This is a genomic window from Pseudomonas sp. S3_A03, assembly GCF_054668275.1.
Genome location: NZ_CP162753.1, coordinates 3,445,001 through 3,501,900, shown reverse-complemented (window position 1 = coordinate 3,501,900; position 56,900 = coordinate 3,445,001). Strand labels below are relative to the sequence as shown.

Below are 56,900 nucleotides of genomic sequence, written 5' to 3'. Positions count from 1 at the left end.
CTGATGGACCTCGCACCTTTGCACCTGGCCATTGCGCCACTTTTACGCTGATGTCTTCGGCATTGCGTGGTGCAAGGGCGCTCCAGTAGCGCCAGGTCGTTGCCAGCCACCCAGACACACAAAAGCCGCGCAATGCGCGGCTTTGGAGTTGGTGGGCCCACACGGACTTGAACCGTGGACCAAAGGATTATGAGTCCTCTGCTCTGACCAACTGAGCTATAGGCCCTTAACAGGTCGCGGATTATAACGATGGTTTCTCCAGTGTGCTATCCGAAAAATCCTCAAGGCTTATACGAAGGAAGGAAGCGGCGAAAAGCTCCGGTGGCAGGGGCAGGCTGACGATGTAGCCTTGCATCTGCTCACAGCCTTCGGCGGCCAGGAAGGCTTGTTGCGCGCAGTTCTCCACACCTTCGGCGATGATGGTGAATTGCATGCTGTGGCCCAGGGCGATGATGGCGCGCACGATGGCGGCGTCGTGGGGGTCGTCGGGCAGGCCGCGGACGAAGGACTGGTCGATTTTCAGGAAGTCCAGGGGCAGGCGCTTGAGGTAGCTGAGGGACGAGTAGCCGGTGCCGAAGTCATCGATCGCCAGTTGCACGCCCAGGTGTTTGAGTTGATGCAGGACCTCCAGCGCCTCCTCGGCCTGGCTCATGATGAAGTTTTCGGTGATTTCCAGTTGCAGGCAGCCGGGTTCCAGGTGGTAGTCGCGCAGTAGCTGTTCGATGCGGCCCAGCAGGCCGGGGTGGCGCAGTTGCGCGCCGGCGAGGTTGACCGACAGCGGGCCGAAATCATCGAAGCGGCCCTGCCAGGCGTGCAGTTGTCGGCAGGCATGTTCGAGTACCCAGTCCCCAATTTGCAGGATCATGCCGTTCTCTTCGGCCAGGGCGATGAAGTGTTCGGGAGGAACCTCGCCAAAGGTCGGGTGATGCCAGCGGATCAAGGCTTCGGCACCGATCAGTTCGTGGGTTTTCAGGCTCAGTTTTGGTTGGTAGTAGAGGCTCAGTTCCTCGCGCTCTATGGCTCGACGCAGTTCGTGCTCGAGTGCCACGCGCTCTTTTGCCTGGGCCGTGAGGTCGCGGGTATAGCATTCAACGCGGTTACGGCCCTTGGCCTTGGAGCGATACATGGCGGCGTCGGCGTTTTTGACCAGGGTGGCGACGTCGGTGCCGTCCTGTGGATACAGACTGGTGCCGATGCTGGCACTGATGAAGAACTCGTGCTCGCCGGCCTGGAACGGTGGGATAAAACAGGCCAGCAGTTTATTCGCCAATTGCTCGGCATCGCTGGGGTGTTGCAGGCCGGGCAGCAGAATGATGAATTCATCGCCGCCCAGGCGAGCGACGGTGTCGATGTCGCGCAGTTGCTCCTTGAGGCGTACGGCGATGTCTTTGAGCAGCAAGTCGCCGATCGGATGGCCGAGGCTGTCGTTGATGTGTTTGAAGCGATCCAGGTCGAGAAACAGCACCGCGCCCTGTTTGCCGGTTTCTTGATGGCCGTTGAGGGCGGCCTGCAAGCGGTTTTCAAACAGCGTGCGGTTCGGCAGGCCGGTCAGCGGATCGTGATGTGCCTGGTAGTCCAGGCGCGCCTGAGCCAGCTTGAGGCTGGAGATATCGGCAAACACCGCAACGAAGTGGGTGGTCGATTGATCGTGGTTGCGCACGGCGCTGATGGTCAGCCAACTGGGGTATAGCTCGCCGTTCTTGCGACGGTTGGAAATTTCCCCCTGCCAATGGCCCTGGGCCGTCAATTGGTGCCACATCGCCGCGTAGAACGCGCTGTCATGCAGGCCCGAGGCAAGCAGCCGCGGCGTTTGGCCGAGGGCTTCGGCTTCGCTGTAACCGGTGATCTCGCTGAAGGCGCGGTTGACGGCGCTGATGTTCTGCTCGGTGTCGGTGATCAACACGCCCTCGGCGGTGCTTTCGAAAACGGTGGCGGCCTGCTGCAGTTTCTCCTGCATCAGTTGGCGTTCGGTGATGTCGCGGGCAATGGTCAGCATGCAGTCGTCATCGCCGATGGGCAGCGGCCGGCTGGACACTTCACACAGGCGGATCTGTCCATCGGCGCGACGGATATGACAGATGAAGTCGCGCACAAAACCGTCGCGATGCATCAGCTCCAGCATGTGTTTGCGCTCGTTGAGATCGACCCAGATACCCAGTTCCAAAGTGGACTGGTCCAGAGAGTTGGCTGCGGTGAAGCCGGTAATGCGGCTGAAGCCCTCGTTGACCTCGATCAGCAGCCCGTCGTGCTGGCGGCTCAGCAGCAGGCCATCGGGCGAGGCGTGGAAGGCTTTGGCAAACTTCTCTTCGGAGGTTTGCAACTGTTGCTGGGTTTCCTTGAGTTGGGTGATATCGCGAACCACTACCACGATGGCTTCGACCGTATCGAGTTGGAACGGCTCTGCGGAGATCAGCCCGGTAAAGGCCTGACCGTTGCTGCGCAGGAAAGGCATTTCCAGGTTGCGAATACTGGCGGTCTGGACCCGCTTCAGCAATTCAGGGCCGATGCCCGGAATGCCCCATATTTCCAGTTCCGTGCCGTTGCGACCGATTACCTGCGCTGCGCTGAGGCCAATTTGGTCTTCGAAGGCTTTATTGACCTCCAGCAAGCAGCCATCGGACAGCCGGGCAATGACCAGGATATCCGGGCATTGCTGGAATACTGAGGCGAACTTCTGTTCAGAAAGCCGCAGCGCTTCCTCGGTGCGCTTGGCCTCGCTGATATCGATCATCAGACCGCGCAGTACAGGTTCATGGCCGTGTTCGATCAGGCTGACGATGTCGCGCACCCACAAGCAGCGGCCATCGGCGGTGATTACCCGGTAATCGATGCTGTGGTCACGGTTGGCGCGGGTTTCACGGTAGCAATAGGCTTCGGCGCGGGTCAGGTCGGCGGGGTGAATGATGTTGCGCCAGAAGCCTGGAATCAGCCAATGGGCGCGTGGGTAGCCGAGCAGGTCCTCGGCATGGGGCGACACATAGCTGTAGGTGAAATCGGTGATGCTGGCTTCCCAGGCAATGGCCGACAAGCTCTCTACCAGGCCGCGATAGTGGTACTCGCTGCTGCGCAATTCCTGCTCGAGGGCGACGCGCCGGGAAATTTCCGAGCTGAGCCGGCGATTGATCCGAATCACGATGGCCAATACGGTGCTCAACAGCAGCACGGCGGGCAAGCCGTACATGAGCAAGTCGTTCCAGAAGGTGCGGTTATCGGTGACGCTGCCTACCCAGTGTTGCTGGATAGCGTCGGTTTCGGTCGGGCTGAGGTCGGCCAGGACTTTGTCCAGAATGCCCACCAGCATTTTGTCGTCCCTTGGCACGCCCATCGCCAATTGGTAGCGGTAGGGCGTTTCGCCACTGACGTACAAGCCGTCAAGCTTGAGTTCTCGCAGGCTCCAGACACTGGACGCCAGGTCGCTGACCACCGCGTCCACTTCGCCGGTCGCCAGGGCCTGCAGTGTGGAGCTGACATTCGGCAGCGCCACCAGGTTGAGGTCGGGGTGATGGGTGCGCAGCAACTCGTGGGGGGCGTAGTTTTCCACCACGGCAATTTTCAGCCCATACAGGTCCTTGAGATTGCGCGGCCGTGCGCCGCCTTCATGGGCAAGAATCACCATCGGGAAGTCGATATAAGGGCGAGTGAAGGCCAGGTAGTTCTGGCGTTCCGGCGTCGACATGATGCTGGGGATAAGGTCGAGACGATTGCTTCGAGCCATTTCCAGGACCGCCCCCCAATTTGGCGGCTCGACCAGCTTGATGCGCACGCCCAGGCGGTCCTGGATCAGGCGTACATAGTCCGCCGATAAGCCGTGGTAGCGGCCATCTTCATCGCGGTATTCGAACGGTGGCCATGAGGCATCTACCCCAAGGCTCAACTCCTGATGGTCCGCCAGCCAGCTACGCTCATCATCGGTAAGCGTCAACGCGCCAGCCGTTGCGGTCCAGGTCAGCAGCGACAGCAGTATCACGGTCGGCAATCTGGGCATAACGGTCTCGTTATGGCACGGGGGAATGTCACGAGTGTAGACGGGCATTTCAGGGGAGGGGTGTTGCGAGGGCGGTTAATCTATAGAAAGCAATTTATACATAGCAAAACCCCCGGCCTGGGCCGGGGGTCTGGGGTCACTCGTCGAGGAAGGAGCGCAGATGCTCGCTTCGCGTCGGGTGGCGCAACTTGCGCAACGCCTTGGCTTCGATCTGACGGATCCGCTCACGGGTCACGTCAAACTGCTTACCGACTTCCTCAAGGGTGTGGTCGGTATTCATGTCGATGCCGAAACGCATGCGCAGTACCTTGGCTTCACGGGCAGTGAGGCCGGACAGTACGTCGCGAGTCGCTTCCTTAAGGCTCTCAACAGTGGCGACATCGATTGGCGACTGCATCGTCGAGTCTTCGATGAAGTCACCCAGATGGGAGTCTTCGTCATCACCGATCGGGGTTTCCATGGAGATCGGCTCTTTAGCGATCTTCAATACCTTGCGGATTTTATCCTCAGGCATTTCCATGCGTTCGCCCAACTCTTCCGGGGTCGGTTCGCGACCCATTTCCTGCAACATCTGCCGGGAAATACGGTTGAGCTTGTTGATGGTCTCGATCATGTGCACCGGAATACGGATGGTGCGGGCCTGGTCGGCGATCGAGCGAGTGATCGCCTGACGGATCCACCAGGTGGCATAAGTCGAGAACTTGTAGCCGCGACGGTATTCGAATTTATCCACAGCCTTCATCAAGCCGATATTGCCTTCCTGGATCAGATCGAGGAATTGCAGGCCACGGTTGGTGTACTTCTTGGCAATGGAGATCACCAGACGCAAGTTCGCTTCAACCATCTCTTTCTTCGCGCGGCGGGCCTTGGCCTCACCGATCGACATGCGACGGTTGATGTCCTTGATCTCGGCAATCGTCAGACCGGTCTCGGTCTCAAGTGCAGTCAGCTTCTGCTGGCAACGGATGATGTCCGGCTGCAGGCGACCAATGGCTTCGGCGTACTTCGCCTTGCCTTTGGCCAGCGCGTCGCTCCAGCTTTCGTCAACTTCGTTGCCCGGGAACTGGCGCAGGAAGTCGGTACGCGGCATGCGCGCATCACGAACACAGAGCTGCATGATCGCGCGCTCTTGTGCACGCAGACGCTCAAGGGCGCTACGAACACGTTCAACCAGGCCTTCGAATTGCTTCGGTACCAGCTTGATCGGCATGAACAGCTCAGCCAGGGCCAACAGTTCGGCGATTGCCTGCTTGTTGGAGCGGCCGTGCTTTTTCAGCGCCTTGCGGGTGATTTCCATTTGGTCGGAAACCGCACCGAAACGCTGGGCAGCGACGATCGGGTCTGGACCGCTTTCGACTTCTTCTTCGTCGTCGCTGCTGGCTTCAGCATCGTCGTCATCGGAATCGTCGTCGGCTTTCGCGGCTTTCGCATCGACAGGCGGCGGCACTTCGGCAGCCGGTGGCGCAATGCCGTCGTCCGGGTCGATATAACCGCTCAGGACGTCGGACAGGCGGCCACCTTCGGTGGTGACGCGAGTGTACTCGGAGAGAATGTGGTCAACCGTGCCAGGGAAGTGCGCGATTGCGCCCATCACTTCACGGATGCCCTCTTCGATACGCTTGGCGATTTCGATCTCGCCTTCGCGTGTCAGCAACTCGACGGTACCCATTTCACGCATATACATGCGCACAGGGTCAGTCGTGCGACCGATGTCGGTCTCCACCGCGGCCAACGCGGCAGCGGCTTCTTCAGCGGCTGCCTCGTCGGTATCGGCGTCGGCCAACATAAGGGCGTCCGCATCCGGAGCACTCTCGTGTACGGGGATCCCCATGTCATTAATCATGCGGATGATGTCTTCCACCTGCTCAGGATCTGAAATATCCTCAGGCAGGTGATCGTTGACCTCTGCGTAAGTCAGATACTTCTGCTCACGACCAAGGGTGATCAACTCTTTGATACGAGACTGCTGTTGCGCTTTTCCGGACATAACACCCTATCCACTGAAGGTCTTGGCGGGCAAAAAACAAGCCGAGGATTATACCCGAGCTATGACCTCACACGCCAGCTGAGGTCGGGTTTGATGCGGAAACATTCTGTTTTAAGAGGTCGCGCATCTGTTTTGCTATCTGAATTTGCTCTTCAGCCGATAATCCCGGCTGCCTTGCTCTCTTGATGAGGTCGTCGAGGGTCTGCGTGTGCTGACCCGCGGATAACCTAGTAATGGTGTCTAAAAACTGTTGTTCAAGGTTGTCGCCGTCAATTAGCCACTCCTTTTCCGCGAGCGCTTTCAACAAGCGGCCTTGCTCCGTGCCGTGCCAGCGAGCCATCAGCTGAATAGAGTTTAGCTTAGGATTTTTCTGCACGGCTTCGATCAGTGCGATCAGCACCTGCGCGTAGGTATTGCTCTCGTTGGCAAAATGCTCGGCACTTTCGACCTTTTCCGCCAATTGCGGGTGGTGAATGAGTGTGCGCAGGGCGATCAGCGTGGGGGCCTCTACGGCAACCGGCGTGCGCGGGGCGTAGGCCTCGTCGCGATCACCGCGCTTGCCGTTCTTGCTCCAGGGTTTCTTGTCCCATTTCTTGCCGCCGGCACCTGGCTTTTTTGGCGTCCATTCCTGCTGGGGTGCGTAGGCATCCTGCGGCTGGAAATCGGAATAGTCCGGCATGGCGTCGTAATCCATGCCTGGATCGTAGGCCGGTGGAGCATCCTGCGGCGCGCTGTGCACCAGCTGGCTGACGGCTTCGCCACTCAGGCCAGTGATTTCCAGCAAGCGCTGGCGCATCAGGGTGCGCAGGTTCGCGCCGGGCACCTTGTCGATCAGCGGCGCGGCGAGGGTGGCCATGTGTGCCTTGCCCTCGAGGGAGCGCGGGTCGGCTTCTTCGGTTAGTTGCTGGAAGAAGTAATCCGCCAGCGGCTGTGCATGTTGATTGATGCGCGCGCGGAATGCATCGGTGCCTTCGGAGCGCACCAGGGTGTCCGGGTCTTCGCCTTCGGGCAGGAACAGAAAGCGTGCGCGGCGCCCATCCTGCAGGCTCGTCAGCGTAGCTTCGAGGGCGCGCCAGGCAGCGTTGCGGCCGGCCTGGTCGCCGTCGAAACAGAACAAAACGCTCGGCACCACGCGGAACAGGCGCTTCATGTGTTCTTCGCTGGTGGCTGTGCCGAGGGTGGCTACCGCGTTGCGCAAGCCCTGTTGGGCGAGGGCGATCACATCCATATAGCCCTCAACCACAATGATTTCATCGAGGTTGCGGTTGTTCTTGCGCGCTTCGAACAGGCCGTAGAGTTCCTGGCCCTTGTGGAACACTGGGGTTTCCGGAGAGTTGAGGTACTTGGGCTTGTCGTCACCCAGCACTCGGCCACCGAACGCGATGATGCGGCCGCGGCTGTCGCGGATCGGGAACATCACACGGTCGCGGAAGCGGTCGTAGCGCTTGCCGGTCTCGGCGTTCTCCACCAGGAGGCCGGCGTCGATCATGGCTTTTTGCTGAAGCGTGTCGCTGCTCAGGTGTTTGTACAGGTTGTCCCAGCCGGGCGGGGCGAAACCGAGGCCGAAGTCGCGGGCGATTTCACCGGTAAGGCCGCGGCCCTTGAGGTAGTCGACGGCCGCCTTGCGCTGCGGATGGCTTTTGAGTGCCTGGCGATAAAAATCAGCCGCGGCGGTCAGCAGCGGGTACAACGGCGAGTCTGTGGGTTGCCGGGGTTTGTGCGGGCGTCCACTTTCTTCGCGGGGGATTTCCATGCCTGCGGCTTTTGCCAGTTCCTCGACGGCCTGGGGGAAGTCCAGGTTGTCGTGGTCCATGATGAAGCCGAGGGCATTGCCGCCCGCTCCGCAGCCGAAGCAGTAATAGAACTGCTTGTCGGGGCTTACGCTGAATGACGGGGTTTTTTCTTTATGAAACGGGCAGCAGGCGGTGTAGTTCTTGCCGGCTTTTTTCATTTGCAGGCGCGAGCTGACAACATCGACGATGTCGGTGCGGTTCAGAAGGTCGTCAATAAAGCTCTGGGGAATTAGCCCGGCCATGGCGTTCTCGTCATCACTGCGTGTAAATGAGGGCCCGTAAAAAGCTCAAGCGCACCTATCGAATGGCTCGACCATCAATCATCTGCTTGGGCTGTCTGGAAGTGTATCTGCCGAACATTTGCTGACGTTAGTTTCTATCAGTGTCCGGCGAAGAAAAGTTGCCCTGGAGTCCGGTCTCGGCCTATGGGCGGCCTCGGAAGCTCATCAATGGGCACAGCCGACACAGTTGATCGTCTGCTTGAAGAATAGGTGTGCTCGTCAGTAGCCTTGTTAGGCTCGTCAGAAGAGACGTGCACCGCTGGCAGAAAGCCAGTCCTGACGTGTGAAGCAGTTGTCTCGGTCGCGTGTGCGGCGTCGACGATGAAGCATCAAGCGATATCCGCAAATGCCAACAGCCCGGCTGAGGGCCGGGCTTGGCAGAAGCTTGCTACGAGCGTCTGTGTATTAGTACAGACGAACGGCGCGGCGCTGTTCGCGCTGAACTTTCTTAGCGTGACGCTTAACAGCGGCTGCTGCTTTACGCTTACGCTCAGAAGTTGGCTTCTCATAAAATTCGCGGCTACGAACTTCAGCCAGAACACCGGCTTTTTCGCAGGAGCGCTTGAAACGACGCAGAGCTACGTCGAAGGGTTCGTTCTCTTTTACTTTGACGGCTGGCATCCAGAGCTACCTTCTTTCATTACCGGGATCAACGTTCTCGTCGCAAAAAATTCGCGGCTGAGGTCGTCGGTTTTTAAGGGTTGCGGATGTTAACCCCTCATTGGCAGGAATGCAAAGCCTCTGATCGAAAACCGCTAGTCGGGAGGGGGAGTGGCGACTATTATGCGCGCCTTCGAATTTAGCCTCTACAAGGCGCAAACCCATGCTAGTACTGGGACTTGAAACCTCCTGCGACGAAACCGGTGTCGCACTTTACGACAGTGAACGCGGGCTTTTGGCCGATGCACTGTTCAGTCAGATCGACTTGCATCGCGCCTATGGTGGCGTGGTGCCGGAGCTGGCCAGTCGTGATCACGTCAAGCGCATGCTGCCGTTGATCCGCCAGGTGCTGGACGAGGCCGGTTGCGTGCCGACCGAGATCGATGCCATCGCCTACACCGCCGGCCCTGGATTGGTCGGAGCCCTGTTGGTTGGGGCTTCTTGCGCCCAGGCGCTGGCGTTTGCCTGGGGCATTCCAGCCTTGGGAGTACACCACATGGAGGGCCATTTACTGGCGCCCATGCTGGAAAAAACACCGCCGCAGTTCCCGTTCGTCGCTTTGTTGGTTTCGGGCGGCCATACGCAGTTGGTTCAGGTCGACGGGATCGGTCAATACACGTTGTTGGGCGAGTCTCTGGACGACGCTGCCGGCGAAGCCTTCGACAAAACCGCGAAGATGATGGGCCTCAATTATCCCGGTGGCCCGGAAATCGCGCGCCTCGCCGAAAAAGGCGTTGCCGGCCGCTTCACCTTCCCGCGCCCGATGTGCGATCGCCCTGGCCTGATGTTCAGCTTCAGCGGCCTGAAAACCTCCGCACTCAATACCTGGCAGCACAGCGTCAGCGCCGGGGACGACAGTGAGCAAGCCCGTTGCGACATCGCGCTGGCGTTCCAGCAGGCCGTGGTGGAGACTTTGACCATCAAGTGCAAGCGTGCCCTGAAACAAGCGGGTATGAAGCGCCTGGTGATCGCCGGCGGCGTCAGCGCCAATAAGGCCTTGCGTGCCTCGCTGGAAAAAATGCTCGGTGATATGAAGGGCGATGTGTTTTATGCGCGCCCGGAGTTCTGCACCGACAATGGCGCGATGATCGCCTATGCCGGATGCCAGCGCCTGCAAGCCGGGCAGCACGAAAGCCTGGCGATCAGCGTGCAGGCACGCTGGCCGATGGAGCAGTTGTCACCGTTATAGGTTCAACCTGAGCCGGGCTCATCAGGAGTATTTAAAAATGCCGTTCGCGCCCGGCAAACAGGTCGCGTAGATTGCCGCGGTGGCGCCAGACGATCAGCAGTGTCAGCACGCTCATCGGCAGCAGCGCCGCCGGTTCTTGCCAGGCCAGCAATGGCAGGGTGAGCGGTGTGGCGATCAGCGCCGCCAACGAGCTGGTGCGGGTCAGGTAGAACGTCAGCAGCCATGCGACAACGGCCAGTAACGCTGCCGGTGGGTAGATTCCCAGCAGCATGCCGGCCGCCGTGGCGACGCCTTTGCCACCGCGAAAGCGGAAGTACAGTGGAAACAGATGGCCCAGGACGGCGCACACGCCTACCCAGGCCTGCTGTTGCAGGGTAAGGCCGGCGAGGCTTGCGATCAGCACGGGCAAAAGGCCCTTGCACACGTCGCCCAGCAGCGTCAGCACAGCGAGTTTCTTGCCGGCCAGGCGCAACATGTTGGTGGCGCCGGCATTGCCGGAGCCACCCATTCGCGGGTCGGGGTTTCCCGTCAAGCGGCTGAGCACAATGGCGAAGGACAGCGAGCCGAGCAGGTAGGCGAGAATCGCCAGTGACCAAAACATGCTAACTATTCCGGGCGAGGACGCCCTGATTCTAACGGGGCATTGCGCCCTTGTCGTGCTGCGGAGAAGAGCGTGGACAGAGTGTTTATCGAAGGCCTGGAAGTCGACACCGTGATCGGGGCCTACGACTGGGAGCGTGGGATCCGTCAATGCCTGCGCCTGGACCTGAGCTTCGCCTGGGACAATCGCCCGGCCGCCGCCGGTGACGACCTGACCCTGGCGCTGGATTACGCCAGCGTATCCGCACGTATCCAGGCCTTTGCCGAGCAAACCCAATACCAATTGGTGGAAACTTTTGCCGAGCGCCTGGCCGAAGTGCTCATGAGTGAGTTCCAGATTCCCTGGCTGCACCTCAAACTGACCAAGCCCGGCGCCGTACCGGCTGCCAAGGGCGTGGGCGTGGAGATCGAGCGCGGATGTCGCTGACTCAGGTTTACCTTGGCCTCGGTAGCAATATCGAGCGCGAGGCCCATTTGTGCGCCGGCCTTGATGCGCTGGCGAACGTGCTGACCGATATGCGCTGCTCCGCGGTGTTCGAAAGCCAGCCGGTGGGCATCAAAAGTGGGCCGTTCTTCAATTTGGTGGTGTCGGCGTATACCGACCTGCCGTTGATGGAGTTGGACCGTCGTCTCAAGCTCATCGAAGCCGACAATGGTCGCTATGCGCCGGATCGCAAGGGTTTGCCGTTGGATATCGACGTGCTGCTGTACGGCGAAATGGTGGGCGATTTCGACGGTTTGGTCCTGCCCCGCGCAGAGATCCTGAAAAACGCCTTTGTGTTGTGGCCGCTGTCGATGATGGCGCCGGACCGTGTGCATCCTGGGGCAGGCAAGACCATGGCCGAGCTGTGGCGCGGCGCGGACATCGACCAAGTGCTGGCGCCTGTCGCGTTTGAGTGGCAGGGCCGGCAACTGACGCCGAGTGAGTTTGTGTAGGTCTTTCTAGGAAGCAAGTTCCTTATAGGTCTGCAATGCCTTGAGCCGCTCGCGCTTCAGGGCTTCTCCGAGCGCCGGGCCTTTGAAACCTTTCTCCAGCAACGGCGCCACCGCCACCTCCCGCGCTGCCTGCGCCGCGGCGCGCAAGTAGCCCGCCTGTGGATAACTGCGCTGTTCAAAGCCCTTGCGCCCGCGGGCGTCCATTTCACAGGCCACCACAAACTCTTCAAAGCGCTGCGGCCTTCGGTACACGTCAAAACTCTGCAGCAAATCCAGCAATGTCGAGGCTTTGAGTTCCAGGGCGCGGTGGCAGTGGGTGTGATATTGGCCCACCAGCAAGGCCAGTTCCTGACAATCCTTGGGTACCTTGAAGCGTTCGTTGACCGCCTTGATCAGCTTCAGCCCGCGATGCTCATGAGCAATGTGCTGCGGCAACTTATCCACAGGCGTCAGGCCCTTGCCCAAATCGTGCAGCAGGCAGGCCCAGCGTACGGTCAGCGGTTGTTTATGAAGGGCTGCCTGTTCGAGCACGCTCAAGGTGTGTATGCCGGTGTCGATCTCCGGGTGATGTGCCTCGGGTTGCGGTACGCCGAACAGCGCATCCACTTCCGGCATCAAGGTTTTCAGGGCGTTGCAGTCGCGCAGGACCTGGATAAACACCTGGGGTTGATCTTCCATCAATGCCCGGGAAATTTCCTTCCAGCTGCGCTCTGGCGTCAGTGCCTCCAGTTCCCCGGATTCGCTGAGCTGGCGCATCAGTTCGAGGGTTTCGGGGGCCACCGTAAAGCCCAAATGTGCATAGCGCGCAGCAAAGCGCGCAACGCGCAGCACTCGCAGGGGATCTTCGGCGAACGCGGGGGAAACGTGGCGCAGAATACGTGCTTGCAGGTCGCGTTGGCCGTGATAAGGGTCGGTCAGGTTGCCCTCATCGTCTTCGGCCATCGCGTTGATGGTCAGGTCGCGACGAATCAGGTCGTCTTCGAGTGTGACATCGGGGCTGGCGTGAAACACAAAGCCGCCGTAGCCCCGACCACTTTTGCGTTCGGTGCGGGCCAGGGCGTACTCGTCGCCGTTTTTCGGGTCCAGGAACACCGGGAAATCCGCGCCTACCGGCTTGAAGCCTTTGGCAAGCATCGCTTCAGCGGTCGCGCCAACGACCACGCGGTCCACATCGGTAACCGTGATGCCCAGCAAGCGATCACGCACGGCGCCGCCGACTTTGTAGATTTTCATGAAAAAGCCTCCATTAGCGGCACAGGATAACGCCTGTGCCTGACCAATGGAGGCTTTGCTGTTTCAGAGGTGAACGACGGCCAGGTCCAGGCGGCCATAGTCGTTGTCGTTATGATCGCTGCGCGGCGGGACATGGTGGGTCTTCATGACCTGGTCGCCCTGCAGGGTTTCCAGGTGGATATCAAAGCCCCACAGGCGGTGCAGGTGCTTGAGCACCTCTTCGGTGGATTCGCCCAAGGGTTTGCGGTCGTGCTGCTGATGACGCAGGGTCAGCGAGCGGTCGCCGCGCACATCAATGCTGTAGATCTGCACGTTGGGCTCACGGTTACCCAAGTTGTACTGCGCCGCCAGGGTTTCGCGAATGGTGCGGTAGCCGGGTTCATCGTGGATGGCCGGTACCACCAGGTCGTCCTTGAGGTCGTCGTCCAGGATGCTGAACAGCTTGAGATCGCGGATCACCTGGGGTGACAGGTATTGCAGGATAAAACTCTCGTCCTTGAAGCTGCTCATGGCAAATTTGAGGGTGGACAGCCAGTCGCTGCCGGCGATTTCCGGGAACCAGCGGCGGTCCTCTTCAGTGGGGTGTTCGCACATGCGCCGTATGTCGCGGTACATCGCAAAGCCCAGGGCGTAAGGGTTGATGCCGCTGTAGTACGGGCTGTCGAAGCCCGGCTGGTACACCACGCTGGTATGGGACGTGAGGAACTCCATCATGAAGCCGTCGGTGACCAGGCCCTCGTCATACAAGTCATTCATCAAGGTGTAATGCCAGAACGTTGCCCAGCCTTCGTTCATCACCTGGGTCTGGCGCTGTGGATAAAAATACTGGGCGATTTTGCGCACGATGCGCACGATCTCCCGTTGCCACGGTTCGAGCAACGGCGCGTGTTTTTCCAGAAAATACAGGATGTTTTCCTGTGGTTCGGCGGGGAAGCGCGCATTGTCCTTATCGCTGTTCTTGCCGGCGCGCTTGGGAATAGTGCGCCAGAGATCATTGATCTGCTTTTGCAGATGCTCTTCGCGCTCCTTCTGACGCAGGCGTTCTTCCTCGGCCGAAATCGGGTATGGGCGCTTGTAGCGGTCAACGCCGTAGTTCATCAAGGCATGGCAGGAGTCGAGCAGGTCTTCCACCGCGTCGATGCCGTGGCGCTCCTCGCACTGCATGATGTACTGCTTGGCAAATACCAGGTAATCGATGATCGAACTGGCATCTGTCCACGTGCGGAACAGGTAGTTGCCCTTGAAAAAACTGTTATGCCCATAGCAGGCGTGGGCCACTACCAGTGCCTGCATGCAGATGGTGTTTTCTTCCATCAGGTAGGCGATGCACGGGTCGGAGTTGATCACGATCTCGTACGCCAGGCCCATCTGGCCGCGACTGTAGGACTTTTCGGTGCTGAGGAAGTGTTTGCCGTAGGACCAATGGTGATAGCCCAGCGGCATGCCCACCGAGGCGTATGCGTCCATCATCTGCTCGGCAGTGATCACTTCGATCTGGTTGGGGTAAGTATCCAGGGCATAACCCGCCGCAATGCGGCTGATTTCCCGGTCATAGGCCTGGATCAGCTCAAAGGTCCATTCGGACCCGGTGGAAATGGGTTGGCGCTTAGTCTCTTTTTTGGCGGTCATGTCACTAACCTGCGCTGGAAGAGTTCACGGAAGACCGGGTAGATATCGCCGGCCGAGACCAGTTGCTGTTGGGCAAACGTATCGGCAAAAGCTTCGCCGATGCGCTCGTATTCGAACCACAGGGCTTGGTGCTCACGGGGGGTAATTTCAACGTAGGTGTAATACTGCACGAACGGCATGATCTGGTTGATCAGGATGTCGCGGCAGATCGGTGAGTCGTCATTCCAGTTGTCGCCGTCGGAGGCTTGGGCGGCGTAAATGTTCCACTCGTTGGCGGGGTAGCGTTCGGCCATGATCTCCTGCATCAGCTTCAATGCGCTGGACACAATGGTGCCGCCGGTTTCCCGCGAGTAAAAAAACTCCTCTTCGTCCACTTCCCGGGCGCTGGTGTGATGTCGGATGAACACCACGTCGATCTTGTCGTAGTTCCGCTTGAGGAACAGGTACAGCAGGATGAAAAAGCGCTTGGCGATGTCCTTGGTGGCCTGGGTCATGGAGCCGGACACGTCCATCAGACAGAACATCACCGCCTTGGAGCTGGGGTTGGGCTGTTTGACCAGCAGGTTGTATTTAAGGTCAAAGGTGTCGAGGAACGGCACACGATGAATGCGTGCGCTGAGTTTCTCTATTTCCGCTTCTATTTCCTGGATATCGCCGAAGTTGTCCGGCTCTTCACGCTTGAGGCGCGCCAGCTCTTCCTTGGCTTGCTTCAATTTGGCGCGGCTGCTGCCCGACAGGGCGATACGCCGCGCATGGGCCGAGCGCAGGGTGCGGATGATGTTGATGCGCGAGGGGTTGCCCTCGTTGCTGATGCCGGCGCGCACGGTCTTGAAGGTGTCGGTGCCGGTCAGGTTGCGTTTGACCAGGTTGGGTAATTCCAGGTCTTCGAACATGAATTCGAGGAATTCTTCCTGGGTGATCTGGAATACAAACTCATCCATGCCTTCGCCGGAGTTACCGGCCTTGCCCGGGCCTTTGCCGCCACCACCACCCTGGGGGCGCTGGATATGTTCGCCGGTAGTGAACTCCTTGTTGCCTGGGTGTACGACGGTCTGTTTCCCGCCCCGGCCATGGTGCAGCACCGGTTCGTCGATATCGCGACCGGGAATGCTGATCTGTTCGCCATGTTCCATGTCGGTGATGGAACGGCGGCTGACGGCTTCTTCAACCGCCTTTTTGATGTGGTCACGGTAACGCCGCAGGAAACGCTGACGGTTTACCGTGCTCTTGTTCTTGCCATTGAGGCGTCGGTCGATCACATAGCTCATGCGGAGCCCTCCGGGCAGCTTCACGTTACAAGCTTCCAGCCGCGAGCTGGAAGCTTAAGGACAAGCGGTCAGTTGCCAGGCCATAGGCCTGGCATTGCGCGCTTGCCGCTGCCTTATTGCGATTTGCGCACCCGCAGATACCACTCGGAGAGCAGTCGTACCTGTTTGTCGGTGTAGCCGCGTTCGACCATTCGTGTGACGAAGTCGTTGTGTTTTTGCTGATCCTCCTTGCTGGCCTTGGCATTGAAGCTGATGACTGGCAGCAGGTCTTCGGTGTTGGAGAACATTTTCTTCTCGATGACCACCCGCAGTTTTTCGTAGCTGAGCCAGGTCGGGTTCTTACCGTTGTTATTGGCCCGGGCGCGCAGCACGAAGTTGACGATTTCGTTGCGGAAATCCTTCGGATTGCTGATGCCGGCCGGTTTCTCGATTTTTTCCAGCTCTTCGTTGAGGGCTACGCGATTGAGGATCTCGCCGGTTTCCGGGTCGCGGTATTCCTGGTCCTGGATCCAGAAGTCGGCGTACAGCACGTAGCGGTCGAAGATGTTCTGGCCATACTCGCTGTAGGACTCCAGGTAGGCGGTCTGGATTTCCTTGCCGATGAACTCGATGTAGCGCGGCGCCAGGTATTCCTTGAGGAAGCGCAGATAGCGCTCGCGGGTCTCGGCCTGGAATTGCTCCTGTTCGATCTGTTGTTCCAGCACGTAGAGCAGGTGCACCGGGTTGGCGGCAATTTCATGCGGGTCGAAGTTGAAGACCTTGGACAGGATCTTGAACGCAAAGCGCGTCGACAGCCCGTTCATGCCCTCGTCCACGCCCGCGGTGTCGCGGTATTCCTGGATCGACTTGGCCTTGGGGTCGGTGTCCTTGAGGTTTTCGCCGTCATACACGCGCATCTTGGAGTAGATGTTCGAGTTTTCGGGCTCCTTGAGGCGCGACAGCACCGTGAACTGGGCGAGCATCTTCAGGGTGTCGGGCGCGCAATGGGCCTTGGCCAGGGAGCTGTTGAACAGCAGCTTGTCGTAGATCTTGATCTCGTCGCTCACTCGCAGGCAGTACGGCACCTTGACGATGTAGATCCGGTCGATGAACGCTTCGTTGTTCTTGTTATTGCGGAAGGTGTGCCATTCCGATTCGTTGGAGTGGGCCAGCAGGATCCCGGTGAATGGAATCGCGCCCAGGCCTTCGGTGCTGTTGTAGTTGCCTTCCTGTGTCGCTGTGAGCAGTGGGTGCAGCACCTTGATCGGCGCCTTGAACATTTCCACGAACTCCATCAGGCCCTGGTTGGCCCGGCACAGCGCGCCCGAGTAGCTATAAGCGTCGGCGTCGTTCTGTGGGAATTCTTCGAGTTTGCGGATATCGACCTTACCTACCAGCGCCGAAATATCCTGGTTGTTCTCATCCCCCGGCTCGGTCTTGGCCACGCCGATCTGGTTAAGGATCGACGGGTAGAGTTTCACCACGCGGAATTGGCTGATATCACCGCCGAACTCGGCCAGGCGCTTGGTGGCCCAAGGCGACATGATGGTGTTGAGATAGCGCCGTGGGATGCCGAAGTCTTCTTCGAGGATCGCGCCATCTTCCGTGGCGTTGAACAGGCCCAGGGGCGACTCGAACACCGGCGAGCCCTTGATGGCATAGAAGGGCACTTTCTCGATCAATTGCTTGAGCTTTTCGGCCAGGGACGACTTACCGCCGCCGACAGGGCCGAGCAGGTAGAGGATTTGCTTCTTCTCTTCCAGGCCTTGGGCGGCGTGGCGGAAGTAGGAGACGATCTGGTCGATGCATTCTTCCATTCCGTGGAAGTCTTCAAAGGCCGGGTAGCGGCGGATCACCTTGTTGGAAAAGATTCGCGACAGGCGCGAATTGTTCGAGGTGTCTATCAGTTGCGGTTCGCCAATCGCCAGCAACAGGCGTTCGGCGGCGGATGCGTACGTGCTGCGGTCCTGTTTGCACAGTTCGAGATACTCTTGAAGCGTGAGTTCCTCCTGCTGTGTGGACGCGAAGCGTTGTTGGAAGTGGCTAAAGATACTCATGACGTCGTCACCTCGCTCGATACGTGGAGCCGACGCCGGATCAATCAGTCGATGCTGGCAGTCATTGACCTACGCCAATGACTGTTTTCCCCCCAGAACACCCTAAACGCTACCGATGACCCGCACGCCGGTGTACCGGCTCTCCCCTGATTCGGATGGCCTGCGCTTAAGGATAGTTCGGAATCGGGGAGGTCAAGGCGCGATACGCAATTAGTTTGGCTGCGCCGTTCGTCAGAAACGGCGCTAGCCCAAGCGTCACGCGGGGTAGCGGGGTGTGAAAAAAATTATTGCGAATCGCCGGAGGAAATTTCCGCAGGATAGGTCGCACGCCACAACTCAAAACCGCCGTCCAGGCTGTAGACGTCGGAGAAGCCCTGGCTGACGAGGTAAGCGGCTGCGCTTTGGCTGGAATTACCGTGGTAACAGGCCACGATCAGCGGTGCATCGAGGTCGGCGGCGCGGATGAAATCGGCGATGTTGATGTTGTCCAGATGGTGGGCGCCGGTGATGTGAGCGGCCGCATAGGTCGGCTGGTCACGGATGTCGACGACCACTGCGCCTTGCTCGCGCAGGGCCTGGGCGTGTTCTGGGGGGATACGTTTGAATTCGCTCATGGCGGGCTCCTAAGGCTTGGCTGCGGCCAGCTGTGTGGAAAGGCGGGGTTCGCACCGGCAGGTGTGAAACTCGCCGGTATCGATGTTCATCAGGGTCATGGCGCCGCCCCATACGCAGCCGGTGTCCAGGGCGAACACGCCGGGCTCGTCGCACTTACCTTCCAGCGCCGCCCAGTGGCCGAAGATGATCTTCGTGTCACGGGTCTTGCGCTCCTTGTGGGCGAACCATGGCTTGTAGCCGGGCAGGGCGGTGTCGGCACCTTCTTTGCTCTTGAGGTCCAGCTTGCCGTCGGCGGTGCAGAAACGCATGCGCGTGAAGTAATTGGTGATCACCCGCAGGCGCGCCACGCCGGTGAGGTCGTTGTCCCATTTCACCGGCTCGTTGCCATACATGCCGTCGAGGAAGGCGGTATACAGGCTGTCATCGGCCAAGGCATGTTCGACTTCGGCGGCGCACTTGAGGGCTTTCTTCAGCGTCCACTGTGGCGGGATGCCGGCATGGACCAAGGCCATATTGCGGCCGTCGTCGTAGTGCATGATTTTTTGCCGGCGCAGCCAGTCGAGCAGCTCGGCACGATCAGGTGCTTCAAGGATTTCGCGCAGGGTATCGCCTTTTTTCAGGCGTTCGATGTTATTGCCGGCCGCCAGCAGGTGCAGGTCGTGGTTGCCGAGTACGCACACCAGTGCATCGCGCAGGCTATATAAGTAGCGCAGGGTTGCCAGGGACTCGGGGCCACGATTGACCAGGTCGCCCACCAACCACAGCCGATCATTCGCCGGGTCGAAGGCCACGCGCTCAAGCAGGCACTTGAGCGGCTCCAGGCAGCCTTGCAGATCGCCGACCGCGTACGTCGCCATCAGTGCAGGGCTCCCGGCACGGCAAGGCGAAAAGGCTTGATGATGGCATCGAACAGCTTTCCATCGGTGGCTTTCATTTGATACGAACCCTGCATGGTGCCGACCTTGGAGGTCATGACCGTGCCGCTGCTGTAGGTGTGGCTGGCCCCGGCGTCGATCAACGGTTGCTGGCCGACAACGCCCGCGCCGCGCACTTCCTCGACCTGGCCATCACCGTCGGTGATCACCCAGTGGCGCGACAGCAGCTTGGCCGGCACCAGCCCGTTGTTCTTCACCGTGATGGTGTAGGCAAAGGCGAAACGGTTGTGTTCAGGTTGCGATTGGTCCGCCAGGAAGCGGGTGACGACGCTGACGTCGATCTGGTAGCGAGGATCGGACATGCAAGAGGCCTTAAAAGCAAAAGCGGAGGACAGCAGATGCGGATCAGTCTAGGCCAAGAGGCGGGCACTAGGCCAGACATGCTGTCTGGTATGACGCAGTTCAAATGTGGGAGGGGCGCACCGCCCCTCCCACATTTATATCGCGTAGCCCTTACGCCTTATTCCGCGGTTGGAGCAGGCTGGATGGCGAGCTGGTCGGCCAGGCGCACGAAGGCGGCCAGGTCCAGTTGCTCGGGACGCAGGCTGCCGTCCACGCCGGCGGCTTCGATTTCAGCGTTGCTCAGCAAGGCCTTGAGCGTATTGCGCAAGGTTTTGCGGCGCTGGTTGAACGCCTCGCGCACCACGCGCTCCAGCAATTTGTGATCCTTGGCCGGGTGCGGCAGCACGGCGTGCGGCACCAGGCGTACGATGGCCGAGTCGACCTTCGGCGGCGGGTTGAACGCGCCAGGGCCTACGTTGAACAGGTGTTCGACGCGGCAGTGGTACTGAACCATGATCGACAAGCGGCCCCAATCACCACCGCCCGGGCCGGCGGCCATGCGCTCCACCACTTCCTTTTGCAACATGAAGTGCATGTCGCGGATGATCCCGGCGTTGTTCAGCAGGTGAAAAATCAGCGGCGTGGAGATGTTGTACGGCAGGTTGCCCACCACGCGCAGGCTGTTGGGCGCGGCGTTGAGGGTGTTGAAGTCGAACTTCAGCGCATCGCCCTGATGCAGATTGAAGTTGGATTTGCCGGCGAACTGCTGGTTGAGGATCGGGATCAGGTCCTTGTCCAGTTCAACCACGTCCAACTGGCCACCGCTGGCGAGCAGACCTTGGGTCAGTGCGCCCTGGCCCGGGCCGATTTCCAGCAGACGGTCTTCTGGCTTGGCATGGATTGAGCGCAGGATGCGGTCGATCACGCCGGCGTCGTGCAGGAAGTTTTGCCCGAAGCGCTTGCGCGCCCGGTGTTGGTAATGCTCGGTCATATACGGGTCTCGGCCATCTGATAGGCGGTTTCCAGGGCCACGTGCAGGCTGCCGGTATCGATCTTGCCGCTGCCCGCCAGGTCCAGGGCAGTGCCATGGTCGACGGAGGTACGGATGATCGGCAGGCCCAGTGTCACGTTGACGGCGGCGCCGAAGCCTTTGTATTTCAGCACCGGCAGCCCCTGGTCATGGTACATCGCCAGCACTGCGTCGCAGTGCTCCAGATATTTGGGGGTAAACAGAGTGTCCGCCGGCAGTGGGCCGCGCAGGTCCATGCCTTCTTGGCGCAGACGCTCCAGGGTTGGTTCAATGATGTCGATTTCTTCATGGCCCAAATGGCCGCCTTCACCGGCATGCGGGTTGAGCCCGCAGACCAGGATGCGCGGTTGGGCGATGCCGAATTTGTGTTGCAGGTCGGCATGCAGGATGCGCGTGACACGCTCCAGGCGCTCGACGGTAATGGCATCCGCAATTTCGCGCAGTGGCAAATGCGTGGTCACCAGGGCGACTCGCAGGCCACGCGTGGCGAGCATCATGACGACTTGAGCGGTGTGGGTCAGTTCGGCAAGGAATTCGGTGTGGCCGGAAAAGGCGATACCGGATTCGTTGATCACGCCCTTGTGGACGGGTGCGGTGATCATGCCGGCGAAGTCGCCGTCGAGGCAGCCTTGCCCCGCGCGAGTCAGGGTTTGCAGTACAAACGCTGCGTTGGCCTTGTCCAGTTGCCCGGCAACTACCTTGGCTTGCAGTGGGGTGTCCCACACATACAGGCTGCCGGCTGGGGCAGGCACGTCGGGCCAGTTGCCTGGCGCTGCATCCAGCAGAGTGATAGCCACACCCAGTTGCGCGGCCCGCTCAAGGAGCAGGTCGCGGCTGGTAATGGCGATCAGGGGATGTGGCTGGGCTTGCGAGGCGAGCAGCAGGCACAGGTCTGGACCTATGCCGGCCGGCTCGCCGGGTGTTACCGCGAAACGCTGTGGTTTCACGGAGTTGCCTGGCTGGCGCCTGTTTGCTCGGCGCCTGGCAGCTTGTTCTCTACGTAGGCTTCGTCACGGATCTGACGCAACCAGGTCTGCAGCTCTTCATCGTATTTGCGGTTGCGCAGTACGTTCAGTGCCTGTTGCTCGCGGGCCTGGCTGGTGTTGTCGGTGGCGCGACGGCCAAGGACTTCCAGGACATGCCAACCGTATTGAGTCTTGAACGGCTTGGACAGTACGCCTTGCGGGGTATCGGCCATCACCTGCTGGAATTCCGGCACCAGCGCTTTCGGGTCGATCCAGTTCAGGTCGCCGCCGTTGAGGGCCGAACCCGGGTCTTCCGAGAAGCTCTTGGCCAGAGTGGCGAAGTCTTCACCGCTTTGGATGCGGTCATAGATCTTCTGAGCCAGTTCCTTGGTTTGCGCTTCGGTGCGGATTTCGCTTGGTTTGACCAGGATATGACGCACATGCACTTCGTCTTTCAACGAGGTCTCGCCACCGCGACGTTCCAGCAGCTTCAGGATGATGAAACCACCAGGGGTGCGGGCCGGCTGGGTGATGCCGCCGACTTCCATGGCGCTCAGCTCGCGGTCGAACGGAGGGGGCAGTTGAGCGGCTTTACGCCAGCCCATGTCACCGCCTTCAAGGGCGTTGTCGCTGCCGGACTGGGCGATTGCCATCTGGGCGAAATCAGCACCGGCCTTCAGGCGTTCATAGATAGCCTGGGTCTTGGCGGCGGCGGCATTGAGCTGCTCGGAGTTCGCACTGTCCGGGGTCGGAATCAGGATATTGGCCAGGTGCAGTTCTTCGGAAAGCTGCATCTTGCCCAGGTCCGATGCCAGGAAATTCTTGACCTCCTGCTCGGACACCTGAACCCGCTCGGCCACACGGCGTTGGCGCACACGGCTGATGATCATCTCGCGGCGGATCTGGTCACGGGCGTCTTCATACGAAAGACCGTCGTGGGCCAGGGCCGCGCGGAACTGATCGATGCTCATGTTGTTGCGCTGGGCAATGGTGCCGACTGCCTGGTTCAGCTCTTCGTCCGAAATACGGATGCCGGAACGATCACCGATCTGCAGTTGCAGGTTTTCGACGATCAGGCGTTCCAGCACCTGTTGGTCCAGGACGCTGGTAGGCGGCACGCCACCGCCACGCTTGGCGATGGTTTGCTGAACTTCCTTGACGCGTTGGTCCAGTTGGCTCTGCATGATCACGTCGTTATCGACGATGGCCACCACTTTATCCAGCTGTTGAACCGCAGCGTGTGCCGATGCGGCCCCCAGGAACAGCGCGCCCAGTACGAGCGGGCGCAGACAATCAGAAAGCTTGGTCTTCACGTTCACGATAACCTTCAATGCCTTTGTCGAGGAAGCTCTCTACCTTGGCGCCGGTCAGGCCGCCGAGTCCTTTGAGGACGATTTGCAGGAAGAGCCCGTGGTCACCCTTTTCGTTGAGCGGGGCGATCTGGCTGTATTCGTCGTTGGAAACCCAGTAACGGTTGATGACGCGCAGTTTCCAGCAGCAGTTGTCGTACTCGAAACCACCGAAGGCTTCCAGCGTACGGTTGCGAGCGTAGTCATACTGCCAGCGGGTGATCAGGTTCCACTGCGGAATGATCGGCCACATCATCGAGAAGTCGTGTTGTTGGATTTTGTAGTAATCCTTCACGTAGTTCGCGTCGCCTGGCTGGCCGTAGTCGCCACCGAACTGCCATTTGCCGGTCAGCTGGTTGTAGACGACCTGGTCGTTACGATAGCGATAACCAACGTTGATGATCTTGTTCGGGTTGTCTTCCGGCTGGTAGTGAAGCATTGCGCTGCCGGAGCGAGGGCTGTGCTCCTCGGTGTCCCAGTTGTAGTCGGCAGTGGCGCGCCAGTCGCGGTTGAAGCGGAACTCGTAGTCCAGTGCAACCGGCGATACGTCTGACTGTGCGTCGTCACGGTCGGCAGCCAGGATGCCCGGCAGTTGGACTTCACGATCCTTGAAGTACACCGCCTGGCCTACGGATACGCGTTGACGCTCGAAGCCGTTGTCTTCGATCCAGCGACTGGTCACGCCCAGGGACAGCTTGTTCTCGTCGCCGATACGGTCGGAACCACTGAAGCGGTTGTCACGGAACAGCGATGCGTAGCTGAACGAGTACTCGCTGGTGTCGAAGACGGGAATATCCGCCTGGTCCTTGTTCGGTACGTACAGGTAGAACGCACGCGGCTCAAGGGTCTGGCGATAGTCTTTGCCGAACCAGTTGGTATTGCGATCGAAGTACAGGCCGCTGTCGACACTGGCCACCGGAACCGCGCGGTCCTGGGAGCTTTTGAAGGTGCCACCCGCGTACGGATTGGCCGGGGTTGCTGCAGCTTGTTCAGCAACGATCTGGTTCTTGCCGATGCTGTCCAGGTCCAGGTCGTACTTGGTGTAGACGTACTTGAGCTTCGGGGTGACGAAACCGTAGGTCCAGTTCATCGGGTATTCGACGGCCGGGGCTACGTTCAGGCGTGTGCCGTTGGCGCGGGTCAGGCCGCGTACAAAGGTATCCAGGCGAGGGCTTATCAAGCCATCCTGGTCTCTGAAGGTGCCGTTCTCCAGGTCGCGTTCGAAGCGGACCGCTTCGGTCTCGTAGCTGAAGTTCAAACCGCCCGGATGGTACGGCAGGGTCCCGTTGAAGGTGATCTGCGGCAGGCGGTTATACGGGGTAACCTGGGAAATCGTCGCCAACTGGTAGGCCTGAAGGTTCAGGCGTGCCTGGAAGGTGTCACCGCGATAAGCCACGGAGCCCTGCTGGTTGACGTAGTCGCGGCTCACAACGCCTTCCTGGTTGGACTTCAGGTCCTGGAAGAAGTAAGGGTCGCTGATCTGGGTGTAGTCAACCTGGGTCAGTACGCGCGAATCCAGCCCGCCCTTGTGCTGCCAATTGAGCATGTAGCGGGTTTTTTCGTAGTCGGTCTGCAGCTTGCGCTCGTCGTTGTCGTCGTTCAGGTACGCGCCGCCGAACTGGCCTTCGCTGGACTTGGTGAGGTAGCGGAACTCGCCTTCCATCATCATGCCGCGCTTGGTCATGTATTGCGGGTACAACGTGGCGTCGTAGTTCGGCGCCAGGTTGAAGTAGTACGGCGTAAGCAGGGTGAAGCCGGTTTCGCCACCGGTGCTGAAGCTCGGCGGCAGGAAGCCGGATTGACGACGATCGTCGATCGGGAAATAGATGTAAGGGGTGTACAGGATCGGGATGTTCTTGATCCGCAACGTCGCGTTGGTGGCCGTACCGAAACCGGTGGCGGGGTTCAACGTGATGTTGTTGCCGCGCAGTTGCCAGGCATTGCTGTCTGGTTCGCACGTGGTGTACGTACCGTCCTTGAGACGGATGATCGCGTTTTCGGCGCGCTTGGCGTACAGCGCGTTACCGCGGATGCGCGACTTGTGCAGCACGTATTCGGCGTTGTCGATCTGAGCGGCACCGGTGTCCAGCTGAACCTCGGCGTGGTCGCCGACGATCAAGGCACCCTTGTCGCGCAAACGCACGTTGCCGTTCAGTTCGCCGCGGCTTTCCGCCTGGTACAGGCTGGCCTCTTCAGATTCCAGCTGCATGCTGCCCTGGCGCATGACGACGTCACCGGCCAGGGTTGCGACTTGCTGTTCCTGCTCGTAACGAGAGGCCTTGGCACCGATGAAGGTGGGCGCATCGCTCTTGTCCGTCTTGTCGTTCATGCCAGGACGAGTCGGCTCGATGTACGCACCGCCGCAATAAGGACCGGTTTCGGCCAGTTGGGCCGCGGTCAACTTTTCGCGAGGCACCCAGTCCAAGTGGCTGTAGTCGGCGCTGCGCGAACGCAGGCCGCGGCCCTTGGATTCGGTGACCAGTGCGGTCTTGGGCTCGGCCGCGGCACTGCCACCAGCCTCGGCCTGCGCCGTGCTGTTGGCCGAGCTGACGGCTGCGCCGTCATGCACCGGGCGCGGTGGCAACGGGCTGGCGGCGGTTTTCGGCGCGCAATCCCAGGCACCCGAAGCAGAGACTGAGCAGTCATACTGTTCCGCGGCGACCACGAATGAGGTGGCGAAGGGTTGCAAGGCCAGCAGACTGCCGGTTACCAGCAACGGAAATTTTCTACGAAACGCGGGGGATTTCAATGCCATCTTATTAGTCCGGGCTTCCTGCGTGCCATCTGCCCGCGGTTTGGGCCGCACGCCTCTCGATGGTCTGAAAAAGATGCGTGATAATAAAGCATGCCCCGCTTGACGGCTAGCGCCGTCGGAGACCCTTGTAATGCCCGAGCAAGATCTACGTTTACAACAGCTGGAAGTCTGGCTGGAAGAGCAGTTGCCGATCCTTTTCAACGCTCAGGACTGGGGCCCCGTACCCCCGGCCACATTGACCGCGGCCAGCAGCGACGCGAGTTTCAGGCGTTATTTTCGCTGGGAGGGGGGAGGCCGGACGCTGGTGGTGATGGACGCGCCGCCCCCCAGGAAAACTGCAAACCTTTCGTCGATATCGCGTATTTACTGGCGACATCGGGCATAAATGTTCCAAAAATTTATGCGGAAGATTTGCCGCGCGGCTTTCTTTTGCTCAATGACCTGGGCACAAAAACCTATCTGGACGTGATCGACGAGCAAAACGCCGACGCATTATTCGCCGACGCCATCGACGCGCTGCTGGCGTTCCAGCGCTTGCCGATGGAGGCGCCGCTGCCCAGTTATGACGTTGCTTTGCTGCGCCGTGAACTGGAGCTCTTCCCGGAGTGGTACGTGCGCCGCCATCTGGGTATCGAGTTGGATACACAACAGCAGGCTCTGTGGCAACGCGCCAGCGACCACCTGATCGAGAGCGCCCTGGCGCAGCCCAAGGTGCTGGTGCACCGCGACTACATGCCGCGCAACCTGATGATCAGCGAGCCTAACCCGGGCGTGCTGGACTTCCAGGACGCGGTCTACGGCCCGGTTACCTACGACATCACCTGCCTGTTCAAGGACGCTTTCCTCAGTTGGCCCAAGGCGCGTGTGCGTGAATGGCAGTGCGGTTATTGGGAGCGTGCGGCGGAACTGGGGATCCCGGTGCAGCCGGATTTCGAGGACTTCCTGCGTGCCAGCGACCTGATGGGTGTGCAGCGCCACCTCAAGGTCATCGGTATCTTCGCGCGCATTTGCCATCGCGACGGCAAGCCGCGCTACCTGGCTGACGTACCGCGCTTCTTTGCTTATATAGAAGCGGTGCTCGCCGATCGCCCGGAACTGAGCGAATTGGCCGAGCTGTTGACCAGCCTGCGTCAACCCGCAAAGGCCGTTGTATGAAGGCCATGATCCTGGCCGCCGGCAAAGGCGAGCGGATGCGTCCGCTCACGTTGCACACGCCCAAGCCGTTGGTGCAGGCCGGTGGCAAGCGCTTGATCGAATATCACCTGGAGGCGCTAACCAAGGCCGGTTTCACCGATATCGTGATCAACCACGCCTGGCTCGGCCAACAGATCGAAAGTTATTTGGGGGATGGCGCGCAGTTTGGCCTGCGCATCCGTTATTCCCCGGAGGGCGAGCCGCTGGAAACCGGCGGTGGGATTTTCCGGGCCTTGCCACTGCTGGGAGACGCGCCGTTCCTGGTGGTCAATGGCGATATCTGGACTGATTACGACTTTACCCGGCTCAGGCAACCGCTCCAGGGCCTGGCGCACCTGGTGATGGTCGACAACCCGGCGCATCACCCCTCAGGCGGGGATTTCTATCTCGATCAGGGTTTGCTTCATGATGCCGCGCCCGGTGCCGATAACCTGACCTTCAGTGGCATTTCAGTGCTTGACCCCAAGTTGTTCGAGGGTTGCAGCGCGGGTGCCTTCAAGCTGGCACCGCTGCTGCGGGCGGCGATGGCCAAGGGTCTGGTAACGGGGGAACACATGGCGGGACGCTGGATTGATGTCGGCACGCTGGAGCGCCTGGCGCAAGTCGAAACCCTGCTGACAGCGGGGCAGTAGCATGTTGTGGCCAGGGACGCTGATCGGCGCCGGGGCTGGCTTTGCCATTGCCAGTATTCCGGGGGCTTTGTTGGGTGCGTTGCTAGGGCAGGCGCTGGATCGCCGCCTGCAACTGCACAGTTGGGCACAGCTGCGCGAGCGCCTGGGCGGGCGTCCCGCGTTGCGTAACGACGAATTGCTGTTTGTGTTGCTGGGGCGCCTGGCCAAAAGCAACGGGCGCGTGGTGGATGGGCATATTCAGCAGGCGCGCCAGGAAATGCGCTCGCTGGACATGACCGACTCGGCCCAGCGCCGTGCAATCGCAGCCTTCAACCGTGGCAAATCCGGCTCCGACCGGGTGCGCCGCTATCTGCGCGTGCTTAAGGCCCAGCCCCACGCGGCCGAAGGCGTGCTGCGTGCGTGCTGGCGAATGGTCTGGGCGGACGGCAGGGCGGATGACGCTGAACGCGACCTGATCGACCAATGGGGTAAATGGTTGGGCTGGACACCGCAACAACTCCAGGCCCTGGCGGCGGACTACACGCCTGAACGCAAGCCGCTGGTCAATCGCAACGGCACGTATCAGGAGGCGTTGCGCTTGCTTGGCGTAACCGCCACCGCTGAACCGTCGGTAATCAAGCGCGCCTATCGCCGCCTGCTCAGTCGTCACCACCCGGACAAGGTTGCCGGCAGTGGCGCCACCCCTGCGCAAGTGCGTGAGGCCACCGAGCGCACCCGCGACCTGCACAATGCCTATGCGTTGATTCGCGAGCGGCGGGATTTTCGCTAGCCCCAGGGATAACCACAATCCCATGTGGGAGGGAGCAAGCCCACATGGATTTTGCGTTGTTCTTCAGTCCGCATCGGCCTGTGGGCTCAACCACCCACGTACTCGCCGGTACAACTGTTCTTGCTCGGCAGCGCTGTTGCCGGGCAGGGTCTTCAAGGTCACTTGCTTATAGCCATCATTCTTCAAGCGTTTGGCGGCCTGGGCCCGCGCCAGTGCGTTTTTGCGGGATTGAGCGGTGTCTTGGTAGAACACGTCAGCGGTCGGCAACTTCAGGCCGGGGGCCAGTTGTTGCACGTCCGGATGGCGGCCATTGGGCGTTTGCGCCGCGACCATCACGAACCTCTGCACCTGGGACGGTTGTTTCTCGCTCAGGTAACGCGCGGCCCACCAGGCGCCCGTGCCATGGCCGAGCAGCACCACGCTACGTGCGCTTTGGGTTTGGGCGAAGGCCACGGCGGCGTCGATGCGGTCGAAGATACGCGACGCGTCGGTCTTGTCCTGCTCATCGGCGCCCGCCACCACCGCCGGGTCGGTGCCTTCGGCCTCGGCGCTGGCGGCTTGTTCGATCGGTTTGTCGGCGGTGCTGGCTTCCTTGCTGCTGGTGTCGACCGTGGCGTTGGGCGCTTCCGCGGCGCGTGGCGGCAGGGTGTCGACGCTTACGTCCGGCAGCGACAAGCTGAGGCTGCCCCAATTGGCGTCCGGCAATTTGCGCCGCAATGGGCCGATTGCTTGAGGCCAATCAGCATTTTCACCGCGCCCCGGTACGATAATCACCACGCCTTCGGGTTCGGAGCTGTTGGCGGGTTTCCACAGGGCGAGGAAGGAGTCGCTGCCGGCCTGCAACTGCTGTTGTTCCTGTTGCGGCAGGGTGCGCTCCAGCGAACTGGCCTCTTGCTGGCTGCGCTCGGGCAAGGGTTGGCGCTCGACGGGTTTTTCGGCGGGCGGCGGTGTGTCGGCGGCGTGTACAGAAAAGGCGCTGGTAAATAGCAGCGACAGGCACAATGCTGGCAGTGCCGAACGGTGGAGAAAGAGCATCGTTAATTCCCGGCCAGAAGAGATTCCAGCAGCCTAATGGGTTGGTCAGTATTTGTCAGTGATGTGAGACGTGGATCATGGGTTTTCGCTGTCTGCTGGTTATCGGCTGTTTGTGCATTGCCTTTATGGCCAACGCCGCCCCCACGCCTGTCGTCCCGCAGGCACAGCTCAACGCGCAGCAGCGCGAATGGCTGGCCGCGCACCCGGAGCTGCGGGTAGGTGTGGTGCTGCAGGCGCCTTACGCGCAATACGACCGGCGGCTGCAACGCTTGTCCGGCGCCAATGTGGAACTGATGCAATGGCTGGCCAAGACGCTGAACATTGACCTGGTGTGGCGCAACTTTCCCAGTCAGGAGCAGTTGGAAGCCGCCGTGCGCGACGATGAAGTCGACATCGCCCCAGGCCTGCAACAGACCCCGGCCGGGTTGCGCCTGTGGTTGTTCACCGACCCCTATATGCGTGTGCCCCAACACATCGTCGGCATCCGGGAGGGCGGTGGCGCCGTTGAGCTGGAAAAACTCGATGGGCAGTCTCGCGTCGCCGTGCGCATGCCCAGCGCCGTGGCCGATTATCTGCGCGGTACTTACCCAGGCCTCAACCTGCAAGGTGTGCCCATGGAGCGCCAGGCCCTGCAATTGCTGGTCAGCGAGCAGGCGCGCTACGCCATCGTCGATGAAGCGCAACTGAGTCGCTTGTCCGGCGAAGCGGAGTTCGCCGGGTTGGCGGTGGTAGGGGATATCGGCTTGCCGCAGTTGCTGCGCGTGGCCACTCGACGCGACTGGCCGCAGTTGGCCGGCATTATGGAAAGCGCGCTGCGCGCCATCCCTGCCCGAGACCTGGACCAGCTGCACAATCGTTGGCTGCAGCCCAAATACCCGCGTTTATCCGAATCCAAAGGCTTTTGGCAAAACCTCTGCCTGTTGCTGGGGCTGTTGTTGCTCGCCAGCCTGGCGGTGGTGTTCTGGCAACGCCGCCAGCAACGCGCGCTGGAACACGACCTATTGGCCGCGCGCGAAGAAAGCGCCGCGCGCGCCGCCGGTGCGCAAGCGTTGCGCCTGACGCAATTTTCTATCGACCAAAGCACCGTCGGCATCCTGTGGGTCAACTGGGACAGCCATGTGCGCTACGCCAACCGCGCCGCCGAAAGCATGCTCGGCTACGACCCCGGCGCGCTGATCGAGCGGCCGCTGGTCGATCTCGACCCCACGCTGGACATGGACCGCTGGCTCAACCTATGGAAGCGCGCGCGCGCCAGCGAAGAGGGGCCGCAGAATTTTGCCACCGATTGCCTGCGCGCCGACGGCAGCATCCTGCCGGCCAACGTGTCCTTGAGCTTCTTGCGGTTTGCCGAGGCCGAGTACCTTGTGGTTTACCTCAACGACGTCACCGAACTGCGCCGTACCCTGGCCGCGTTGCTGCAAAGCGAAGCGCAACTGCGCGAATTGTCCGCGCACCTGGAAACCGTGCGCGAAGAAGAGAAGGCGCGCATTGCCCGCGAAGTGCACGACGAACTCGGGCAGATGCTCACGGTGCTCAAGCTGGAAACGTCCATGTGCGAGCTGGCCTATGCGCAACTGGACCCCGGCCTGCACGAGCGCTTGAACAGCATGAAACGCCTGATCGCTCAGTTGTTCCAGCTAGTGCGGGACGTAGCCACCGCCCTGCGCCCGCCGATTCTCGATGCCGGGATTGCGTCTGCCATCGAGTGGCAAGCCCGCCGCTTTGAAGCGCGTACGCACATTCCCTGCCTGGTGCAGGTGCCGGATAACCTGCCGGCCCTGAGCGACGCCAAGGCCATAGGCCTGTTTCGTATCCTGCAGGAGGCGCTGACCAATGTGATGCGCCATGCCCAGGCGCATACTGTGGAGCTGACGTTGGCGATGGACGGCAGCGATTTGCGCTTGACCATCAGCGACGACGGCGTTGGCTTCGTCCAGCCTGAAGGCCGCGCGGTCTCGTTTGGCCTGGTCGGCATGCGCGAGCGGGTGCTGATCATGGGTGGGCAATTAAGCCTGCACAGTGAGTTGGGGGAGGGCACCACCCTGAGCGTGATGGTGCCGCTGGATGCCAAACAATAAGAGGAAACCCCTGTGATCCGCGTACTGGTAGCCGAAGACCACACCATTGTTCGTGAAGGCATCAAGCAACTGATCGGCCTGGCCAAAGACCTGCTGGTGGTAGGCGAGGCGAGCAATGGCGAACAGTTGCTGGAGACCTTGCGCCACGTGTCCTGCGAGGTGGTCCTGCTGGACATTTCGATGCCTGGCGTCAACGGCCTGGAGGCGATTGCGCGGATTCGCGCGTTGAGCAACCCGCCGGCGATCCTGGTGCTGTCGATGCACGACGAAGCGCAGATGGCAGCCCGCGCCTTGAAGGTGGGCGCCGCCGGCTATGCAACCAAGGACAGTGACCCGGCGTTGCTGCTCACCGCTATTCGCAAGGTGGCCGCCGGCGGGCGCTATATCGACCCGGACCTGGCCGACCGCATGGTCTTTGAAGTCGGCCTCACCGACGCCAGGCCGCTGCATGCGTTGCTGTCGGAGCGCGAGTTCTCGGTGTTCGAGCGCCTGGCCCAAGGCGCCAACGTTAACGATATCGCCCAGCAACTGGCGCTGAGCAGCAAAACCATCAGTACCCACAAAGCGCGCTTGATGCAAAAGCTCAACATCACCTCCCTGGCTGAACTGGTGAAGTACGCCATGGAACACAAACTTCTGTGACGACATGCCTGTTTGCGACGCCCCTTAACCCGTACTGAAGCCATTCCCGGCGCGTGCGGCCGTGACACTGTTCCATCCCCGCCATTGATGTAGGGCGATCCCTACCCCCAGCCTTCCATCCGGCTGATGCAAATCTCTCCTGGCCCCCGATTTCCGGGGGCTCTGGCGTGGACTACGCTTGTGCCACAGCAGTCCAAAACACAAAGGTGCGGGTATGAGCGAGGTGGATTCAAATGATGTACTGGTCAGCTTTCGTGGCGTGCAGAAAAGCTACGACGGCGAGAACCTGATCGTCAAAGACCTCAACCTGGAGATTCGCAAGGGCGAGTTCCTCACCTTGCTCGGGCCATCCGGTTCGGGCAAGACCACCAGCCTGATGATGCTCGCCGGCTTTGAAACCCCCACCGCCGGCGAAATCCAGCTGGCGGGGCGCGCCATCAACAACGTGCCGCCGCACAAGCGCGACATCGGCATGGTGTTCCAGAACTACGCGTTGTTCCCGCACATGACCGTCGCCGAGAACCTGGCGTTCCCGCTCTCGGTGCGCGGGTTGAGCAAGACCGATATCAGCGAGCGGGTCAAACGCGTGCTGAGCATGGTCCAGCTTGACGCTTTCGCCCAGCGCTACCCGGCGCAATTGTCCGGCGGCCAGCAACAGCGTGTGGCCTTGGCCCGCGCGCTGGTGTTCGAGCCACAGTTGGTGCTGATGGACGAACCCCTCGGCGCCCTCGACAAGCAACTGCGTGAACACATGCAGATGGAGATCAAGCACCTGCACCAGCGCCTCGGCGTGACGGTGGTGTATGTGACCCACGACCAGGGTGAAGCCCTGACCATGTCCGACCGCGTGGCGGTGTTTCATCAGGGCGAGATCCAACAGATCGCCCCGCCACGCACCTTGTACGAAGAGCCCAGAAACACCTTCGTGGCCAACTTCATCGGCGAGAACAATCGTCTCAACGGGCGCTTGCACAGCCACACCGGCGACCGCTGCGTGGTCGAGCTGGCGCGGGGCGAGAAGGTCGAGGCCCTGGCGATCAACGTCGGCCAGCTCGGCGGCCCGGTGACGCTGTCGGTACGCCCGGAACGCGTCAGCCTCAACGGTTCCAGCGAAAGCTGCAGCAACCGTTTTTCGGGGCGAGTGGCGGAATTCATCTACCTGGGCGACCACGTGCGCGTACGCCTGGAAGTCTGCGGCAAGGCCGATTTTTTTGTGAAACAACCGATTGCCGAGCTGGACCCGGCCCTGGCGGTCGGCGACGTGGTACCGATTGGCTGGCAAGTCGAGCACGTTCGCGCACTCGACCCACTTTTAGAGGCGAATTGATCGCCCCCATGGCTTCACCAACCCTGCACGTGGAGAGAACAACAATGTTGAAATCCCTTAAGTATTCAGCGCTCGCCCTCGGTTTGATGGGCGCGACACAGGCCATGGCCGCCGGCCCGGACCTGACGGTTGTGTCCTTTGGTGGCGCGAACAAGGCGGCACAGGTCAAGGCCTTCTATGCACCGTGGGAAAGCGCGGGCAACGGCAAGATCGTTGCCGGCGAGTACAACGGTGAGATGGCCAAGGTCAAAGCCATGGTCGACACCAAGAGCGTGTCCTGGGACCTGGTGGAAGTGGAATCGCCGGAATTGTCCCGCGGTTGCGACGAAGACATGTTCGAACCGCTCGACCCGAAACTGTTCGGCAAAGCCGAAGACTACGTAAAAGGCGCGATCCAGCCGTGCGGTGTGGGCTTCTTCGTGTGGTCGACCGTGCTGGCGTACAACGCCGACAAATTGGCCTCCGCGCCCACCAGTTGGGCGGATTTCTGGGACACCAAGAAATTCCCGGGCAAGCGCGGCCTGCGTAAAGGCGCCAAGTACACCCTGGAATTTGCGTTGATGGCCGACGGCGTAGCGCCCAAAGACGTCTACAAAGTACTGGCCGGCAAAGACGGCCAGGACCGTGCGTTCAAGAAGCTCGACGAACTCAAGCCGTCGATCCAATGGTGGGAAGCCGGCGCACAACCGCCACAGTACCTCGCCTCGGGTGACGTAGTGATGAGCTCGGCCTACAACGGCCGCATCGCTGCCGTGCAAAAAGAAAGCAACCTGAAAGTGGTGTGGAACGGCGGCATCTACGACTTCGACGCCTGGGCCATTCCTAAAGGCCTGGCCAAAGACCGCGCGGAAGCGGCGAAGAAATTCATCGCCTTCTCGGTGGCGCCGCAGCAGCAGAAGACCTATTCGGAAAACATCGCCTACGGCCCGGCCAATACCCAAGCCGTACCGTTGCTGGCCAAGGACATTCTCAAGGACATGCCGACGACGCCAGAGAACATCGCCAACCAGGTGCAGATCGATGTGAGCTTCTGGGCCGATAACGGCGAGCAGCTTGAGCAGCGCTTCAATTCCTGGGCTGCAAAGTAACCAGCAGCACCGCTGAACCCCTGTGGGAGGGGACTTGCTCCCGATGGCAGACTGTCAGGCAATACACAGGCTGACTGATCCACCGCTATCGGGAGCAAGTCGAATCGTCGCACCGCCCCTCCCACAGGGTGTGCATTCATCTTTAAGATCCGGAGTCAGCCATGGCCATCGCCGTTCCCTCGAACGAGGTCAACAGCCCCACCCTCAAGCAGCGCCTGGCGCGTGCCGAGCGGCTTAACCGCTGGAAGGCCCAGGCCTTGATTGCGCCGCTGGTGCTGTTTTTGCTGCTGGTCTTCCTGGTGCCGATCGTTGCGCTGTTGTTTAAAAGTGTCGGTAACCCGGAAGTGGTGGGCGGCTTGCCGCGTACCGTGATGGCGGTGACAGCTTGGGACGGTCGTGGCCTGCCGGGCGAGCCGGTATACCGGGCGCTGAGTGAAGACCTGGGTGAAGCGCGCAAAAACCAGACCTTGGGCGACCTGTCCAAGCGCTTGAACATGGAACTGGCCGGCTACCGCAGCCTGCTGACCAAAACCGCACGGGCGCTGCCGTTTACCGAAGCGCCGGCCTCTTATAAAGAAGCGCTGGAAACCCTCGATGAACGTTGGGGCGACCCGGCGTACTGGCAGGCGATCCGGCGCAATACCAGCAGCCTGACGCCGTATTACTTGCTGGCGGCGGTCGATCACCGTATCGACGACCTGGGCGAAATCGCCCCGGCTACTCCCGACCAGGCAATCTATCTGGACATCTTTGCTCGAACGTTCTGGATGGGGCTTGTGATCACGGTCATCTGCCTGCTGCTGGCCTACCCCCTGGCCTACCTGTTGGCCAACCTGCCGGCGCGTAAAAGCAACCTGCTGATGATCCTGGTGTTGCTGCCGTTCTGGACCTCGATCCTGGTGCGGGTCGCCGCATGGATCGTGCTGCTGCAATCGGGTGGCCTGATCAACAGCGCGCTGATGGGCATGGGCCTGATCGATAAACCCTTGGAGCTGGTGTTCAACCGCACCGGGGTCTACATCTCGATGGTGCACATCCTGCTGCCGTTCATGATTTTGCCGATCTACAGCGTGATGAAGGGCATTTCACCCACCTACATGCGTGCGGCCATTTCCCTGGGCTGCCACCCGTTCGCCAGTTTCTGGCGCGTGTACTTCCCACAGACCTACGCCGGTGTGGGCGCCGGTTGCCTGTTGGTGTTCATTCTGGCGATTGGTTACTACATCACTCCGGCGTTGCTGGGCAGCCCGAACGACCAGATGGTCAGCTACTTCGTGGCGTTCTACACCAACACCAGCATCAACTGGGGCATGGCGACGGCGTTGGGCGGCCTGCTGCTGCTGGCGACCGTGGTGCTGTACTTGATCTACAACCGGCTGGTCGGCGCCAGCCGCCTGCGCCTGAGCTAAGGAGACCTTGCGATGCTGAGCCCTTATATGTCCCCCGTGGAGCGGGTGTGGTTCTACAGCTTGCGGATTCTCTGCGGCTTGATCCTGCTGTTCCTGATATTGCCCGTGCTGGTGATCATCCCGCTGTCGTTCAACAGCGGCAGTTTCCTGGTGTACCCGCTGCAAGGCTTTTCGCTGCAGTGGTACCACGACTTCTTTGCCTCGGCCGAATGGATGCGTGCGCTGAAAAACAGCATCATCGTCGCCCCGGCGGCCACGGTGCTGGCGATGGTGTTCGGCACCCTGGCGGCGATTGGCCTGACCCGTGGGAATTTCCCCGGCAAGGCGTTGGTGATGGCCCTGGTGATATCGCCGATGGTGGTGCCGGTGGTGATCATCGGCGTGGCCAGTTACCTGTTCTTTGCGCCGTTGGGCCTGGGTAACAGCTTTTTCTCGTTGATCGTGGTGCATGCGGTGCTGGGTGTGCCGTTTGTGATCATCACCGTGTCGGCGACCTTGCAGGGTTTCAACCATAACCTGGTGCGGGCAGCGGCCAGCCTGGGGGCTTCGCCCTTGACCGCGTTTCGTCGGGTAACCCTGCCGCTGATTGCGCCGGGGGTGATCTCCGGCGCGTTGTTTGCCTTTGCCACCTCGTTCGATGAGGTGGTGGTGACGCTGTTCCTTGCCGGCCCCGAGCAAGCAACCCTGCCACGCCAGATGTTCAGCGGTATCCGCGAAAACCTCAGCCCGACGATTGCGGCGGCGGCGACCTTGCTGATTGCGTTCTCGGTGTTGCTGTTGCTGACCTTGGAGTGGTTGCGTGGCCGTAGCGAGAAGCTGCGGACAGCACAGGTCTAGAGCCCAGCACAGATCAAAATGTGGGAGGGGCGGTGCGACGATTCGACTTGCCCCCTCCCACAGGGGTTTTGTGTTGAGCCTCCAAGACCATTCAGCCGCTGAATGGCAGACAACCCCTATGCATCAGCTACTCTTGTGCCAGCCCCATCATTGATAAGAGGCCGCGCACATGAGTACTTCCTCATTCAAGATCGCCCACAAATTGCTGACAGGCGCAGGCGCCATCGGGCAGCTGGCCGCCGAGCTTACCCGTCTGGATGTGGACAACCCGCTGATTGTCACCGATGCGGTGCTGGTCAAATCCGGCACCGTAGCCTTGGCCCTCGAACACCTGGGCGAGCGCAGCTACGAAATCTTCGACCGCGTGCTGCCCGACCCGGAAATAGCCATTGTCGAAGACTGCATGCAGGCCTACCGCGACGGCGGGCACGACGGCCTGATTGGCCTGGGCGGCGGTAGCGCCATCGACATTGCCAAAAGCGTGGCGGCCTATGCCGGTTACCACGGCGCGCTGGCGGATTTGTTCGGTATCGATCAGGTACCGCGTAAAGGCCCGCCATTGATCGCGATCCCGACCACGGCCGGCACCGGCTCGGAAGTCACCAATGTGGCGATCCTCTCCGACAAAGTCGCGCAGTTGAAAAAAGGTATCGTCAGCGATTACCTGTTGCCGGACGTGGCGCTGATCAGCCCGCAAATGACCCTGACCTGCCCGCGCAGCGTTACCGCCGCCAGCGGCGTGGATGCGCTGGTGCATGCCATTGAGTCGTACCTGTCGCTGAACGCCTCGCCGATCACCGATGCCTTGGCCATCGGTGCGATCAAGCTGATCGCCAAGGCGCTGCCCAAGGCCTACGCCAACCCGGCCCATTTGCAGGCCCGGGACGATATGGCCACCGCCAGCTTGATGGCCGGCATGGCTTTCGGTAACGCCGGGGTGGGGGCGGTGCATGCGTTGGCCTACCCGCTGGGCGGGCGTTTCAATATTGCCCACGGCGTGAGCAATGCGCTGTTGCTGCCCTACGTGATGCACTGGAACAAGCTGGCCTGTGTCGAGCGCATGCAGGACATTGCCCAGGCCATGGGCGTCAATACCAGCGGGCTGAGTGTCAATGAGGCTGCCGACCAGGCGGTGGAGGCCATGACGCGACTCTGCGCCGCCGTGGAGATCCCGGCAGGCCTGCGCAGTTTCGCAATCCCCGAGAACGCGATCCCGGCCATGGCCACTGAAGCTGCGGGGATCGAACGGTTGATGCGCAACAACCCGCGCAAGCTCAGCGTGGCGGATATCGAGAAAATCTACCGGGCCGCTTACTAGGCCGTTGAGCCAGGTCACGGTGCGCGCAGCAAAGCATGAGGTATACAATGCGCGCCATCGTGATTTAGCTCAGAAAAGGTGCGTCATGCAGCCCTTCGTTATTGCCCCATCGATTCTCTCCGCCGACTTCGCCCGCCTGGGTGAGGAAGTGGACAACGTGTTGGCCGCCGGTGCCGACTTCGTGCACTTCGATGTCATGGACAACCACTACGTGCCCAACCTGACCATCGGCCCGATGGTCTGCGCGGCGCTGCGCAAATACGGCATCACCGCGCCGATCGACGCGCACTTGATGGTCAGCCCGGTGGACCGCATCATCGGCGACTTCATCGAAGCCGGCGCCACCTACATCACCTTCCACCCGGAAGCTTCGCTGCACGTCGACCGTACCCTGCAACTGATCCGCGAAGGCGGTTGCAAGGCGGGCCTGGTGTTCAACCCGGCTACCCCGCTGGACGTGCTCAAGTACGTGATGGACAAGGTCGACATGGTGCTGCTGATGAGCGTCAACCCAGGTTTCGGTGGGCAGAAGTTCATCCCCGGCACTCTTGACAAGCTGCGTGAAGCCCGCGCGCTGATCGATGCCTCGGGCCGTGATATCCGCCTGGAAATCGACGGTGGGGTCAATGTCAGCAACATCCGCGAAATCGCTGTCGCCGGTGCCGACACCTTCGTCGCCGGTTCGGCGATCTTCAATGCCCCGGACTATCAGGAAGTGATCGCCAAAATGCGCGCCGAACTGGCGCTGGCGCGTCCATGAGCGGCTTTGAGCAGCTGTTCCCCGGCAAACTGCCACGGCTGGTGATGTTCGATCTGGACGGTACCTTGATCGACTCGGTGCCGGACCTGGCGGCGGCGGTGGACCAGATGCTGCTCAAACTGGGGCGCCCGCCGGCGGGGCTGGAGTCGGTACGCGAATGGGTCGGCAACGGCGCGCCGATGCTGGTGCGCCGGGCCCTGGCCAACCACATCGAGGCCGACGGTGTCGACGAGGTGGAAGCCGAACACGCCTTGGAATTGTTCAACACGGCCTATGAAGGCGACCATGAACTGACCGTGGTTTACCCCGGCGTACGTGACACCCTCAAGTGGCTGAGCAAGCAGGGCGTGGAAATGGCCCTGATCACCAACAAGCCGGAGCGATTCGTTGCGCCGCTGTTGGACCAGATGAAGATCGGCCGTTATTTCCGCTGGATCATCGGCGGCGATACGTTGCCGCAGAAAAAGCCTGACCCGGCGGCGCTGTTTTTTGTGATGAAAATGGCCAATATCCCGGCCTCGCAGTCATTGTTTGTCGGCGATTCGCGCAGCGACGTGCAGGCGGCAAAAGCGGCGGGTGTGCAGTGCGTAGCCTTGAGCTACGGCTATAACCATGGCCGGCCGATTGCCGAGGAATCTCCGGCGTTGGTCATTGATGACCTGCGACTGCTAATCCCCGGTTGCTTGGGAGCGGGCGCTGAGATAACGTTGCCCGATACCGATCCGTCCCCTTCTGGAAATTCCATCGTGGTGGTCACTCGCAAACTCTGGATGAAAGTCATCAAGGCCCTGGCCCGCTGGCGTTGGCGCGCCTGACTGATCCTGGCCGCGCTCTGCGGCACGTTTGCCTACCTGACTGTTAGACCCTCACACCACGAGGCACCTCATGACCCGCGAAGAATTCCTGCGTTTGGCCGCTGCCGGCTATAACCGTATTCCCCTGGCCTGCGAAACCCTGGCCGACTTCGACACACCGCTGTCGATCTACCTGAAACTGGCCGACGAGCCCAATTCCTATCTGTTGGAATCGGTGCAGGGCGGCGAGAAGTGGGGGCGTTATTCGATCATCGGCCTGCCATGCCGTACGGTGATGCGGGTACACGACCATCATGTGAGCATCACTCATGACGGCGTCGAGATCGAAAGCCACGACGTGGAAGACCCACTGGCCTTCGTCGAAACCTTCAAGGCGCGTTACAACGTGCCGACCATCCCTGGCCTGCCGCGTTTCAACGGTGGCCTGGTGGGGTATTTCGGCTACGACTGCGTGCGTTATGTGGAAAAACGCCTGGGCAAATGCCCGAATCCAGACCCATTGGGCGTGCCGGATATTCTGCTGATGGTGTCCGATGCGGTGGTGGTGTTCGACAACCTCGCCGGCAAAATGCATGCGATCGTGTTGGCCGATCCGGCCCAGGCGGATGCCTTCGAACAAGGCCAGGCCAGCCTCGAAGCCCTGCTGGACAAACTGCGCCAGCCGATCACCCCGCGTCGCGGCCTGGACCTCAGCCGTCCGCCAGCAGCCGACCCGGTGTTCCGTTCCAGCTTTACCCAGGATGACTACGAGCGCGCCGTCGACACGATCAAGGAATACATCCTCGCTGGCGACTGCATGCAGGTAGTGCCGTCGCAACGTATGTCCATCGACTTCAAGGCGGCGCCCATCGACCTGTACCGGGCGCTGCGCTGCTTCAACCCGACGCCGTACATGTACTTCTTCAACTTTGGCGACTTCCACGTGGTGGGCAGTTCGCCGGAAGTGTTGGTGCGCGTCGAAGACAACCTGATCACCGTGCGCCCGATTGCCGGCACTCGCCCGCGCGGTGCGACCGAAGAAGCGGACGTGGCGCTGGAAGAAGACCTGCTGAGCGACGACAAGGAAATCGCCGAGCACCTGATGCTGATCGACCTGGGCCGCAACGACACCGGGCGCGTCTCGGAAATCGGCTCGGTGAAATTGACCGAGAAGATGGTCATCGAGCGCTATTCCAACGTGATGCACATCGTGTCCAACGTCACTGGCGAGCTGAAAGCCGGCCTGACCGCGATGGACGCATTGCGCGCGATTCTGCCGGCCGGCACGTTGTCGGGCGCGCCGAAGATCCGTGCGATGGAAATCATCGACGAACTGGAGCCGGTCAAACGCGGCGTCTACGGCGGCGCGGTGGGGTATTTCGCCTGGAACGGCAACATGGACACGGCCATTGCGATCCGCACGGCAGTGATCAAGGACGGGGAACTGCATGTACAGGCCGGTGGCGGGATCGTCGCCGACTCGGTGCCGGCCCTCGAATGGGAAGAAACCCTGAACAAGCGCCGCGCAATGTTCCGCGCTGTTGCGCTGGCTGAACAGACCCCCAATTCCTGAGGTTTCCCCCATGTTGCTGATGATTGATAACTACGATTCCTTTACCTACAACGTTGTGCAGTACCTGGGCGAGCTGGGTGCCGAGGTCAAGGTGGTGCGCAACGATGAACTCACCGTGGCGCAAATCGCTGCGCTGAACCCCGAGCGCGTCGTGGTTTCGCCTGGCCCGTGCACCCCGACCGAGGCGGGTGTCTCCCTCGAAGCCATCCGGTATTTCGCCGGCAAACTGCCGATCCTGGGTGTATGCCTGGGTCACCAGTCCATCGGCCAGGCGTTTGGCGGTGATGTGGTGCGTGCGCGCCAGGTGATGCACGGCAAGACCAGCCCGGTGTTCCACAAGAACACGGGCGTGTTTGAAGGCCTTAACCTGCCGGTCACGGTCACTCGCTACCATTCGCTGGTAGTCAAGCGTGAAACCCTGCCTGAATGCCTGGAACTGACGGCCTGGACCCAACTGGAAGACGGCTCCGTCGACGAGATCATGGGCCTGCGCCACAAGACATTGAACATCGAAGGGGTGCAGTTTCACCCCGAGTCGATCCTGACCGAGCAGGGCTACGAGCTGTTCGCCAACTTTCTCAAGCAGAGCGGCGGCACGCGCTAAGGACTTTCCATGGATATCAAGACTGCCCTGAGCCGTATCGTCGGCCATCTGGACCTGAGCACCGCTGAAATGAGCGATGTGATGCGCGAGATCATGACCGGCCAATGCACCGACGCGCAGATCGGCGCGTTTATGATGGCCATGCGCATGAAGAGCGAAAGCATCGACGAAATCGTCGGCGCCGTCTCGGTGATGCGCGAGTTGGCGGACAAGGTTGAGCTCAAGACCCTCGACGGTGTGGTCGACGTGGTCGGCACCGGCGGTGACGGTGCGAATATTTTCAACGTGTCGACGGCTTCGTCTTTTGTAGTGGCGGCGGCTGGTTGCACCGTGGCCAAGCATGGTAACCGTGCGGTGTCCGGCAAGAGCGGCAGTGCCGACCTGCTGGAGGCGGCCGGTATTTACCTGAACCTGACGCCCGTGCAAGTGGCGCGCTGTATCGACAATGTGGGCATCGGCTTCATGTTTGCCCAGTCTCATCACGGGGCGATGAAGCACGCCGCCGGCCCGCGCAAGGACCTCGGCCTGCGTACCTTGTTCAACATGCTCGGCCCGCTTACGAATCCGGCCGGTGTGAAGCACCAGGTGGTGGGCGTCTTCAGCCAGGCGCTGTGCCGGCCATTGGCCGAAGTGCTGCAACGCATGGGCAGCAAGCACGTGTTGGTGGTGCATTCCAAAGACGGCCTGGACGAATTCAGCCTGGCTGCACCGACCTTCGTGGCAGAGCTGAAGAATGACCAAATCACTGAATATTGGGTCGAGCCTGAAGACCTGGGCATGAAGAGCCAGAGCCTGCACGGTTTGGCGGTAGAAAGCCCGGCGGCATCGCTGGAATTGATTCGCGATGCATTGGGGCGGCGCAAGACCGAGAACGGCCAAAAAGCTGCGGAAATGATCGTTCTGAATGCTGGCGCGGCACTTTACGCGGCCGACCATGCCTATAGTCTTAAAGAAGGTGTCGCATTGGCCCACGATGCGCTGCATACCGGTCTGGCTCGCGAAAAACTCGAAGAGCTGGGTGCATTCACCGCTGTATTCAAGATGGAGAATGAAGGATGAGTGTGCCGACCGTTCTGGAAAAAATCCTCGCCCGAAAAGCCGAAGAAGTCGCCGAGCGCCGCGCCCGCGTAAGCCTGGCCGAGCTGGAAGGTTTGGCCAAAAATGCGGATGCACCGCGTGGTTTTGCCAATGCCTTGATCGCCCAGGCGAAAAAGAAGCAGCCGGCGGTGATCGCCGAGATCAAGAAGGCCTCGCCGAGCAAAGGCGTGATCCGCGAGCACTTTGTACCTGCAGAAATCGCGGTCAGCTATGAAAAGGGCGGCGCTACGTGCCTGTCCGTGCTGACCGATATCGATTACTTCCAGGGTTCTGATCTGTTCCTGCAACAGGCCCGCGCGGCGTGCAAGCTGCCGGTGATCCGCAAGGATTTCATGGTCGACCCGTACCAGATCGTCGAAGCGCGTGCCTTGGGCGCCGACTGCGTACTGCTGATCGTCTCCGCCCTGGATGACGTGAAGCTGGCCGAGCTGGCGGCCGTGGCCAAAAGTGTTGGCTTGGACGTGCTGGTGGAAGTGCACGATGGCGATGAGCTGGAACGTGCGCTGAAAACCCTCGACACGCCGTTGGTGGGGGTGAATAACCGCAACCTGCACACCTTTGAAGTCAGCCTGGAAAACACCCTCGACCTGCTGCCACGTATCCCGCGCGACCGTTTGGTGATCACCGAGAGTGGCATCGTCAATCGCGCCGACGTGGAACTGATGGAAATCAGCGAGGTGTATTCGTTCCTGGTGGGCGAGACGTTCATGCGCGCCGAGAACCCAGGGGCAGAGCTGCAACGCTTGTTTTTCCCGGAGCGGGGCGTGGCGGTCAGCGGTTCGACTCTGGATTGATGAAATGCGCTCAAAATGTGGGAGGGAGCAAGCCCCCTCCCACATTGGGTTTTGTGTTTATTCAGCGAGGTGGGTGTTCGATGATCCAGCCAGTGTCGATGACTGTCGAAGCAGGGCTTGCCGCTGAGCAAGCGCTACTGGCTGCCGTGTGTGCAGGTGAACAGGAATTCGGCCTGCTGTTCTGGCAACCCAGCGACCGAGCCTTGGTGATGCCGCGCCGGTTGAGCCGGCTGCCGACGTTTGAAGCTGCCAGCCGGGTCTCGGCCGACGCCGGTTGGCCCGTGCTGCTGCGCGAAACCGGTGGCGAGCCGGTGCCACAGTCGGCTGCCACGGTGAATATCGCCTTGGTCTACGCGCCACCGCGCAGCGAAGGCGATCAGGGCCGTATCGAAACCGGTTACCAGCGCTTATGCCAGCCGATCTGCGACTTGTTGATCGAATTGGGCGGCGATGCCTCGGTGGGTGAAATCGACGGCGCCTTCTGCGACGGTCGCTATAACGTCAATCTCGACGGCCGCAAAATGGTCGGCACGGCCCAGCGCTGGCGCCAAATCGGTGGCCGACCGGTGGGGTTGGTGCATGGCGCCTTGCTGCTGGATAACGATCGAGAGGCATTGATCGCAGCGGTCAACCGCTTCAACGAGGCTTGTGGCCTTGAGCAGCGTGTTCGCGCCGACAGCCATATCGCCCTGCACGAAGCGTTCCCCGCGCCGGATGCGATCAGTCGGCTGGACACCTTGTACCGTCAGATGCTGGCCAGCTTCCTGCCGGTTTAACGGGTGCCGAACACCACCATTGTCTTGCCTTTGACGTGCACCAGGTTGCGTTCCTCCAAGTCCTTGAGCACGCGGCCGACCATCTCCCGTGAACAGCCGACAATGCGCCCGATTTCCTGGCGCGTGACTTTGATCTGCATGCCATCCGGGTGGGTCATGGCGTCGGGTTGCTTGCACAGTTCCAGCAGGCAGCGGGCCACCCGGCCAGTGACGTCAAAGAACGCCAGGTCGCCGACCTTGCGCGTGGTATCTCGCAGGCGCTGGGCGATCTGGCCGCTGAGGGCGTAGAGGATGTCGGGGTCCTGCTGGGCCAGCTCGCGAAATTTGCTGTAGCTGATCTCGGCCACTTCGCACTCGACCTTGGCCCGCACCCAGGCGCTGCGTTCCTGCTCCTTGCCCGCTTGTTCAAACAACCCCAGTTCGCCGAAAAAATCTCCGGTGTTGAGGTAGGCGATGATCATCTCGCGGCCGTCTTCGTCCTCGATCAGGATGGTGACCGAGCCCTTGATAATGAAGAACAGTGTTTCGGAGCGTTCGCCGGCGCAGATGATGTTGTGCTTGGCCGGGTGACGCCGGCGCTGGCAGTGCGTCAACAGCTTGTCGAGATTCTTGATCTTGGGTATGGGAGTAAGAGCAACCATGGTTGTATCCCGAAAAGGCAGCGCGAGGTGGTTTGAGTTGTTATCTGCAGCGCTATCGGCATTGATAGGCGCTGTATAAAGGGTGGCAATACGCCATCGATTTGGCGCCAGCTTAACAGACACATTCTGTCTCGATTAGCCAATTTTCCCAGGAAGCCCTGCAATTGATCGCTTTTGTGGGAAACGCTGACGCCGGCGGGCCCTGTGCTAAGCTGGCGACCCTTTTTTAGCAGTGGAGTCTGGGCGATGAAGGCACGCATCCAATGGGCGGGCGAAGCCATGTTCCTCGGTGAATCGGGCAGCGGTCACGTAGTGGTCATGGATGGCCCGCCGGAAGCCGGTGGCCGTAACCTGGGCGTACGCCCGATGGAAATGCTCCTGCTCGGCGTAGGCGGTTGCAGCAATTTCGACGTGGTCAGCATCCTGAAGAAATCCCGTCAGGCCGTGGAAAGCTGCGAAGCTTTCCTGGAAGCCGAGCGCGCCACGGAGGATCCCAAGGTGTTCACCAAGATCCACATGCATTTCGTGGTGAAGGGCCGGGGGCTGAAAGAGGCGCAGGTCAAGCGTGCGATTGAACTGTCGGCGGAGAAGTACTGCTCGGCGTCGATCATGCTTGGCGCGGCCGGAGTGGCCATCACCCATGACTACGAGATTATCGAGCTGGGCTGATGACGCATTGGCAAAAAGAAGGGCGCTTTGATAGCGCCCTTTTTTTCAGCTGCGGTTTGGGTCAGATGCGGTAGGTGCTTTTGGTCATGACCTTGGCCAGCAGGCTCATGCCGAACCGCACGGGCGCCGGGAAGCGAAAGCCGCCGGCATCCAGCGCGCTTTCGGCGTGATGTTCTTCATCGATGCGCATCTGTTCGAGAATTGCGCGGGACTTTTCGTCTTCCGCCGGCAATTGCTCCAGGTGTTCATCCAGGTGCTTGCATACCTGATGTTCGGTCGCGGCGACAAAGCCGAGGCTGACCTTGTCGCTGATCAAGCCGGCTGCCGCGCCTATGCCGAATGACAAACCGTAAAACAGCGGGTTTAGCACGCTGGGATGGCTGCCCAGTTGGCGAATGCGTTGTTCGCACCAGGCCAGGTGATCGATTTCTTCCTCGGCTGCGTGCTCCATGGCCGCGCGCACTTGAGGCAGTTTGGCGGTCAGGGCCTGGCCCTGGTACAACGCCTGGGCACACACTTCGCCGGTATGGTTGATGCGCATCAGGCCGGCGACATGTCGGGTCTCGGTCTGGCTCATCTGCGCGTCGGGCTGCACGATGGCCGGCGACGGACGGTAGGGCTGGCCGCTGAAGGGCAGCAATGTGCGCATGGCCGTGTCGGCTTGCAGCAATAGACGATCAATCGGCGAGTAGTGACGTTGGGTAGTCATGCTGACCTCCGGGAGTAATCTCGGCGGCCAGTTTACCGCAAGAGAGGGGCGCGCGTTTGCGCTGAGTCAAGGGCATGGGGTCGCAGCACGGCGCTGCGATCCGTTTGGGAGGCCTGTCAGCCCGGCGGCCAGTTCATCTGACGCTGCCCCAGCACATGCATATGAATGTGATAGACGGTCTGCCCGCCATCTTCATTGCAATTCATCACCACGCGAAAGCCTTTCTCGCAACCTTGTTCCACGGCCAGGCGTTGGGCGGTGAACAGGATGTGCCCGGCCAGTGCCTTGTCTTCTTCCGTGAGGTCATTGAGCGTGCGGATCGGCTTCTTCGGAATCACCAGAAAATGCACGGGCGCCTGAGGGGCAATATCGTGGAAGGCCAGGACTTGGTCATCCTCGTAGATGATCTTCGCAGGTATTTCTCTGTTGATGATCTTGGTGAACAGAGTATCCACAGCTGTTTCTCCATTATGAATGTGCAGGGTGAGTGTACTCAGGCGATCAGCGTGGGCAATAGGCCTTGTTGATCGCGCCGGCAATCTTGCGGGTAAGCCAGCGTGGGCTCAAGCGCGGGCTGAAGGCCAACCAGCGGTTGCGGCGACCGGGAATGATGATGGCTTTGTTTTTGTCCAATGCACGCACGGTGTACAGCGCGACTTCTTCGGGGCTCATCAACTGCTCGCTGCGGTCGAGCTTGGCGGTGTCCATTTGCGCGGTGTCGAAGAACGCAGTGCGCGTAGGGCCAGGGCAAAGGACCGAAACCTGGATGCCGCAGCTCTTCAGTTCTTCGCGCAGGCCTTCGGAGAAGTGCAGCACATAGGCCTTGCTGGCGTAGTAGCTGCTCATCCACGGGCCGGGCTGGAAGGCGGCAACCGAAGCGACATTGAGGATTTGCCCGCCGCCGTGCAGCGCCATGGTATTGCCCAGGGCGTGGCACATGCGGGTCAGGGCGAGGATGTTGACTTCGATGAGGTCTTGTTCGGTCATCCAGTCCTGGGCCAGGAACGGCCCACTGGTGCCGATACCGGCGCAATTGACCAGCAAGTCGATCTGCCGCTCGCCTTCCTCAAGCTCCAGCAGGAACCCGGACAAGCGCAGCGGCTCGCCCAGGTCGCAGGCACGAATCAGCACCTCGACGCCGAAGCGTTGAGTCAGTTCCAGTGCAATGCTTTCCAACTGATCACGCTGGCGGGCCACCAGAATCAAGCTACGGCCGCGGCGGGCCAACGCTTCGGCCAGTGCCAGGCCGATGCCGCTGGAGGCACCGGTGATCAGAGCGTAACGGGTCATGCCTTTCTCCATCGCAACGCCCCCATCGATGATGGAGGCATCACGGATGGGGGCGTTTTCTTTACTGTTCTTCGGGGGAGTCTACAGGTTCGGCTGCTTCGTCAGCACTTTGCGCGTCTTCTTCCTCGGCGATCACGCTTTGGTCGGCGTCTTCGTCGGAGGTGATGGAGCTGCTTTCGTAGCTGCTGTCCACGTTGGATTCGAGTTGGTCCAGGTAGCCGTTCATGCCCAGCGAGACCACGATGATGAGCATCAACGGAATGAACGCCAGCCACAACGAGGCAAGTACCTTCACCGCGGTGGAGTTGCGCGGAGGCGGTGCGCCGTACTGGTTGGCGCCCGCGTTACCTGGCAGCACCAGCAGCAGTAGCGGGAAAATGCTGTTTACCAGCGGCACCAGGTTGAGCAGGTATAGCCAGCCTGACCAGCCCAAGTCATGCAGGCGTTGCACACCGATCTGCACGCTCACCACAACCAGCGCAACGAACAGCGCGAAACCCAGCAGCGAGCCGAGAATGATGGCTATGGTCGGCGACGCAGTTGCGATGGCGAAGCCCACGGTGCTGATGATGCCGGCGGCCACGAGCATTGCGACGGTCAGCACCAGCGTCCATGCCAGGTACCGCAGGCGACCGATACGCCCGTTGATGGTGAAGACTTTGAGTTCGGCGTATTCCGGCAGGTTCTCACCCACGGTTGCACGCGGCGGCGCGTAGGGTGAGGCGGCGGGGCGCGAGAAATCAGCGGCACCGGAGTCCGTCTCGTGGGTTTCGGCCAGGCTGAATGCCACGGGTTGTTCGGCTTCGATACGCGCATCTATCCCGGCGTTTTTCAACGCGGTGAGGTAGGTTTCGGCATCGGGGCGGGACAGGTCGCGTTTCAGTGCAACCGGGCGGCCGGTGAAGAGTTTCTCGATATCCTCGACACTGCTTTTGAACAGTTCGGCCAGGTTCAGCTTGGCCGTGGTGCTTTCGACACCCGGGAGCAAGGCTCCATCAAACACAATCTTGAAACGGTTGTCGCTCATACGGGCATCCTTGTCATTCAATCAATGGGGGGAATGCAGGTCTGTTCAATAGACAGACCATGCGATGGGTTCAGCGTGGCCAGCGCAACTGTACCGCCTGCTCGCGTGCCTTGCGGTATTCGGCATCCAGGCGGGCGACGAGTTCATCGACGCTGGGCAAATCATTAATCTCACCGACGCCCTGGCCGGCCGACCATACGGTCTTCCAGGCCTTGGCTTCGTCGCTCAGCGGCTTGAGCTTGGAGCCGAAGTTGACTTCGCCTTTGCCTTGCAGAGAGGCGAGATCAAAACCGGCATTTTCCAGGCTCTGGCGCATAAAGCTTGCGGGCACGCCGGAGACTGCGGGAGTGTGCACGATGTCGGCGGCGCGCGCTGTGAGCAGCATCTCTTTATACGCATCTGGGGCTTGGCTTTCAGTCGTGCCGATAAAGCGTGTGCCGAAATATGCCAGGTCCGCCCCCAACAACTGCGCGGCGAGGATCTCATGGCCATGGTTGAGGCAGCCAGCCAGCAGCAGGGTTTTATCGAAGAACTGGCGAATCTCGGCAATCAGTGAGAATGGACTCCAGGTACCCGCATGCCCACCGGCGCCCGCCGCGACAGCGATCAGGCCATCGACACCCGCTTCAGCGGCCTTTTCGGCGTGGCGCCGCGTGGTGACATCGTGAAATACCAGGCCGCCATAGCTGTGCACCGCATCCACCAGTTCTTTTACTGCGCCCAGGCTGGTGATGATGATCGGCACTTTATGCTCGACGCAGATCGCCAGGTCCGCCTCCAGCCGTGGGTTGCTGTTGTGCACGATCAGGTTCACGGCGTAAGGCGCGGGGTTGTCCAACTGCGCCAGGCCCGCTTCGATTTCTTCCAGCCAGGCCTTGAAACCACTGCTTTCGCGTTGGTTGAGGGCCGGGAAACTTCCGACCACACCATTGCGGCAGCAGGCCAGGACCAGTTGTGGGTTGGAAATCAGGAACATCGGCGCGGCCACTACCGGCAGGCGCAGTCGTTGTTCAAGCAGAGTGGGCAGCGACATATGGAGGTACCCCAGGTAATTGAAATTAGAACGGTTTGACCACGACCAAAATTACGATAGCCAGCAATATCAGAACCGGCACTTCATTGAACCAGCGATAAAAGACATGGCTGCGGGTGTTTTCGCCACGGGCGAAGCGTTTTACCTGTGCGCCGCACATATGGTGATAACCGATCAGCAGCACTACCAGGGTCAGCTTGGCGTGAATCCAGCCGCCCATGCTGAAGATGCCCGGGTTGAGGGCGATCAGCCAAATGCCGAACACCAGGCTGGCAAGCATCGCCGGGCCCATGATGCCGCGGTACAACTTGCGCTCCATGACACTGAAGCGCTCCTTGCTGACGGTGTCTTCGCTTTGGGCGTGGTAGACGAACAGGCGTGGCAGGTAGAACAGCCCGGCAAACCAGCAGACGATGCTGACGATATGGAAGACTTTGACCCATAGATAGAGCATGTTTAGTTATTCCCAGGTTCACGGTAACTGAAGATAGTAGTGGCTCATGCATCCGTACGTCACGTTGGCGGTTGTCGCAAAACGATGTGGCCCCTATTATCGACGGCTTTCCAGTGGTTCGTTGAGGGCAGGTTTATGGTCAAGGTCGGTATCGTCGGCGGCACGGGTTATACCGGTGTCGAATTGCTGCGTCTGTTGGCTCAGCATCCGCAAGCTGAGGTGGTGGTTATTACCTCCCGATCCGAGGCCGGCCTGGCAGTGGCCGATATGTACCCGAACCTGCGAGGTCACTACGATGGCCTGGCGTTCAGCGTGCCGGACATCAAGACGCTTGGCGCCTGTGACGTGGTGTTCTTTGCCACGCCCCACGGCGTTGCCCATGCGCTGGCCGGTGAGTTGCTGGCTGCCGGCACCAAGGTGATCGACCTGTCGGCGGACTTCCGTCTGCAGGACGCCGATGAATGGGCCAAGTGGTACAACCAGCCGCACGGTGCGCCGCAGCTGTTGGAAGAGGCCGTGTACGGCTTGCCGGAAGTCAATCGTGAGCAGATCAAGCAGGCACGCCTGATCGCGGTGCCGGGTTGCTATCCGACGGCGACACAATTGGGTTTCCTGCCATTGCTCGAAGCGGGGCTGGCGGATACTTCGCGGCTGATCGCAGACTGCAAGTCGGGTGTCAGCGGTGCAGGCCGGGGCGCGGCGGTGGGGTCGCTGTATTCCGAGACGTCAGAAAGCATGAAGGCCTATGCGGTAAAGGGGCATCGCCATCTGCCGGAGATTCGCCAGGGCCTGCGCCGTGCTGCGGGCAAGGAGGTGGGGCTGACCTTTGTGCCGCACCTGACACCGATGATTCGTGGCATTCATTCCACGTTGTACGCGACGGTCACCGATCGCTCGGTCGACTTGCAGGCGCTGTTTGAAGAACGTTATGCCGACGAGCCGTTCGTCGACGTCATGCCGGCCGGCAGCCACCCGGAGACTCGCAGCGTGCGTGGCGCCAATGTATGTCGGATTGCCGTGCATCGCCCGCAGGACGGTGACCTGGTGGTGGTGCTGTCGGTGATCGATAACCTGGTCAAGGGCGCGTCGGGCCAGGCAGTGCAGAACATGAACATCCTGTTCGGCCTGGATGAAAAGCTTGGGTTGTCCCACGCTGGCATGTTGCCTTAAGTCGCTTGGCGGATGGTGCAAAAGGCCCGTTAATTGGGCCTTTTGTGTTTTTAATAGCGGCGAAGCGGATTGATATACCGTAACAATAGTTGACCGCTTTTCTAGGAGAAGCGGATAATGCCTGCCATTACGCATATGGCGGCGCTACGCCGGGAGATTATCAGCATGAGCGTTGAATCCTTCACCCCCACGGCTTTGCAATTCACCCACGGTGCTGCGCACAAGGTGAAGAGCCTGGTCGATGAAGAGGGTAATGATCGCTTGAAGCTGCGCGTATTCGTTACGGGCGGCGGTTGTTCAGGGTTTCAGTACGGTTTTACCTTCGATGAAGATGTGGCCGATGACGACACTATCGTTGAACGCGAGGGCGTGAGCCTGGTTGTAGACCCGATGAGCTTCCAGTACCTGGCGGGTGCCGAGGTGGATTATCAGGAAGGTCTGGAAGGTTCGCGTTTTGTGATCAAGAACCCTAACGCCACCACCACCTGTGGTTGCGGGTCTTCGTTCTCGATCTGATCGATGCTGCAAACAAAAAACGCCGCTTGGCTTTTAAAGGCCAAGCGGCGTTTTGCTGTCTGTAGCTCAGGCTGGGTAAATTGCGCCCAGTACTCGTAACCCGCGCGCGCCGGTGACGCTGGGGCGATTGGCGGCTATGCCTTCCAGGCAGCAATGAGCCAGCCAGGCGAAGGCCATGGCTTCGACCCAGTCCGGGTCTACACCGTAGGCGGCAGTGCTGCTCACCTGGGTAGAGGGCAGCAGGGCCGCCAGGCGGTTCATCAAGGTCGTGTTATGGGCGCCGCCGCCACAGACCAGCAGGGTTTGGGTCTCGGATTGCGCCGTTTTCAGGGACTCGACGATGGTCTGTGCGGTGAGCTCCAGCAGCGTCGCCTGGACGTTCTCGGGTTGAAACGCTGGCAACTGGCCGAGGTGCTGTTGCAGCCAATGTAGGTTGAACACTTCACGACCGGTGCTTTTCGGGCCTTTGGTCAGGAAGAATGGATCGCTGAGCAGCGTGCTGAGCAACTGGGGTTCGACCTTGCCGCTGCCTGCCCATTGACCGTCGCGGTCGAAGTGCTCGCCACGTTGGCGATGTATCCAGGCATCGAGCAGGACATTGCCTGGGCCGCAGTCGAAGCCCGCTACGGGTTTATCGGTCTCGATCAGGCTGAGGTTGCTGAAACCGCCGACATTCAATACCGCCCGGTTGCCGGTGCTCTCGCCAAACAGTGCTTCATGAAACGCAGGCACCAGCGGTGCGCCCTGGCCGCCGGCGGCCACATCGCGGCTGCGGAAATCGCTGACCACGGTGATACCCGTCAGCTCGGTGAGCAACGCCGGGTTGCCGATCTGTACGGTAAAGCCCCGAGCTGGCTCGTGGCGGATAGTCTGGCCATGGCTGCCGATCGCGCGAATGGCCTGGGGCTTGAGTTTTTGCTGGATGAGCAGTGCGTTGATGCCGTCGGCGGCGAGACGTACCCATCGTTGCTGGGCAATCGCCGAGCGGGCGATCTCATCCGGGCCGCTGGCGCACAAGCTCAGCAGCTCGGCGCGCAGGGTATCGGGCATTGGCGTGTAGTGAGTGGCGATCAGCTTGATCGCCGAGTCTTGTTCGATCAGGGCGATATCCAGGCCATCGAGGCTGGTCCCGGACATCACACCTATATAGAGCGGCATGGCTTAGCGCTTCGCCGAGGCCAGCAGGGTGGAGCGCTCTTGGTCCATGCGCGCCATCAGTGGCTGGCTCTGTTGCATGAAGCGCGCACGCTCGGCCTTGGCGATCGGGTCGGCCATCGGCAGCTTCTGGCCCAGCGGGTCGACGTGCACGCCATTGACCTGGAACTCATAGTGCAAGTGCGGGCCAGTGGACAGGCCGGTGGTGCCGATATAGCCAATCACTTGGCCCTGTTTCACGTTGCCACCGGTCTTCACGCCTTTGGCGAAGCCTTGCATATGGCCATACAGCGTACGGTAGGTGTTGCCATGTTGGATGATTACGGTATTGCCGTAACCGCCACGACGCCCGGCCAGTAGCACCTTGCCGTCACCGGCAGCCTTGATAGGCGTGCCGCGCGGGGCGGCATAGTCGACGCCTTTGTGGGCGCGGATTTTGTTCAGAATTGGATGCTTGCGACCCATGGAGAAACGCGAGCTGATACGAGCGAAATCCACCGGGGTACGGATGAAGGCCTTGCGCATGCTATTGCCATCAGCCGTGTAATAGCTGCTGTTGCCTTGCTTGTTGGTGTAGCGCACGGCTGTGTAGGTCTTGCCGCGGTTGGTGAAGCGTGCGGAAAGAATGTTGCCGGTGCCGACGACTTTTCCGTTGGCGACTTTCTGCTCGTAGATTACGTCGAATTCATCACCCTGGCGGATGTCCTGGGCGAAGTCGATGTCGTAGCCAAACACGCTGGCCATGTCCATGGTCATGCTATGGGACAAGCCTGCGCGCGCGGCGGATTGCGACAGCGAACTATTGATTACGCCGTGGACGTACGCAGAGCGCATGACGGGTTTAGTGGTGATGCGGTTGAAGGCAAAACCTTTGGCGCCCTTGGTCAGGGAGATGCTTTCGAGGTCGTTGACACTGCTGTGCAGGTTGGTCAGCTGGCCGTCCGGCGTCAGTTCGAACTCAAGTTTCTGGCCGCGTTTGAGCTGGCTGAACTGCTTGGCTTGCTTGTCGCTGGCCAGCACTTCACTAACGGTGGCAGAGGGGAGGCCTACCTTCTCGAACAGGGTAGAAAGCGTATCGCCTTTCGCCACGATCACTTCGCGGTGTTGGGCGTTTTTGGCGGCATCTGCTGCGGGCTTTGGTTGATCCTGCACGGCTTGCTGCGTGTCTTCAGGCGTGCTTTCTATCTGGGCGAACGGCGATTCGGCTGGGGTATTTGTGGCTTGTTGTGCGTCGGAGGCGTCTTGATCTTGTGTCAGTTGTTCAACTGGACTCTCCAAGTCAAGGCTCAGGGATGTTCGTTTGGCTTCTACGTCACTGGAAGGGAATACCAGGAGTGCCAGGCTGAGAAGGGCGGCGATACCACTTGCGGCGAGCAGGTGGGTCTTCGGGTAAAGCGGCGGCGCTTTAGACGGTTCAGTGGTCATAGGTAATTTGACTTTGAAGATGAAATGGAAAAGATGAATGACATGATGAAGATGAAATAACTGTATAAAATATAACCAAATCATCTGTGGCGCAAGCTCGCGAACGCTGGGCTTGCTGAACGGTGTCCGTACGCAGGGCAAAACTTGTAATTAGTCCCTGATCTTGTATGGTTGGTTCCCTTTTGAATCTGAGCCTTGCGGGTCTGTTATGAAGTCGGTTGAAGAGCAGCTAGCGCTGATAAAACGTGGTGCGGAAGAACTGTTGGTCGAGGCCGAGCTGATTGAAAAGCTCAAGCGTGGCCAGCCCCTGCGTATCAAGGCTGGCTTTGATCCGACGGCGCCGGATCTGCACCTGGGCCATACCGTGCTTATTAATAAGCTGCGTCAGTTCCAGGAACTGGGGCATCAAGTCATCTTTCTGATTGGTGACTTCACGGGAATGATCGGAGATCCGAGTGGCAAGAGTGCCACGCGTCCGCCGCTGACCCGTGAGCAGGTGCTCGATAATGCCGAGACCTACAAGACTCAGGTGTTCAAAATTCTCGATCCGGCCAGGACCGAAGTTGCGTTCAACTCCACTTGGATGGATCAAATGGGGCCGGCGGACTTCATTCGCCTGACCTCCCAGTACACCGTTGCGCGAATGCTGGAGCGTGACGACTTCGACAAGCGCTACTCCACCAATCAACCAATCGCGATTCACGAGTTCCTGTACCCGTTGGTCCAAGGGTATGACTCTGTGGCGTTGCGGGCCGACGTAGAGCTTGGCGGTACCGATCAGAAGTTCAACCTGCTGATGGGGCGAGAATTGCAGCGTGCTTATGGTCAGGAAGCTCAGTGCATCCTGACCATGCCGTTACTGGAAGGGTTGGATGGCGTCAAGAAGATGTCCAAGTCTTTGGGTAACTATGTGGGGATTCAGGAGGCGCCGGGTGTGATGTACGGCAAGCTGGTCTCCATTCCCGACGCGCTGATGTGGCGTTACTTCGAGTTGCTTAGCTTCCGTTCGATGGAAGAGATCAACGCGCTGCGTGCTGATGTTGAGGCTGGCGCCAATCCGCGTGATGTGAAAATCAAGCTGGCCGAAGAGATTGTTGCGCGCTTCCACGGTGAAGAGGCTGCAGCCAATGCTCATCGCGCGGCGGGCAATCGCATGAAGGATGGGGAGTTGCCGGATGATCTGCCGGAGATTGAGCTGTCGGCTGTCGAGGCAATGCCGATTGCTGCTGTCCTTAATAAGGCAGGTTTGGTGAAGAACTCTGCCGTGGCGCGTGATCTGTTGGGTTCCGGTGGTGTGCGTATAGATGGCGAGGTGGTCGATCGCACCTTTATATACGGGCTTGGCGCGACCCACGTTTGCCAGGCTGGGAAGAAGGCATTTGCGCGTATTACGCTAAAATCCGAATAAGTCCTGAATTAGAGGTTGACGGCGAATTATATCTGTCTATAATTTGCCCCACTTCCGGCGCAGTCGAAGCGGAAAACTCCTTGGTAAACAATGAGTTACGCAGTTTTCGGCAGCAAGTTGCTTCAGTTCATCGAAGCCAAAAGGAAGTTGAAAAAGAGGTGTTGACAGCAGCGTGTAACGCTGTAGAATTCGCCTCCCGCTGACGAGAGATCGGAAGCGCAAGTGGTTGAAGTTGTTGAAGAAATCTTCGAAAGCTTCTGAAAATAACCGCTTGACAGCAAATGAGGCTGCTGTAGAATGCGCGCCTCGGTTGAGACGAAAGCTCTTAACCAACCGCTCTTTAACAACTGAATCAAGCAATTCGTGTGGGTGCTTGTGGAGTCAGACTGATAGTCAACAAGATTATCAGCATCACAAGTTACTCCGCGAGAAATCAAAGATGTAACCAACGATTGCTGAGCCAAGTTTAGGGTTTCTTAAAAACCCAAAGATGTTTGAACTGAAGAGTTTGATCATGGCTCAGATTGAACGCTGGCGGCAGGCCTAACACATGCAAGTCGAGCGGTAGAGAGAAGCTTGCTTCTCTTGAGAGCGGCGGACGGGTGAGTAATGCCTAGGAATCTGCCTGGTAGTGGGGGATAACGTTCGGAAACGGACGCTAATACCGCATACGTCCTACGGGAGAAAGCAGGGGACCTTCGGGCCTTGCGCTATCAGATGAGCCTAGGTCGGATTAGCTAGTTGGTGAGGTAATGGCTCACCAAGGCGACGATCCGTAACTGGTCTGAGAGGATGATCAGTCACACTGGAACTGAGACACGGTCCAGACTCCTACGGGAGGCAGCAGTGGGGAATATTGGACAATGGGCGAAAGCCTGATCCAGCCATGCCGCGTGTGTGAAGAAGGTCTTCGGATTGTAAAGCACTTTAAGTTGGGAGGAAGGGCAGTTACCTAATACGTGATTGTTTTGACGTTACCGACAGAATAAGCACCGGCTAACTCTGTGCCAGCAGCCGCGGTAATACAGAGGGTGCAAGCGTTAATCGGAATTACTGGGCGTAAAGCGCGCGTAGGTGGTTTGTTAAGTTGGATGTGAAATCCCCGGGCTCAACCTGGGAACTGCATTCAAAACTGACTGACTAGAGT

Annotated in this window: 49 protein-coding genes, 1 tRNA gene, 1 rRNA gene and 1 pseudogene (1 of these 52 cut by a window edge); 25 read left to right on the top strand and 27 right to left on the bottom strand. The window is 60.2% G+C overall.

Going from position 1 to position 56,900, the window contains the following annotated elements; genetic code table 11:
• Window positions 1–149 precede the first annotated feature (149 nt).
• From AB4O25_RS15995 to rpsU, 5 genes are all read right to left on the bottom strand, one after another.
• Window positions 150–226, bottom strand: a tRNA-Ile gene (locus AB4O25_RS15995).
• 15 nt (window positions 227–241) lie between these two features.
• The gene (locus tag AB4O25_RS15990; RefSeq protein ID WP_116078239.1) at window positions 242–3,985 is read right to left on the bottom strand and encodes an EAL domain-containing protein; all 3,744 of its coding nucleotides are present in this window, start codon (window positions 3,983–3,985) and stop codon (window positions 242–244) included.
• Window positions 3,986–4,121: 136 nt separating this feature from the next.
• Window positions 4,122–5,972: an RNA polymerase sigma factor RpoD gene (gene rpoD / locus AB4O25_RS15985; protein ID WP_017530796.1), complete on the bottom strand. Its 1,851-nt coding sequence runs from the start codon at window positions 5,970–5,972 to the stop codon at window positions 4,122–4,124.
• Between the two features lie 67 nt (window positions 5,973–6,039).
• Window positions 6,040–8,007 carry a DNA primase gene (gene dnaG / locus AB4O25_RS15980; protein ID WP_135196589.1) on the bottom strand — a complete coding sequence of 656 codons (1,968 nt, stop codon included), beginning with the start codon at window positions 8,005–8,007 and terminating at the stop codon, window positions 6,040–6,042.
• Between the two features lie 444 nt (window positions 8,008–8,451).
• On the bottom strand, window positions 8,452–8,667 hold the full coding sequence (rpsU, locus tag AB4O25_RS15975; RefSeq protein WP_002551877.1) for a 30S ribosomal protein S21: 216 nt from the start codon (window positions 8,665–8,667) through the stop codon (window positions 8,452–8,454).
• A 202-nt stretch (window positions 8,668–8,869) separates the two neighbouring features.
• On the opposite strand from rpsU, the gene tsaD reads away from it, so the two are divergent.
• Window positions 8,870–9,895, top strand: a complete 1,026-nt coding sequence (gene tsaD, locus AB4O25_RS15970) for a tRNA (adenosine(37)-N6)-threonylcarbamoyltransferase complex transferase subunit TsaD (RefSeq protein WP_017530798.1) — start codon at window positions 8,870–8,872, stop codon at window positions 9,893–9,895.
• Between the two features lie 31 nt (window positions 9,896–9,926).
• On the opposite strand, the gene plsY is transcribed toward tsaD, so the two are convergent.
• Entirely contained in the window at window positions 9,927–10,496 is a 570-nt protein-coding gene (gene plsY / locus AB4O25_RS15965) for a glycerol-3-phosphate 1-O-acyltransferase PlsY (RefSeq protein ID WP_017530799.1), read from the bottom strand.
• Window positions 10,497–10,568: 72 nt separating this feature from the next.
• Between plsY and folB the strand changes: the two genes are divergently transcribed.
• A complete protein-coding gene (gene folB / locus AB4O25_RS15960; RefSeq protein WP_017530800.1) occupies window positions 10,569–10,922 on the top strand; it encodes a dihydroneopterin aldolase in 354 nt (117 codons plus the stop codon).
• Window positions 10,913–11,431: a 2-amino-4-hydroxy-6-hydroxymethyldihydropteridine diphosphokinase gene (gene folK, locus AB4O25_RS15955; RefSeq protein WP_460149758.1), complete on the top strand. Its 519-nt coding sequence runs from the start codon at window positions 10,913–10,915 to the stop codon at window positions 11,429–11,431. The genes folB and folK overlap by 10 nt, the downstream gene beginning before the upstream one ends.
• 6 nt (window positions 11,432–11,437) lie before the next feature.
• On the opposite strand, the gene AB4O25_RS15950 is transcribed toward folK, so the two are convergent.
• The 11 genes from AB4O25_RS15950 to AB4O25_RS15900 all read right to left on the bottom strand — a co-directional run bounded on the left by AB4O25_RS15950 (window position 11,438) and on the right by AB4O25_RS15900 (window position 25,528).
• On the bottom strand, window positions 11,438–12,664 hold the full coding sequence (locus AB4O25_RS15950; protein ID WP_017530802.1) for a multifunctional CCA addition/repair protein: 1,227 nt from the start codon (window positions 12,662–12,664) through the stop codon (window positions 11,438–11,440).
• A 63-nt stretch (window positions 12,665–12,727) separates the two neighbouring features.
• Window positions 12,728–14,293, bottom strand: a complete 1,566-nt coding sequence (locus AB4O25_RS15945; protein ID WP_017530803.1) for a SpoVR family protein — start codon at window positions 14,291–14,293, stop codon at window positions 12,728–12,730.
• Complete coding sequence (locus AB4O25_RS15940) at window positions 14,290–15,561, bottom strand: YeaH/YhbH family protein (protein ID WP_003194735.1); 1,272 nt, start codon at window positions 15,559–15,561, stop codon at window positions 14,290–14,292. The genes AB4O25_RS15945 and AB4O25_RS15940 overlap by 4 nt, the downstream gene beginning before the upstream one ends.
• Before the next feature lie 113 nt (window positions 15,562–15,674).
• Entirely contained in the window at window positions 15,675–17,597 is a 1,923-nt protein-coding gene (locus tag AB4O25_RS15935; protein WP_003176479.1) for a PrkA family serine protein kinase, read from the bottom strand.
• Window positions 17,598–17,881: 284 nt separating this feature from the next.
• Complete coding sequence (glpE, locus tag AB4O25_RS15930) at window positions 17,882–18,211, bottom strand: thiosulfate sulfurtransferase GlpE (protein ID WP_017530804.1); 330 nt, start codon at window positions 18,209–18,211, stop codon at window positions 17,882–17,884.
• 9 nt (window positions 18,212–18,220) lie between these two features.
• Window positions 18,221–19,069, bottom strand: a complete 849-nt coding sequence (locus AB4O25_RS15925; protein WP_017530805.1) for a symmetrical bis(5'-nucleosyl)-tetraphosphatase — start codon at window positions 19,067–19,069, stop codon at window positions 18,221–18,223.
• Entirely contained in the window at window positions 19,069–19,449 is a 381-nt protein-coding gene (gene apaG / locus AB4O25_RS15920; RefSeq protein WP_017530806.1) for a Co2+/Mg2+ efflux protein ApaG, read from the bottom strand. Before apaG ends, AB4O25_RS15925 begins: the two co-directional genes overlap by 1 nt.
• 158 nt (window positions 19,450–19,607) lie before the next feature.
• On the bottom strand, window positions 19,608–20,420 hold the full coding sequence (gene rsmA, locus AB4O25_RS15915) for a 16S rRNA (adenine(1518)-N(6)/adenine(1519)-N(6))-dimethyltransferase RsmA (protein ID WP_017530807.1): 813 nt from the start codon (window positions 20,418–20,420) through the stop codon (window positions 19,608–19,610).
• The gene (gene pdxA, locus AB4O25_RS15910; RefSeq protein ID WP_065879382.1) at window positions 20,417–21,406 is read right to left on the bottom strand and encodes a 4-hydroxythreonine-4-phosphate dehydrogenase PdxA; all 990 of its coding nucleotides are present in this window, start codon (window positions 21,404–21,406) and stop codon (window positions 20,417–20,419) included. Before pdxA ends, rsmA begins: the two co-directional genes overlap by 4 nt.
• Window positions 21,403–22,743: a peptidylprolyl isomerase gene (locus AB4O25_RS15905; RefSeq protein ID WP_017530809.1), complete on the bottom strand. Its 1,341-nt coding sequence runs from the start codon at window positions 22,741–22,743 to the stop codon at window positions 21,403–21,405. Before AB4O25_RS15905 ends, pdxA begins: the two co-directional genes overlap by 4 nt.
• On the bottom strand, window positions 22,718–25,528 hold the full coding sequence (locus AB4O25_RS15900; RefSeq protein WP_460149757.1) for an LPS-assembly protein LptD: 2,811 nt from the start codon (window positions 25,526–25,528) through the stop codon (window positions 22,718–22,720). Before AB4O25_RS15900 ends, AB4O25_RS15905 begins: the two co-directional genes overlap by 26 nt.
• Window positions 25,529–25,658: 130 nt before the next feature.
• On the opposite strand from AB4O25_RS15900, the pseudogene AB4O25_RS15895 reads away from it, so the two are divergent.
• The 3 genes and pseudogenes from AB4O25_RS15895 (at window position 25,659) to AB4O25_RS15885 (ending at window position 28,123) form a co-directional block, all read left to right on the top strand.
• A pseudogene (locus AB4O25_RS15895) lies at window positions 25,659–26,683 on the top strand (aminoglycoside phosphotransferase family protein).
• The gene (gene murU / locus AB4O25_RS15890; RefSeq protein ID WP_017530812.1) at window positions 26,680–27,354 is read left to right on the top strand and encodes an N-acetylmuramate alpha-1-phosphate uridylyltransferase MurU; all 675 of its coding nucleotides are present in this window, start codon (window positions 26,680–26,682) and stop codon (window positions 27,352–27,354) included. Before AB4O25_RS15895 ends, murU begins: the two are co-directional and overlap by 4 nt.
• A 1-nt stretch (window position 27,355) precedes the next feature.
• Window positions 27,356–28,123, top strand: coding sequence for a TerB family tellurite resistance protein (locus AB4O25_RS15885; RefSeq protein ID WP_017530813.1), 768 nt, complete (start codon window positions 27,356–27,358; stop codon window positions 28,121–28,123).
• 63 nt (window positions 28,124–28,186) lie between these two features.
• On the opposite strand, the gene AB4O25_RS15880 is transcribed toward AB4O25_RS15885, so the two are convergent.
• Window positions 28,187–29,158 carry an alpha/beta hydrolase family protein gene (locus AB4O25_RS15880; RefSeq protein ID WP_017530814.1) on the bottom strand — a complete coding sequence of 324 codons (972 nt, stop codon included), beginning with the start codon at window positions 29,156–29,158 and terminating at the stop codon, window positions 28,187–28,189.
• 77 nt (window positions 29,159–29,235) lie between these two features.
• On the opposite strand from AB4O25_RS15880, the gene AB4O25_RS15875 reads away from it, so the two are divergent.
• The 14 genes from AB4O25_RS15875 (at window position 29,236) to AB4O25_RS15810 (ending at window position 44,256) form a co-directional block, all read left to right on the top strand.
• Complete coding sequence (locus AB4O25_RS15875) at window positions 29,236–31,236, top strand: PAS domain-containing sensor histidine kinase (protein ID WP_135196594.1); 2,001 nt, start codon at window positions 29,236–29,238, stop codon at window positions 31,234–31,236.
• 12 nt (window positions 31,237–31,248) lie between these two features.
• Entirely contained in the window at window positions 31,249–31,878 is a 630-nt protein-coding gene (locus tag AB4O25_RS15870) for a response regulator (protein ID WP_017530816.1), read from the top strand.
• A gap of 214 nt (window positions 31,879–32,092) precedes the next feature.
• Entirely contained in the window at window positions 32,093–33,205 is a 1,113-nt protein-coding gene (locus tag AB4O25_RS15865) for an ABC transporter ATP-binding protein (protein WP_017530817.1), read from the top strand.
• Window positions 33,206–33,249: 44 nt separating this feature from the next.
• A complete protein-coding gene (locus tag AB4O25_RS15860) occupies window positions 33,250–34,293 on the top strand; it encodes an ABC transporter substrate-binding protein (protein WP_017530818.1) in 1,044 nt (347 codons plus the stop codon).
• Between the two features lie 161 nt (window positions 34,294–34,454).
• Window positions 34,455–35,702 (top strand): ABC transporter permease, encoded by a 1,248-nt coding sequence (locus AB4O25_RS15855; protein ID WP_017530819.1) that lies wholly within the window; start codon window positions 34,455–34,457, stop codon window positions 35,700–35,702.
• Between the two features lie 12 nt (window positions 35,703–35,714).
• Window positions 35,715–36,539, top strand: coding sequence for an ABC transporter permease (locus AB4O25_RS15850; RefSeq protein ID WP_003176462.1), 825 nt, complete (start codon window positions 35,715–35,717; stop codon window positions 36,537–36,539).
• 169 nt (window positions 36,540–36,708) lie between these two features.
• Window positions 36,709–37,857, top strand: a complete 1,149-nt coding sequence (locus AB4O25_RS15845; protein WP_017530820.1) for an iron-containing alcohol dehydrogenase — start codon at window positions 36,709–36,711, stop codon at window positions 37,855–37,857.
• 85 nt (window positions 37,858–37,942) lie between these two features.
• On the top strand, window positions 37,943–38,617 hold the full coding sequence (rpe, locus tag AB4O25_RS15840) for a ribulose-phosphate 3-epimerase (protein WP_460149755.1): 675 nt from the start codon (window positions 37,943–37,945) through the stop codon (window positions 38,615–38,617).
• Window positions 38,614–39,432, top strand: coding sequence for a phosphoglycolate phosphatase (locus tag AB4O25_RS15835; RefSeq protein ID WP_017530822.1), 819 nt, complete (start codon window positions 38,614–38,616; stop codon window positions 39,430–39,432). Before rpe ends, AB4O25_RS15835 begins: the two co-directional genes overlap by 4 nt.
• 70 nt (window positions 39,433–39,502) lie before the next feature.
• Complete coding sequence (gene trpE, locus AB4O25_RS15830; RefSeq protein WP_017530823.1) at window positions 39,503–40,984, top strand: anthranilate synthase component I; 1,482 nt, start codon at window positions 39,503–39,505, stop codon at window positions 40,982–40,984.
• Between the two features lie 10 nt (window positions 40,985–40,994).
• Window positions 40,995–41,588: an aminodeoxychorismate/anthranilate synthase component II gene (locus AB4O25_RS15825; RefSeq protein ID WP_017530824.1), complete on the top strand. Its 594-nt coding sequence runs from the start codon at window positions 40,995–40,997 to the stop codon at window positions 41,586–41,588.
• A gap of 9 nt (window positions 41,589–41,597) precedes the next feature.
• Window positions 41,598–42,647 carry an anthranilate phosphoribosyltransferase gene (gene trpD / locus AB4O25_RS15820; RefSeq protein ID WP_015886156.1) on the top strand — a complete coding sequence of 350 codons (1,050 nt, stop codon included), beginning with the start codon at window positions 41,598–41,600 and terminating at the stop codon, window positions 42,645–42,647.
• Complete coding sequence (gene trpC / locus AB4O25_RS15815; RefSeq protein WP_017530825.1) at window positions 42,644–43,480, top strand: indole-3-glycerol phosphate synthase TrpC; 837 nt, start codon at window positions 42,644–42,646, stop codon at window positions 43,478–43,480. The genes trpD and trpC overlap by 4 nt, the downstream gene beginning before the upstream one ends.
• An 80-nt stretch (window positions 43,481–43,560) precedes the next feature.
• Window positions 43,561–44,256, top strand: coding sequence for a lipoate--protein ligase family protein (locus AB4O25_RS15810; RefSeq protein ID WP_068936421.1), 696 nt, complete (start codon window positions 43,561–43,563; stop codon window positions 44,254–44,256).
• Here AB4O25_RS15810 and crp read toward each other — a convergent pair.
• The gene (crp, locus tag AB4O25_RS15805) at window positions 44,253–44,897 is read right to left on the bottom strand and encodes a cAMP-activated global transcriptional regulator CRP (RefSeq protein ID WP_017530827.1); all 645 of its coding nucleotides are present in this window, start codon (window positions 44,895–44,897) and stop codon (window positions 44,253–44,255) included. The genes AB4O25_RS15810 and crp overlap by 4 nt on opposite strands.
• 246 nt (window positions 44,898–45,143) lie before the next feature.
• On the opposite strand from crp, the gene AB4O25_RS15800 reads away from it, so the two are divergent.
• Window positions 45,144–45,566, top strand: coding sequence for an OsmC family protein (locus AB4O25_RS15800; RefSeq protein WP_003176451.1), 423 nt, complete (start codon window positions 45,144–45,146; stop codon window positions 45,564–45,566).
• Window positions 45,567–45,627: 61 nt separating this feature from the next.
• Here AB4O25_RS15800 and coq7 read toward each other — a convergent pair whose 3' ends face one another.
• The 6 genes from coq7 to hemJ form a co-directional block, all read right to left on the bottom strand.
• A complete protein-coding gene (coq7, locus tag AB4O25_RS15795; protein ID WP_017530828.1) occupies window positions 45,628–46,275 on the bottom strand; it encodes a 2-polyprenyl-3-methyl-6-methoxy-1,4-benzoquinone monooxygenase in 648 nt (215 codons plus the stop codon).
• A gap of 116 nt (window positions 46,276–46,391) precedes the next feature.
• Window positions 46,392–46,730 (bottom strand): histidine triad nucleotide-binding protein, encoded by a 339-nt coding sequence (locus tag AB4O25_RS15790; RefSeq protein WP_005792015.1) that lies wholly within the window; start codon window positions 46,728–46,730, stop codon window positions 46,392–46,394.
• A 46-nt stretch (window positions 46,731–46,776) separates the two neighbouring features.
• The gene (locus AB4O25_RS15785) at window positions 46,777–47,565 is read right to left on the bottom strand and encodes an SDR family NAD(P)-dependent oxidoreductase (RefSeq protein WP_017530829.1); all 789 of its coding nucleotides are present in this window, start codon (window positions 47,563–47,565) and stop codon (window positions 46,777–46,779) included.
• 61 nt (window positions 47,566–47,626) lie between these two features.
• Window positions 47,627–48,592 (bottom strand): DUF805 domain-containing protein, encoded by a 966-nt coding sequence (locus AB4O25_RS15780; protein WP_460149752.1) that lies wholly within the window; start codon window positions 48,590–48,592, stop codon window positions 47,627–47,629.
• A gap of 70 nt (window positions 48,593–48,662) precedes the next feature.
• Window positions 48,663–49,625: an NAD(P)H-dependent flavin oxidoreductase gene (locus AB4O25_RS15775; protein ID WP_460149751.1), complete on the bottom strand. Its 963-nt coding sequence runs from the start codon at window positions 49,623–49,625 to the stop codon at window positions 48,663–48,665.
• A 25-nt stretch (window positions 49,626–49,650) separates the two neighbouring features.
• Window positions 49,651–50,079, bottom strand: coding sequence for a protoporphyrinogen oxidase HemJ (gene hemJ, locus AB4O25_RS15770; protein ID WP_460149749.1), 429 nt, complete (start codon window positions 50,077–50,079; stop codon window positions 49,651–49,653).
• 135 nt (window positions 50,080–50,214) lie between these two features.
• On the opposite strand from hemJ, the gene argC reads away from it, so the two are divergent.
• Together argC and erpA are read left to right on the top strand one after the other, a co-directional pair.
• Window positions 50,215–51,249, top strand: coding sequence for an N-acetyl-gamma-glutamyl-phosphate reductase (gene argC, locus AB4O25_RS15765; RefSeq protein ID WP_017530833.1), 1,035 nt, complete (start codon window positions 50,215–50,217; stop codon window positions 51,247–51,249).
• A 165-nt stretch (window positions 51,250–51,414) separates the two neighbouring features.
• Window positions 51,415–51,765 carry an iron-sulfur cluster insertion protein ErpA gene (gene erpA / locus AB4O25_RS15760; RefSeq protein ID WP_003176443.1) on the top strand — a complete coding sequence of 117 codons (351 nt, stop codon included), beginning with the start codon at window positions 51,415–51,417 and terminating at the stop codon, window positions 51,763–51,765.
• Window positions 51,766–51,831: 66 nt separating this feature from the next.
• Here erpA and AB4O25_RS15755 read toward each other — a convergent pair whose 3' ends face one another.
• Both AB4O25_RS15755 and AB4O25_RS15750 read right to left on the bottom strand, forming a co-directional pair.
• Window positions 51,832–52,923: an anhydro-N-acetylmuramic acid kinase gene (locus AB4O25_RS15755; protein ID WP_460149748.1), complete on the bottom strand. Its 1,092-nt coding sequence runs from the start codon at window positions 52,921–52,923 to the stop codon at window positions 51,832–51,834.
• 3 nt (window positions 52,924–52,926) lie between these two features.
• Entirely contained in the window at window positions 52,927–54,345 is a 1,419-nt protein-coding gene (locus AB4O25_RS15750; protein WP_065879390.1) for a peptidoglycan DD-metalloendopeptidase family protein, read from the bottom strand.
• 208 nt (window positions 54,346–54,553) lie between these two features.
• Here AB4O25_RS15750 and tyrS point away from each other — a divergent pair, with 208 nt between their 5' ends.
• Window positions 54,554–55,753, top strand: coding sequence for a tyrosine--tRNA ligase (gene tyrS / locus AB4O25_RS15745; protein ID WP_116078257.1), 1,200 nt, complete (start codon window positions 54,554–54,556; stop codon window positions 55,751–55,753).
• 496 nt (window positions 55,754–56,249) lie between these two features.
• Window positions 56,250–56,900 (top strand): 16S ribosomal RNA (locus AB4O25_RS15740) (it continues 886 nt past the right edge of the window).

Bases quoted from the DNA above. Each gene is read 5' to 3' on its own strand.
- AB4O25_RS15990 (WP_116078239.1), bottom strand. From the start codon at position 3,985: ATGCCCAGATTGCCGACCGTGATACTGCTGTCGCTGCTGACCTGGACC.
- rpoD (WP_017530796.1), bottom strand. From the start codon at position 5,972: ATGTCCGGAAAAGCGCAACAGCAGTCTCGTATCAAAGAGTTGATCACC.
- dnaG (WP_135196589.1), bottom strand. From the start codon at position 8,007: ATGGCCGGGCTAATTCCCCAGAGCTTTATTGACGACCTTCTGAACCGC.
- rpsU (WP_002551877.1), bottom strand. From the start codon at position 8,667: ATGCCAGCCGTCAAAGTAAAAGAGAACGAACCCTTCGACGTAGCTCTG.
- tsaD (WP_017530798.1), top strand. From the start codon at position 8,870: ATGCTAGTACTGGGACTTGAAACCTCCTGCGACGAAACCGGTGTCGCA.
- plsY (WP_017530799.1), bottom strand. From the start codon at position 10,496: ATGTTTTGGTCACTGGCGATTCTCGCCTACCTGCTCGGCTCGCTGTCC.
- folK (WP_460149758.1), top strand. From the start codon at position 10,913: ATGTCGCTGACTCAGGTTTACCTTGGCCTCGGTAGCAATATCGAGCGC.
- AB4O25_RS15950 (WP_017530802.1), bottom strand. From the start codon at position 12,664: ATGAAAATCTACAAAGTCGGCGGCGCCGTGCGTGATCGCTTGCTGGGC.
- AB4O25_RS15945 (WP_017530803.1), bottom strand. From the start codon at position 14,293: ATGACCGCCAAAAAAGAGACTAAGCGCCAACCCATTTCCACCGGGTCC.
- AB4O25_RS15940 (WP_003194735.1), bottom strand. From the start codon at position 15,561: ATGAGCTATGTGATCGACCGACGCCTCAATGGCAAGAACAAGAGCACG.
- AB4O25_RS15935 (WP_003176479.1), bottom strand. From the start codon at position 17,597: ATGAGTATCTTTAGCCACTTCCAACAACGCTTCGCGTCCACACAGCAG.
- glpE (WP_017530804.1), bottom strand. From the start codon at position 18,211: ATGAGCGAATTCAAACGTATCCCCCCAGAACACGCCCAGGCCCTGCGC.
- AB4O25_RS15925 (WP_017530805.1), bottom strand. From the start codon at position 19,069: ATGGCGACGTACGCGGTCGGCGATCTGCAAGGCTGCCTGGAGCCGCTC.
- apaG (WP_017530806.1), bottom strand. From the start codon at position 19,449: ATGTCCGATCCTCGCTACCAGATCGACGTCAGCGTCGTCACCCGCTTC.
- rsmA (WP_017530807.1), bottom strand. From the start codon at position 20,420: ATGACCGAGCATTACCAACACCGGGCGCGCAAGCGCTTCGGGCAAAAC.
- AB4O25_RS15900 (WP_460149757.1), bottom strand. From the start codon at position 25,528: ATGGCATTGAAATCCCCCGCGTTTCGTAGAAAATTTCCGTTGCTGGTA.
- murU (WP_017530812.1), top strand. From the start codon at position 26,680: ATGAAGGCCATGATCCTGGCCGCCGGCAAAGGCGAGCGGATGCGTCCG.
- AB4O25_RS15885 (WP_017530813.1), top strand. From the start codon at position 27,356: ATGTTGTGGCCAGGGACGCTGATCGGCGCCGGGGCTGGCTTTGCCATT.
- AB4O25_RS15880 (WP_017530814.1), bottom strand. From the start codon at position 29,158: ATGCTCTTTCTCCACCGTTCGGCACTGCCAGCATTGTGCCTGTCGCTG.
- AB4O25_RS15875 (WP_135196594.1), top strand. From the start codon at position 29,236: ATGGGTTTTCGCTGTCTGCTGGTTATCGGCTGTTTGTGCATTGCCTTT.
- AB4O25_RS15865 (WP_017530817.1), top strand. From the start codon at position 32,093: ATGAGCGAGGTGGATTCAAATGATGTACTGGTCAGCTTTCGTGGCGTG.
- AB4O25_RS15860 (WP_017530818.1), top strand. From the start codon at position 33,250: ATGTTGAAATCCCTTAAGTATTCAGCGCTCGCCCTCGGTTTGATGGGC.
- AB4O25_RS15855 (WP_017530819.1), top strand. From the start codon at position 34,455: ATGGCCATCGCCGTTCCCTCGAACGAGGTCAACAGCCCCACCCTCAAG.
- AB4O25_RS15850 (WP_003176462.1), top strand. From the start codon at position 35,715: ATGCTGAGCCCTTATATGTCCCCCGTGGAGCGGGTGTGGTTCTACAGC.
- AB4O25_RS15845 (WP_017530820.1), top strand. From the start codon at position 36,709: ATGAGTACTTCCTCATTCAAGATCGCCCACAAATTGCTGACAGGCGCA.
- rpe (WP_460149755.1), top strand. From the start codon at position 37,943: ATGCAGCCCTTCGTTATTGCCCCATCGATTCTCTCCGCCGACTTCGCC.
- AB4O25_RS15835 (WP_017530822.1), top strand. From the start codon at position 38,614: ATGAGCGGCTTTGAGCAGCTGTTCCCCGGCAAACTGCCACGGCTGGTG.
- trpE (WP_017530823.1), top strand. From the start codon at position 39,503: ATGACCCGCGAAGAATTCCTGCGTTTGGCCGCTGCCGGCTATAACCGT.
- AB4O25_RS15825 (WP_017530824.1), top strand. From the start codon at position 40,995: ATGTTGCTGATGATTGATAACTACGATTCCTTTACCTACAACGTTGTG.
- trpD (WP_015886156.1), top strand. From the start codon at position 41,598: ATGGATATCAAGACTGCCCTGAGCCGTATCGTCGGCCATCTGGACCTG.
- trpC (WP_017530825.1), top strand. From the start codon at position 42,644: ATGAGTGTGCCGACCGTTCTGGAAAAAATCCTCGCCCGAAAAGCCGAA.
- AB4O25_RS15810 (WP_068936421.1), top strand. From the start codon at position 43,561: ATGATCCAGCCAGTGTCGATGACTGTCGAAGCAGGGCTTGCCGCTGAG.
- crp (WP_017530827.1), bottom strand. From the start codon at position 44,897: ATGGTTGCTCTTACTCCCATACCCAAGATCAAGAATCTCGACAAGCTG.
- AB4O25_RS15800 (WP_003176451.1), top strand. From the start codon at position 45,144: ATGAAGGCACGCATCCAATGGGCGGGCGAAGCCATGTTCCTCGGTGAA.
- coq7 (WP_017530828.1), bottom strand. From the start codon at position 46,275: ATGACTACCCAACGTCACTACTCGCCGATTGATCGTCTATTGCTGCAA.
- AB4O25_RS15785 (WP_017530829.1), bottom strand. From the start codon at position 47,565: ATGACCCGTTACGCTCTGATCACCGGTGCCTCCAGCGGCATCGGCCTG.
- AB4O25_RS15780 (WP_460149752.1), bottom strand. From the start codon at position 48,592: ATGAGCGACAACCGTTTCAAGATTGTGTTTGATGGAGCCTTGCTCCCG.
- AB4O25_RS15775 (WP_460149751.1), bottom strand. From the start codon at position 49,625: ATGTCGCTGCCCACTCTGCTTGAACAACGACTGCGCCTGCCGGTAGTG.
- hemJ (WP_460149749.1), bottom strand. From the start codon at position 50,079: ATGCTCTATCTATGGGTCAAAGTCTTCCATATCGTCAGCATCGTCTGC.
- argC (WP_017530833.1), top strand. From the start codon at position 50,215: ATGGTCAAGGTCGGTATCGTCGGCGGCACGGGTTATACCGGTGTCGAA.
- erpA (WP_003176443.1), top strand. From the start codon at position 51,415: ATGAGCGTTGAATCCTTCACCCCCACGGCTTTGCAATTCACCCACGGT.
- AB4O25_RS15755 (WP_460149748.1), bottom strand. From the start codon at position 52,923: ATGCCGCTCTATATAGGTGTGATGTCCGGGACCAGCCTCGATGGCCTG.
- AB4O25_RS15750 (WP_065879390.1), bottom strand. From the start codon at position 54,345: ATGACCACTGAACCGTCTAAAGCGCCGCCGCTTTACCCGAAGACCCAC.
- tyrS (WP_116078257.1), top strand. From the start codon at position 54,554: ATGAAGTCGGTTGAAGAGCAGCTAGCGCTGATAAAACGTGGTGCGGAA.